Below are 56672 nucleotides of genomic sequence, written 5' to 3' on the forward strand. Positions count from 1 at the left end.
CAACCCGTACGTTCAGAAGTCAGATTGGGGCTGGCAGATTGACCCTGTCGGCCTGCGCTACTCGCTGAACTGGTTCTACGACCATTATCAGCTGCCGCTGTTTATCGTTGAGAACGGATTTGGCGCCATCGACGTGCTGGAGAAGGACGGCACGGTAAATGACCAGTATCGTATCGACTATCTAGCGGCGCATATCGCTGAAATGAAGAAAGCGGTTGTTGAGGATGGCGTGGATCTGATGGGCTACACTCCGTGGGGCTGTATTGACTTGGTTTCTGCTGGCACCGGTGAGATGAAAAAGCGTTACGGCTTTATCTATGTGGATAAAGATAACGAAGGGAACGGCACGCTGGCCCGCAGTCGTAAAAAATCTTTTGCCTGGTATCAACAGGTTATTGCGACCAACGGCAGCGAGCTTTAACTCGCTGAATATGCAAAATAAAACCCCGCTTGTCGGGGTTTATTTTTATCCTGACTTATACTGTCAGCAGTTCCATTCACCGCTTTGCTTGATCCTGGTCAATCAACATGGGTATGGCGCAATCAAAAAAAAGCGGTATAATCCGGCGATTTTTTTTGTGGCTGACCCATTCAAAGGAGAAAGAGAATGAAGATTGTGGAAGTTAAACACCCACTCGTCAAACACAAGCTGGGCCTGATGCGCGAGAACGACATCAGCACCAAACGCTTCCGTGAACTCGCCTCCGAAGTCGGTAGCCTGCTGACTTATGAAGCCACCGCCGGTCTGGAAACCGAAAAAGTGACTATCGAAGGCTGGAATGGCCCGGTAGAAATCGACCAGATCAAGGGCAAGAAAATTACCGTTGTGCCAATCCTGCGCGCAGGCCTGGGCATGATGGACGGCGTGCTGGAAAACGTGCCAAGCGCGCGCATCAGCGTTGTCGGCATGTATCGTGACGAAGAGACGCTGGAGCCGGTACCTTACTTCCAGAAATTGGTTTCCAACATTGATGAGCGCATGGCGCTGATCGTTGACCCAATGCTGGCCACCGGCGGTTCCGTTATCGCCACCATCGACCTGCTGAAAAAAGCGGGCTGCTCCAGCATCAAGGTTCTGGTACTGGTCGCCGCACCGGAAGGTATCGCAGCGCTGGAAAAAGCGCATCCGGATATCGAGCTGTACACTGCGTCAATTGACCAGGGCCTCAACGAGCACGGATACATTATTCCGGGACTCGGCGATGCCGGCGATAAGATCTTTGGTACCAAGTAAACGAAAAATTAAAAAGAGCCGACTTTGAGAGTCGGCTTTTTTTTGAATAAAAACAACTGGGCTAATAACACAACAGAGGAAAAACACCATGACGCGCCGTGCCATTGGGGTAAGTGAAAGACCGCCGCTTTTACAAACTATCCCGCTTAGCTTGCAGCATTTATTTGCCATGTTTGGCGCAACCGTGCTGGTGCCGGTTCTGTTCCACATTAACCCAGCTACCGTACTGCTGTTTAACGGTCTCGGTACGCTGCTGTATCTCTTTATCTGTAAGGGAAAAATCCCGGCTTACCTGGGGTCGAGCTTTGCCTTTATTTCTCCGGTTCTGCTGCTGCTGCCGTTAGGCTACGAAGTCGCGCTGGGCGGCTTTATTATGTGCGGCGTGCTGTTCTGTCTCGTCTCTTTTATCGTGAAGAAAGCCGGTACCGGCTGGCTGGACGTGATGTTCCCTCCGGCGGCTATGGGCGCAATCGTTGCCGTTATCGGTCTGGAGCTGGCGGGCGTCGCGGCAAATATGGCCGGTCTGCTGCCACCGGATGGGCAATCCGCAGATTCCAAAACCATCATCATTTCGCTGGTCACGCTGGGCGTCACCGTCTTTGGTTCCGTTTTGTTCCGCGGCTTCCTGGCGATTATCCCGATTCTTATCGGGGTTCTGGTTGGCTACGCGCTCTCCTTCGTGATGGGTGTTGTTGATACTACGCCGATTGCCGAAGCACACTGGTTCGCGCTGCCAACGTTCTACACCCCGCGCTTTGAATGGTTTGCTATCTTCACCATTCTGCCTGCTGCACTGGTGGTGATTGCGGAACACGTCGGGCACCTGGTGGTCACGGCGAATATCGTGAAGAAAGATCTGATTCGTGACCCTGGCCTGCATCGCTCGATGTTTGCGAACGGCCTGTCTACCGTCATCTCCGGCTTCTTTGGCTCCACGCCGAACACCACCTACGGTGAAAACATCGGCGTCATGGCGATCACCCGTGTTTACAGTACCTGGGTTATCGGCGGCGCGGCGATCATCGCGATTCTGCTTTCCTGCGTCGGTAAACTGGCGGCAGCGATTCAGATTATCCCACTGCCGGTGATGGGCGGCGTTTCTCTGCTGCTGTACGGCGTCATTGGTGCGTCCGGTATCCGCGTGCTGATTGAATCGAAAGTCGACTACAGCAAAGCGCAGAATCTGATCCTGACCTCCGTCATTCTGATTATTGGCGTGAGCGGCGCGAAGGTGCATATCGGTGCTGCGGAGCTGAAAGGGATGGCGCTGGCGACTATCGTTGGGATCTGCCTGAGCCTGGTCTTCAAACTGATTAGCGTACTGCGTCCGGAAGAAGTGGTCCTGGACGCTGAAGATAGCGATCAAACTACCCATTGATCCTAAAGCCGGGCGGGATCGCCGCCCGGTTCTCTCCACGCTAATTTCTGTGTTAAACTCACCGGGTTTTTTCGTAAGCCCATGTTGAGGTCTCTCTGAACGCACCGGCACAGCTCTCTTTGCCACTTTATCTTCCCGATGATGAAACTTTCGCGAGTTTCTGGCCGGGCGATAACCCCTCTTTACTTGCTGCCGTACAAAACGTACTGCGGCAAGAGCACAGCGGATACATCTATATCTGGTCGCGCGAAGGTGCTGGCCGTAGTCATCTGCTGCATGCTGCCTGTGCCGAACTGTCGCAGCGTGGCGATGCGGTAGGCTATGTGCCGCTGGATAAGCGCACCTGGTTTGTACCGGAAGTGCTTGATGGGATGGAGCAGCTTTCGCTGGTATGCATCGACAATATTGAATGTGTCGCCGGGGATGAGCTGTGGGAGATGGCGATCTTCAACCTGTATAACCGCATTCTCGAATCGGGCAATACGCGCCTGCTGATAACCGGCGATCGGCCGCCGCGTCAGCTTAATCTGGGCCTGCCGGATCTGGCTTCACGTCTCGACTGGGGACAAATCTACAAGCTTCAGCCGCTCTCGGACGAAGATAAGCTTCAGGCCTTGCAGCTGCGCGCGCGCCTGCGGGGTTTTGAGATGCCGGAAGATGTCTGCCGTTTTCTGCTTAAACGTCTCGATCGTGAAATGCGCACGCTGTTCTTAACGCTCGATCAGCTCGATCACGCGTCGATAACCGCGCAGCGCAAACTCACAATCCCGTTTGTGAAAGAGATCCTTAAGCTCTAGCCAACAAAAAGGCCTGATAGACGTAGTGCCATCAGGCCTTTTGTCATAGTACCAAACGTTATTCTTCAACCGCCAGGTCGTTCAACAGATGCTGCATGAGCAGCGGAATCGGCCTGCCTGACGCCACGCTTTTCCCACCTTCTCGCCACAGCGCTGTACCGCTGACGTCAAGATGTGCCCACGGAATATAGGCTGGGCAGAAGTGGTGCAATAGCCATGCGGCAGAGGCGCTGATCGCCGCATTGTTGGTTGGCGTATTGCATAAATCAGCAATGGCGCTTTCGGTTTGCTTTTTCAGCCGCGCATCCAGCGGCAGTGACCACACTTCATCACCGCTCTGCTCACCGGCGACAGTCAGGGCGCTACGCAGAGTGTTATCCTGAGTCATCAAGCCGCTTAACTCGTAGCCCAATGCCTTGACGACGGCTCCGGTCAGCGTGGCCAAATCGATAATATAACGCGTTTGCTCATGGCGTTTACTGGCCCAGGCGATAGCATCGGACAGTACCAGCCGGCCCTCGGCGTCGGTGTTGTTAATTTCCACCGTCATACCGTTACAGGCGCGAGCCACGCTCCCCGGCTGCATAGCGTTGGGTCCAATGGCGTTTTCTGCCAGTGCCAGCACGCCCATGACGCGCACCGGTAGCTTCAGCTCGGCAATGCTCAGCATCAGCCCCAGCACGTTAGCCGCGCCGCACATGTCGTACTTCATGGTGTACATGCCGGCTCCTTCTTTCAGCCACAACCCGCCGGTATCGAAGGTGATACCTTTACCGACATAGCTGCGTACCGGGCCGCTGCTTGCGCCATCGTAGTGGATGGCCAGCAGGCGAGGAGGGCGACTGGATCCTTTACCCACCGCGTGCAGTAGGCCAAGACCTTGTTCAACAATGGCGCTTTCGTCGAGCACTTCGCAGCGCAGGTTTGGCACGGTGGCACACAGTCGCTGAGCCTCTTCCACAACAAACTGCGGTGTGCACTGTTCCGATGGGATATCCGCCAGCCGACGCGCAGCGACCATGCCGTTGGCGATGGCCTGTTGCTGAGCGAATACTCTCTCCAGCCGCGATGCGTCGGTGCCCGCACAAAAAGCGTTGACGCGGCGTAGCGTTACGCCGCGTTCACCGACAGTTTTCAGCCCCAAATCGGTTAATTTATGCGCCTGATTGAAGAGAAAGCGCAGCGTTTTCGCCAGGACCGTGTCATCAATGTCGCTACAGTCCAGAAGGACATCCTCACAAACCGGCGCGGCGAACAGCGGGCGAATGTGCGTCAGGAGTGAGTCGGTCAGGCTATCTTGCCAAACGCTGAGCGGAAGAAGGGTTATGCGAGAGAAGGGACCACAGCCGAAACGGGTATCCGCCAGCTTGCCCTGCTCGGCCTGCGCCACCAGTTCCGCAATCAGCGGATTATCACGCAGCTGATTTTCCAAAAGCAAAGCGCTGCCAGGGAAGGTAATAAGATGGCCCTGCGCCAGTTCGCTGGTCAGCGCCGTAAATAGACGGTAGTTAATCATCATTTACTCCTCGATGGGCGCGCGGATGCGATCGGCATAGGCCTGCATCCAGGCATCGTCCACCGGATAGTAGTGGGTTTTCTCTTTGATGCGCTCCGCGCGGAAGACCGTTAGCGGCTGTGTTGCGGTCGCCACGACAAAAGAGAAGGTCTTGATATTGGTGGCCGCGCCAAACTCGCCTTTACGGTTCATACAGACGACGGACAGGTCGCCCGCGCGGCCAAAGCGTGACATCAGTTTATCTTCGAGCTCGTATACCACGGAGTCGGCCGCCTGCTGTGGGGTCATTCCCTGTTCCATACGGCGGACGATCTCATAGCTGGTGCAACCCTTCATCAGGTCTTCACCAACGCCGGTCGCCGTGGCGGCACCGATTTCACTGTCGCAGTAGAAACCTGAGCCGATAATCGGCGAGTCGCCAATGCGCCCGCGTTTTTTCATAAACAGGCCGCTGGTGGAGGTCGCCACGCTCATCGAGCCTTGCTTATCCAACGCGATAACGCCGACGGTGTCATGGCCATCGTACGGGCTGAGCCCTTTATCCAGCGTTTCGCGGCAGCGTTTGCGGTAGTGCTGCATTGCCCGTTCGGTGAGCATTTTTTTATCGCTAAACCCCTGGCTGAGCGCCCATTCGCGTGCGCCCTGGCCAACCAGCAGAGAGTTGTAACGCTGGCGGCCCAGCGCATGCGCCACCTTGACGGGATTGGCAATATCAATCAGGTTGCCCACCGCGCCAAAGGCCAGCGTATCACCGTCCATCCAGGCGGCATCCAGTTCGACTTCGCCGTTCTCGGTGGGCAGGCCGCCATAGCCCACCGATTTGTAGAATGGAAAATCCTCGACGGCGACCACGGCGTCCACCACCGATGTCGTCGCTTTATTCCCGCCAGCCAGCGCGGTGGCGGATTCGCTAACGCCTTCCAGCGCCATACGCCAGGTTGCAATTATTCCCCACATCTCTTACTCCTGTTTTGCTAGCGTATTGGATCCCTGAGCTTCACTTATTTCTGCACTGCGGTACTGCTTGTCGAGAATGCGCATAAACGGCAGATAGAGCATTGCGCCAATCAGCAGGTTCAGTATCTGCATCACGCTCCCGGAAATATGCCCGGTGACGATAAATCCGCTGATAACCGGCGGTAGCGTCCACGGAATAAACACCCCAGTGGTGACCGCCACCATGCCAATTTTCATTGCCACATACTGAATCGTCACCAGCACCAGCGGCACCAGGTTGAACGGGATCAGCATGATAGGGTTCATGATCACCGGCAGGCCGAACAGTACCGGTTCGTTGATGTTAAAGACCGATGCCCCAGCCCCAAGCCGCGCCACTTCACGCATGCTTTTACTCCGAGCGAAGATAAGCATTGCTATCACCAGCGACAGCGTCGCGCCGGCGCCGCCCATCCAGATCATGTCAAAGAATTGCTCGGTGATGATATGCGGCGGGGTGACGCCGGCCTGGATGGCGGCGATATTGTCAGTTTGGTTTTCCATCCACAGTGGACGAATGATGCCGTTGACCATTGAGCCGGAGTTAATCCCGACTGACCACAATATGGTGATGCTAAAGACGGTCATCAGTGCGCCAAAATAGGAGGTACCGAAATGGCGTACCGGCGTTGCCACCACCTCATAGATAAACTGATGGATGGTTTGATAGTGGGTGTTTTCAAAACCGATACGAATCGCTAGCACCAGAATCATTACGACCAGCGCAGGAATGAGTGCAGCGAATGATTCCTGCACGGCAGGCGGTACGCCTTCCGGCATCTTGATGACCAGCTTTTTGCGCTTGAGCCAGCAGAACAACTCGGTCCACAGCAGCGAGCCAATCATGGCGACAAACAGCCCTTTGGTGCCAATCCATTCAACCGGCATTACCGTAATGCCGCCGTTATCGGCCACTTTGATAAACGGTGTCAAAATCAGGAAGCTGACGAGCGCCAGAATGCCGCATGAGATACGGTCGCTACCATAATGCTCGGCCAGCCGATAGGCCACGAGAAAGCTGATGAACAGCGACATGGTGGAGAACACCGCGTTAAACGGGATCTCAATGATGGCGCTCCAGTTATTACCAAAGCTGTGAGACATAAATTGCTGGTAGCTCTGATTCGGGAACGACGAAATGACCAGCAGAATAGATCCAACGATGATGAAAGGCATAAAGGAGACATATGCACCACGGATGGCGCCGAGATGACGTTGCTGGGCGGTTTTCGCAGCAATCGGCATCAATTTCTCTTCTAAAAATCCCAGAACATTGTTCATTGTGAACTCCGTATAAGATTAACGGACATTGTGTGTGTTATGTAATAGAAAACGACGAAAGGATTATCGAAGAAAGCTGATGGCGGAAAGGTGAAACGGGTCACATCGTATCGACTTAATTAATATAAATCTCATATGATTAGTTATCATTATTGATGGGTTTTTTATGGAAATAAAGCTGCACGCGAACGCAACAACGACGCCAAGGGTCCGGAAATATCTTCAGGAATCGAATAAAAGTGACCGTGAATTGGCGCTGGAGCTGGGGATTTCAGTGACGACGGTACGCCGCTGGCGAAATCGGCAGCAGACGGCAGATCGTAGTACCACGCCAACAGTTGTACACAAAGCGATGAGACAAGAGCAGATCGTATTGATTAATGCCCTGCGGGACATTCTCAAGGCGCCACTGGACGATCTGCTGTTTATGGTGGTGCAAGGGCTGGAGATCCCACTCTCCCGCGCGACGCTAAACCGCTATCTGAAGCCGTCATATCATCGCGGAGTCCGTGAGACGCTAAGCGGTAAAAAAGCGCTAAAGGCCGGTATTAAAGCGCAGTCGTTAACGCTGCATTACCGCTTTTTATCGTTGCATATGGATGATGATGGCGACCATCATTTACTGTGGGCGCAGGAGCCGGTGAGCGGCTGGTGCTATGCGCGCATATACTCCGGGATGTCGGCGTCACTGGTGGTCAATTGGCTGGATGACGTGCTGAAACAGTTTCCCGGTGATATCCAATCTGTTGAGATACAGGGCGATGAGTGGCTGAACGAAGGTTGGGTGAATGCACTCGAAAGGCGGTTAGCGGAGCAGGGGATTTCAGCGCGCACGACGCCGGCGGTGAATAAGCGATTAGCCGTGGCGGTGACGCTGCCGCTGGCAGAGATTATTCCTGCTGCACGCGTCTGTACGCCAGACGAGCTGGTCGCCAGGCTGTGTTCGATTTTTAATGGCGGGAAAGAGCAGAAAAAGCTCGGAAATATGACGCCGCAGGCTTTCTTAGAAGCGCTGCGGCGGTAGCCGTATTTAGCCGATGATTTCCAGCACCTGCTCCGGCGGGCGGCCGATGCGGGCCTGGCCGTTGTTCACGACAATCGGGCGCTCAATTAGCTTCGGATTTTCTACCATCGCCTGAATTAATGCTTCTTCGCTAAGCTGACTGTCGCCAAGGTTCAGCGATTTATAGAGATCTTCTTTCTGGCGCATCAGTTCGCGGGCGCTGGTCATACCCAGCATCTTCAGCAGCTTATGCAGCGTTGCGGTATCCGGCGGTGTCTCAAGATAGAGCACAACGTTCGGTTCGACGCCGTTATCCTTTAGCAGGCTTAAGGTCTCGCGGCTTTTTGAGCAGCGCGGGTTATGGTAGATAGTGACCGACTCCGTCATAGTCTCTCCTGTTACATTTTCTGATAGGGGCGGAAGCGTTCTTGCAGTTGGCGTAGCTGGTCGATGCGGGCGTCGTAGCGAGCCTGCTGTAGGCTGCGTAATTTCACCTGCGCGCTGGCGGCGCTCAGCAGTGAGATCGCCTGATCCAGCCGGCCTACCAGCGCCATGTTTTCAGCGCGGGCTGCTAACTCCTGATCGCGGTTACCCAGCTTATTTTCCGCCTGAGCCAACAGATCCCAGCCGTTGGTATCTTCTTTATTGCTGAAGGTGTAGCGGTTCAGAATGGTCGCGGCTTCACCAGCCTGGCCTGCTTCAAGCAAGGCGTTGGCAAGGTTTAGCTGCAGCACCGGGTTGGTACGCAGTTCGCGGGCATTCTTCAGACGATTGACGGCTTCCGCCGTTTTGTTCTGTCCAAGATCGATATCGGTGGCCAGATCGAGATACCAGGCATTTTGCGGCTCGGCGCTCAGCAGCGGCTGCAGCTGTTTACTGGCTTCAGCGTAGTTTTTTGCTTCCATAGCCAGCAGCGCCCGGCCGTACTGAGCAGCGTGCTGCTCGCGGACATTCCCTTTTGACCAACTGTCGAGAAGGTCGGTACCCAGTTGATTTTTTCCAGAATTGTACATGCCGAGCGTACGTGCTTTGGCGAAATAGAAATCGGCTGAGGACTGTGCCACTACCGGACGCATCTGGTTAGCACGGTTGCGCGCATCTGACAGACGGCTTTCCGGCAGGGGGTGAGTGAGCAGCATTTCCGGCGGGCGCGATGAGTAGCGAGACTGATCGAGCAGTTTTTCCATAAAGGCCGGCATGGCCTGCGGATCAAAGCCCGACCGCTGCAATACCTGAATACCAATGCGGTCGGCTTCTTCTTCGTTCTGACGGGTAAAGCTGATGATGCCCTGCTGGGTACCCGCAAGAGTACCGCTCAGCGCCGCCATACCGGCCTGCGGGCTGGCCATCGCCAGCAGAATAGAGCCTAATGCGCCGACCCACGTTAGTGGGGCATTACGCTTCTGATCTTCCATCGCACGCGCCAGGTGGCGCTGAGTCACGTGGGAGATTTCGTGCGCCATGACCGACGCCAACTGGCTCTCAGTATCCGAGTAGCGGAACAGCGCAGAGTGAAGCACCACGTTCCCACCGAAGAAGGCGAAGGCGTTAATATCGTCGTTATTGATCAGATAGAAATGAAATGGCGTACGGACGGAATAGGCGTGCGAGACCAGTCGCATACCCAATGAATTAATGTATTGAACCAGCAGCGGGTCGTTAATCAGCGGTGCGCTTCCGCGCAGTTGTCGAACATAGTAATCCCCCATCTGCATCTCCTGACCGATGGAGAGCGTGCTTCCTGCGGACGTGCCTATATCCGGCAAATCGTCCGCAGAATCCGCAAACGCGGGGGTGATTTGGCCGAGCGCAAGTGTCGCAATAAGGGATGCCAACAGCGTTTTTTTCAACTGCCTGAACATAACCTCTATCCTGTAATGTGGGATGTGCCTGTTTTGACCTATAGCGTACCGTTACGTTCCGTAAAAAGCCGCTCTGCGAGTGTATCTATCTGCTTCCTCGTTGAAAATGATAATTGCATGATTGTGGGATAATTATAAAAAGCGGAGTCTTTTTTGTGACACTTAGATACAATTCATCTTCTGTATGAAAACACAGGCCTCAGGGAATAGATTTATGCTCGAGATGTTGATGCAGTGGTACCGTCGCCGATTTAGCGACCCCGAAGCGATAGCGTTGCTAGTTATTCTGGTGGCCGGTTTTTGCATTCTTTTTTTCTTCAGCGGTCTGCTGGCCCCCTTACTGGTAGCACTCGTTTTGGCGTATCTGCTGGAGTGGCCTACCGTTCGACTGGAGCGTTTGGGCTGGTCACGCAGTTGGGCGACCAGCGTGGTGCTGGTGCTGTTCGTCGGTATTCTGCTGCTCATGTCATTTGTGGTGATGCCGATTGCCTGGCAGCAGGGGATTAACCTCATTCACGATATGCCCGGCATGCTCAATAAGCTGTCGGATTTCGCCGCGACGCTGCCGCGCCGGTACCCCGCGCTGATGGATGCAGGCATTATTGATGCGATGGCGGAAAACATGCGCAGCCGCATGCTGACCATGGGCGATTCGGTGGTGAAATATTCAGTCGCTTCGCTGGTGGGGCTGCTGACGCTGGCGGTCTATCTGGTGCTGGTACCGCTAATGGTCTTTTTCCTGGTCAAAGACAAAGAGCAGATGCTCAATGCCGTGCGTCGCGTGCTGCCGCGTAACCGCGGGCTGGCAGGCCAGGTGTGGAAAGAGATGAACCAGCAGATCACCAACTATATTCGCGGCAAAGTGCTGGAAATGGTGGTGGTGGGGATTGCCACCTGGCTCGGTTTCCTGATGTTTGGCCTGAACTATTCGCTGCTTCTGGCGGTGCTGGTCGGGCTCTCCGTACTGATCCCGTACATCGGTGCCTTCGTGGTGACGATACCGGTGGTCTGCGTGGCGCTGTTTCAGTTCGGCCTTGGCACCGAGTTCTGGAGCCTGTTTGCGGTGTACCTGATTATTCAGGGGCTGGACGGCAACCTGCTGGTACCGGTGTTGTTCTCTGAAGCGGTAAACCTGCATCCGCTGGTGATTATTCTGTCGGTGGTGATTTTCGGCGGGCTGTGGGGCTTCTGGGGCGTCTTCTTTGCGATTCCGCTCGCTACGCTGATTAAGGCGGTAGTGCATGCCTGGCCGGATGGTCTGGTGGTGGACGACGAGTCCTGATAATAAAAAAGCCGACATAACGTCGGCTTTTTTGATTCATTCGTTTCTCACGCGTTCGCTTGCAGCCAGCCCAGCACGATGTCGTGGTGGTTGCTGGTTTTGAAGTCATCAAATACGTGTTCAACTTTGCCGTCAGCGTCCACCAGGAAGCTGATACGGTGAATACCGTCATAGGTTTTACCCATGAAGGTTTTTTCGCCCCAAATACCAAACTGCTCGCAGACCTGGTGATCTTCATCGGAGAGCAGCGTGAAGTTCAGCAGCTCTTTTTCAGCGAAACGGGAGAGCTTTTCTGGTTTATCGGTGCTGATACCCAGAACCTCTACGCCCGCTTTTTTCAGTTCGTCCATATTATCGCGAAGGCCGCAAGCCTGCACGGTGCAGCCAGGAGTCATCGCTTTCGGGTAGAAATAGACCAGAACTCGTTGTCCCTGGAAGTCGGTCAAATTTACTTGCTCGCCGTCTTGATCGGGCAAACTAAATTTCGGTGCGATATCACCGGCTTTCAGTGGGTTCATTACTCATCTCCATCCTGTTCATCATGCTGTGAATAATTAATCACGTTTATACTGCCTTGCGCTTTCAATTCTGTACATAGGGCTTTGAACGCTTGCTCAATATTTGATGCATTTTGCGTAGCGGGACTATGGGCAGTTATCTGGATAAATAGCTGCGCTGTGCCTTCATCGCTCCCCGGTTGGGTACGTGAAACCAGCTCGGCGATATTCATCTCCCAGCTATCAAACAGGGCGGTAAAACGCTCGATGATGTGCGGGGAGTCCGGAACCTCCACCTGAACCCACACGGTGGCGGGCATCGCCGGACGTGGGCGAGCGGTAGTGCGCTTCATCACAATCAGCAGGTCCAGTTCCGCCCCTTTTAGCGGCAGAGTCGATTCAATGAGGGTAATCGCATTCCAGGTGCCGGAAAGCAGCATAATAAAAGTGAACTCATCTCCCAGCATGGCCAAACGACTGTCTTCGATATTGCAGCCGCAGCTGCTGACGTGACGAGTGATCGTATTGACGATGCCAGGGCGATCCGCGCCCAGGGCTGTAATAACCAGATAGTGTTGTAATGAGGCTGTCAAACCTGTTCTTCCTTTAAAAAGGTGCGGTATACCCTAGGAAAGCATAAAAAAAACCGGCATACAACATTCTGAAGGGCTTCAGTCTCTTGCTTTTATTACAAGACCAAACGTACCATTGAGACTCATGTCCGCACGTCAGCACAGAGGATGGCCCATGTTCACGGGAAGTATTGTAGCGCTTGTCACGCCGATGGATGAAAAAGGTAATGTCGACCGTTCAAGCCTGAAAAAACTGATTGATTACCATGTCGCCAACGGAACCTCGGCGATTGTGTCGGTAGGGACTACCGGCGAGTCCGCAACGCTCAGCCACGAAGAGCATGGCGACGTGGTGATGACCACGCTGGAGCTGGCCGATGGCCGTATTCCAGTTATTGCCGGAACGGGGGCAAATGCAACCGCAGAGGCGATTAGCCTGACCCAGCGTTTTAACAATACCGGCGTTGTCGGTTGCCTGACGGTAACCCCGTACTACAACCGTCCGACCCAGGAAGGACTGTTCCAGCACTTCAAAGCGATTGCTGAACATACTGACCTGCCGCAAATCCTGTATAATGTGCCGTCGCGTACCGGTTGCGATATGCTGCCGGAAACCGTAGGTCGCCTTGCGAAAGTAAAAAATATTATCGCGATTAAGGAAGCCACGGGGAACTTAAGTCGTGTTCACCAGATCAAAGAGCTGGTTTCAGACGATTTCATCCTGCTTAGCGGTGATGATGCTTCCGGGCTGGACTTCATGCAGCTGGGCGGTCATGGCGTCATTTCGGTAACGGCGAACGTTGCTGCGCGTGATATGGCGGAAATGTGCAAACTGGCTGCAGCCGGTCAGTTTGAGCAGGCGCGTATCATCAACCAGCGTTTGATGCCGCTACACAATAAATTATTTGTCGAACCCAATCCTATCCCAGTGAAATGGGCATGTAAGGAGTTGGGACTTGTGGCGACCGATACCATGCGCTTGCCGATGACACCGATCACCGACCACGGTCGTGATGTGGTGGCATCCGCATTGAAGCATGCCGGTTTGCTGTAAAGTTTAGGGAGATTTGATGGCTTACTCAGTACAGAAGTCGCGCCTGGCGAAGGTCGCGGGTGTTTCGTTGGTTCTACTGCTTGCAGCCTGTAGTTCCGACTCGCGCTATAAGCGCCAGGTGAGCGGTGATGAATCCTACCTGGACGCCGCACCGTTAGGTGAACTTCACGCCCCTGCGGGGATGATCCTGCCGATTGAAAATGGCGACTACAACATCCCGGTCGCTAACGGCAGCGGTGCCGTAGGCAAGGCGCTGGATATCCGTCCGCCGGCTCAGGCGCTGGCGCTGGTCTCCGGTGCGCGCACCCAGTTTACCGGCGACACGGCCACGCTGCTGGTTGAAAACAGCCGCAGCGGCTCCCTGTGGCCACAGGTTGTCAGCATCGTTCAGGGGAAAAACTACACCATTACCAAACGTGATGATGCTAGCCAAACGCTGAACACAGACTGGGTCGACTGGAACCGCCTTGATGAAGACCAGCAGTATCGCGGTCGTTATCAAATCTCCGTGCAGCCTCAGGGCTACCAGCAGGCGGTAATGGTTAAACTGGTTAACCTCGAACAAGCAGGTAAAGCCGTTGCCGATCGCGCTTCGCTGCAGCGCTATAGCGCTGAAATGCTGAACGTTATCTCGGCGGGTCTGGACAAGAACGCTACCGATGCGGCCAATGCTTCCCGTGGTACCGCAGGTGCAACCTTTGACGTCCAGAGCGCTTCAGATGATACCGGTCTGCCAATGCTAGTGGTGCGTGCACCGTTTAACCAGGTATGGCAGCGTCTGCCAGCTACCCTGGAAAAAGTGGGCATGAAAGTAACCGACAGCACCCGCTCTCAGGGCAGCATTGCGGTAACCTATAAGCCGCTGTCTGACAGCCGCTGGCGCGATCTCGGCGCAAGCGACCCGGGTCTGGTGTCCGGCGACTACAAACTTCAGGTCGGTGACCTTGATAACCGTAGTAGCCTGCAGTTCATCGATCCGAAAGGTCACACGCTGACGCAGTCGCAAAATGACGCCCTGGTAGCCGCATTCCAGGCCGCATTTACGAAGTAATTTAAAAGGGCTGGAGCAATCCAGCCCTTTTTTCTGTATAGTGACGCAAACGTGTGCGTCAGCAGAAAAGCACAAATTTTTAGGCTCTATATCATTCAAGTTGCAGGAACGAATCCAACGCGGCCTTTAACCTGAATGACGACGAGTATCGTTAATCATCACTGGAGTGACAAAGATGCAAAAGCTAGCTGAGTTGTATCGTGGTAAAGCGAAAACCGTATACAGCACCGAAAACCCGGATCTGTTGGTACTCGAATTCCGTAACGATACGTCAGCAGGAGATGGTGCCCGCATTGAACAGTTCGATCGTAAAGGCATGGTGAACAACAAGTTCAACCATTTCATTATGAGCAAGCTGGCGGAAGCAGGTATCCCGACTCAAATGGAAGCGCTGTTGTCCGATACCGAGTGTCTGGTTAAAAAACTGGATATGGTGCCGGTAGAGTGCGTGGTGCGTAACCGCGCGGCCGGTTCACTGGTGAAACGTTTAGGGATTGAAGAAGGTATCGAGCTGAACCCACCGCTGTTCGATCTGTTCCTGAAAAACGACGCCATGCACGACCCGATGGTTAACGAATCCTACTGCGAAACCTTTGGCTGGGTGAGCAAAGAGAATCTGGCGCGTATGCAGGAGCTGACCTTCAAGGCTAACGACGTGCTGAAAAAACTGTTCGACGACGCCGGGCTTATCCTGGTCGACTTCAAGCTGGAGTTCGGTCTGTTCAAAGGTGAAGTTGTGCTGGGCGATGAATTCTCGCCAGACGGAAGCCGTCTGTGGGATAAAAAGACCATGGATAAAATGGACAAAGATCGCTTCCGCCAGAGCCTGGGCGGCCTGATTGAAGCTTACGAAGAAGTGGCGCACCGTTTAGGCGTCAAGCTGGACTAAGTTTTACTCCCTCTCTCCGGCATCGTGGGGCCTGCGGAGGCGACGCGATGCCGGCATGACGCATCCTACATTTCCAGTGGTAATCCCGTCCGTAACCGCCTACGATCTACCAGTATATTGATAAGATAAGATCGAGGTAGTTATGCGTTGGCAAGGTCGTCGCGAAAGCGACAATGTGGAAGACCGGCGGAACAGTTCCGACTCTCAGGGAATGGGGCGCGGCCCCGGTTTTCGTATTCCTAGCGGCAAGGGCGGCATTATTTTGCTGATTGTCGTGGTGGTTGCGGGTTATTACGGCGTGGATTTAACCGGCCTGATGACCGGCGAGCCGATTGGTCAGCAGCAGTCCTCCCAGCGCGTGAGTCAGCCAAAAGATGACGAAGCCGCGAAATTTACCTCGGTGATCCTTGCTACTACCGAAGACACCTGGGCGCAGCAATTCAAAGAGATGGGGAAAACCTATCAGCCTCCGCGTCTGGTGATGTACCGTGGCGCCACCCGTACCGGATGCGGCACCGGGCAATCCGTGATGGGGCCGTTCTACTGCCCAGCCGATACCACGGTCTATATCGACCTCTCCTTCTACGACGACATGAAAAGCAAACTTGGCGCAGGCGGTGATTTCGCGCAGGGTTACGTGATTGCCCATGAAGTTGGCCACCACGTGCAAAAGCTGCTCGGCATCGAGCCTAAAGTACGCCAGATGCAGCAAAATGCCTCTGAAGCTGAAGTGAACCGTCTCTCTGTACGCATGGAACTCCAGGCCGACTGCTTTGCTGGCGTCTGGGGTCACAATATGCAAAAGCAGGGCATCCTGGAAGCCGGTGACCTCGAAGAGGCCCTGAACGCCGCTGAAGCGATTGGCGATGATCGTTTGCAGCAGCAGAGTCAGGGCCGCGTGGTTCCCGATAGCTTTACCCACGGCACTTCCCAGCAGCGCTACACCTGGCTGAAACGCGGCTTTGATAGTGGCGATCCGGCTCAGTGCAACACCTTCAGTAAATCGCTCTAACGTTATGCCCCTCATCATGGACGAACTGCTCGCGCAGGCCGCGCGAATGGCGCAGGTGGGCATCCGCCGCCTGCTGGTCATCAGCGGCGAGGCGGCCTGGTGCGAAGCGCAGGCGATGGCGTTCCGCCATGCTGCAGATACTGAAATACTGTGGGTTGGTCCACGCACCGTGGCTCCCCCTTTTTGTTTCCCCGCCAAACTCACCACGCTGCTGGGACGCGAGTTCCAGCATGCCATTTTCGATGCTCGTGACGGTTTTGATGCTTCCGCTTTCGCGGCGCTGGCCGGTACGCTGTGCGCCGGTAGTTGGCTGCTTCTCCTGGTACCGGAGTGGCGGCACTGGCGCCAGCAAACCGATGCTGACTCCGTGCGCTGGAGCGACACCGCGGAAGCAATTAGGACGCCTCACTTTGTTGATCACTTGTGCCGGACGCTAAGCGCCAGCCCACAGACGCTTGTCTGGCGTCAGGGGCAACCTTTAGCACAGCAACCGACGATTCCGCGCCAGGAATGGCGGCGCGCCAACGGTCAGCCGGAGCGCGAGCAGCAGGCTATCCTACAGGCTCTAGCGAATACTACGGCGAAGGTGTGCGTGGTGACAGCCGAGCGGGGGCGAGGGAAATCAGCGCTGGCAGGTATGCATATTCAGCGCCTGGCGGGTGATGCTATCGTCACCGCGCCTTCGCGTGCGTCGGCTGAGGTGATGGCGACTTTTGCTGGTGAGCGTTTTCGCTTTATGGCGCCCGATGCGCTGCTGGCGTCCGACGTTGCAGCGGAGTGGCTGGTCGTCGATGAAGCGGCGGCAATCCCATCCCCGCTGCTGAAAAAACTGATGGCTCGCTTTCCCCATACGCTACTGACCACCACGGTGCAGGGCTACGAAGGCACTGGCAGAGGTTTTTTACTGAAATTTTGTGCCGACTTTCCGCAGCGTCAGGCGTTCACGCTGGCACAACCGATTCGCTGGGCCGCTGGATGCCCGCTCGAGTCGGTGGTTAACGATGCGCTGATTTTTCACGATGAAGCGTTTACCCAGCGGCCAGAAGGCGAATTGACGCTGCTGCCGGTAGAACAGGCTGCCTGGCAGAGTCAGCCGGCGCTGCCGTCTGCGCTCTATCAGCTTCTTTCCGGAGCACACTACCGAACTTCACCACTCGATCTTCGCCGTATGATGGATGCGCCAGGGCAACATTTTCTCGCGGCGCTAAGTGCCAGCGGTCCGGCAGGAGCCCTGTGGATGGTGGATGAGGGGGGCTTAACCCCTGCGCTGAGCCAGGCCGTTTGGGCCGGATTTCGGCGTCCGCGAGGCAATCTGGTGGCGCAGTCGCTGGCGGCGCATGGCGGTAGCCCGCTGGCTGCCACGCTTGTCGGGCGGCGCATTAGCCGAATTGCGGTGCATCCGCTTCGCCAGCGTGAAGGGATCGGCCAGCGCCTTGTGGCACAAGCGTGGGACAGCGCCACGGGCTGCGACTATCTTTCGGTCAGCTTTGGCTACACTGAGGAACTCTGGCGCTTCTGGCAGCGCTGTGGCTTCACGCTGGTGCGTATTGGAACGCAACGTGAGGCCAGCAGCGGTTGCTATGCGGCGATGGCGCTTCGGCCGCTGACGGAGGCTGGCGCGGCGCTGATGCAGCGTGAATATGCCCGTCTGTGCCGGGAATGGCGCTGGCTTCAGCATTGGATCGATGAAAAAGTCCCGATCCCGGCGATGGCGGACGCTATTCTTACTGATGATGACTGGTGGGATCTGGCCGGTTTTGCCTTTGCGCATCGTCCGCTGCTGGCGGTCCTGGGGAACCTGAATAGGCTTGTCGGACAGGTGACGCAGCCGCTGCCGGCGCTACGGGGCCGTTTGAACGGAGAGGAAGAGGCCGAACTTTGTGCTCGGCTGGCTATTCATGGACGTAAAGCGCTGTTGCTACGGCTTCGTGATGAAGCGGGACAGGCGATGCGGGCAGTGGATAGCGAACGGACAAATCAGCTCATGGAACAGATTCGACAACTGCAATTTTTTTAACTGACTCATTCAGTTAAATGGCATGGTCATTATTCTGGTGCGGCGTAAACTGACCGACAAAACCAAGGAGACAGCCATGACACACGATCATTTTGTTGTTCAAAGCCCCGCGAAGCCCGCTCAACAGCTGCTGCTGTTGTTTCATGGCGTGGGCGATAATCCGGTGGCAATGGGACAAATCGGCAGCTGGTTTGCTCCGCTGTTCCCGGACGCGCTCATCGTTAGCGTGGGCGGCGTAGAACCTTGCGGGCCGGCTCCGGGCCGCCAGTGGTTCTCCGTACAGGGCGTGACGGAAGAAAACCGTCAGGCGCGCGTTGATGCCATCATGCCGACCTTCGTGGAAACGGTGCGCTATTGGCAGAAACAAAGCGGCGTTGGTCCGCAGGCTACCGCGCTTATCGGCTTCTCGCAGGGGGCGATTATGTCGCTTGAAGGGGTTAAGGCTGAGCCTCACCTGGCGTCGCGGGTGATTGCCTTTAACGGCCGCTACGCCACGCTGCCGGAAAACGCCAGCGCGTCAACGACCGTGCACTTGATTCACGGCGGTGACGATCGGGTTATCGATCTGGCCTGGGCGGTGAAAGGTCAGGAAGCGATTCTGGCGGCAGGCGGCGATGTGACGCTGGATATAGTGGATGATTTAGGTCACGCGATTGACGATCGCAGCATGCAGTTCGCGCTGGATCATCTGCGTTATACCGTGCCGAAGCACTATTTTGATGAAGCGTTGAGCGGCAGTACGCCGAAAGATGACGATCTGATTGAAATGATGTAAGGGCTCCGTATGCCTATAAAAAAACGGGCTACCGTATGGTAGCCCGTTTTTTCGCGGGGCGTCAGAATCGGCCGCGAACTATTTCTTCGGCTGATCCTTTTTCGGCCAGTCGTCGTCATCGTCCCACTTGTCGTTGCAGTCGCGATGTGGCGGCAGCTCCGGCTTGTTGGCGAGAAACTTCTTATGATCGACGCGGTTAAGGTCTTTAATCACGTTGATGATGACCCCCACCAGAAACACCAGTACCAGAATCCACCAGTATTTTGTCAGCCAGTCCATGCGTATACCCCTTACTTATCGTTACGCCCTTAGGCGACGAGTTGTTCCATTATCCGTTGATACATCCGTGCCAGCATCTGCAGATCGGCGGCGTTAACGCACTCATTAATTTTATGAATGGTGGCGTTCACCGGACCCAGTTCCACCACTTGTGCACCCATCTGGGCAATAAAACGCCCATCGGAGGTGCCGCCGGTGGTCAGCAGCTGCGGTTCTATTTCATTATAGTGTGCGATGGCGTTTACCACTGCATCCACCAGCTTACCGCGCGACGTCAGGAACGGCTGCCCGGAGATCCACCAGTCGAGGGTGTAGCGCAGTTGGTATTTCTCCAGCAGCGCAACGACGCGCGCTTTGATCATCTCATCCGTCAGCTCGGTGCTAAAACGGAAGTTGAACTGGACAAAGAGATCGCCTGGGATCACGTTGTTGCTGCCGGTGCCGGCTTTGATGTTGGCGATCTGCATGCTGGTTGGCGGGAAGAATTCATTACCCTGATCCCACTCGATCGAGACCAGCTCGTTCATCCATGGCGCAGCGCGGTGCACCGGGTTATCGGCCAGATGTGGATAAGCGACATGCCCCTGAACGCCATGAATGGTCAGGTTACAGGTCATGGAGCCACGACGACCATTTTTCACCACGTCACCGACCACTTCGGTACTGGACGGTTCGCCCACCAGACAGTAGTCCAGACGTTCGTTGCGCGCCATCAGCGCTTCCACCACTTTCACCGTACCGTTGGTGGCGCTGGCCTCTTCATCGGAGGTGATCAGGAACGCCAGGCGGCCTTTATGGTTTGGATGCTGGGCGACAAAGCGTTCGGCAGCGATGACCATGGCGGCAAGCGAGCCTTTCATGTCGGCGGCGCCGCGGCCAAACAGCATACCGTCACGAATAGTGGGTTCAAACGGCGGATTGATCCAGCGGTCAGCGTCACCTGCGGGCACGACATCGGTGTGACCTGCAAACGCCAGGGTTTCCCCTTTGCCACGCCAGGCCCAAAAGTTTTGGGTATCCCCAAAATCCATCGGTTCTACGGTGAACCCCGCCGCGCGCAGGCGCTCGATCATTAATGCCTGACAGCCCGCGTCATCCGGGCTAAGAGAAGGGCGGCGAATAAGCTGCTGAGCCAGCTCAATGACTGGGCAAGACATAAACTAGACCTCGTTATTTTCGTTATCTGCAAAAAAGAAAAACAGGGCAACGGCGTTAGCGCGTCTGCGCGAGCCATTGGCCGTAACAGGCGTCGCTAAAACCAAGCAGCATAGGCTGTGCGGGCGCGCAGAGCAATGGGCGTTTGATGATAGCCGGCATTTCGAGCATCAGCGCTGCGGCGGCCTCGGCGTTGTTAACGCAGGCGCGAACGCTTTCATCCAGCTTACGCCAGGTGGTGCCACGCGTATTGAGCAGCGCTTCCCAGCCCAGCTCAGCAATAAAGGTCGCCAGCAGTTCGGGCGATAACCCGTCAACGCGATAGTCATGAAAGCGATATTCAACCTGATGGTCATCGAGCCAGCGGCGGGCCTTTTTAATTGTGTCGCAGTTCTTTATTCCATAGAGGATGGTCATGTTCCACCTTTATATCAGCAGGTTTTAGGGGATTCGAATATACACGTTATTCCGAGCGTCGCTCGGTTTAATTTCCGCCGCAGCAAGCGGTTGAAAAGCGAACAGTTTATCATGCTGCCTACAACTTTAGTTGTAGTGGTTTCGTATTGACTTACTTAAAATCGGCATCATGTAATTTACATTCTGATAACTATTTCAGAATGTTGCTGTCCGTCACATTAAATGTCCAGATTCCGGCCCATAGTGATTTCATGCAGTAAACATATGTTGGCAGAGGCAATCAAAGTAATCGGATAAACCGTATTCACAGGTCATACATTAGTACGTAAAATACGCATAATAATAAGAGAGGTAGTTATGATCGAACGTGAACTAGGGAACTGGAAAGACTTTATTGAAGTAATGCTTCGTAAATAATTTCAGCAATGTGAATTACGCGCTGTGTTCTTTCAATCACCATGATGGTGTGTTGTCGTACAGAGTAGTTGGGTCACATTTCAACATAAAAAGGCGACATCGTGATGTCGCCTTTTTTGTTTCTTATTCCGGTTTCTCTTTCAGCGGGAAGCGTCTGCGCACCAGCACGAAGAATAACGGAACGAAGAAAATCGCCAGTATAGTCGCTGAGACCATCCCGCCAACCACGCCGGTACCTACCGCATGTTGGCCTCCGGATCCTGCACCGGTGGTGAGCGCCATCGGTAGAACGCCGAAAATAAAGGCCAGTGAAGTCATCAGAATCGGTCGCAGACGCTGGCGACAGGCTTCCAGAGTTGCCGACATTAAATCCTCGCCCTGTTGATTCCTTTCGTTAGCAAACTCAACGATCAGAATGGCGTTCTTCGCCGATAGCCCGATGACTGTAAGCAGCCCAACCTGGAAATAGACGTCATTCTCCAGCCCGCGCATCCAGGTCGCTAGCAGCGCGCCAATGACCCCGAGAGGAACCACCAGCATCACGGAGAATGGCACGGACCAGCTTTCATACAGCGCAGCCAGACACAGGAACACGACCAGCAGTGAAATGGCGTACAGCGCCGGAGCCTGCGCGCCGGAGAGTCGTTCCTGATAGGACATCGCTGTCCACTCGAGGCCGAATCCGCTTGGCAACTGTTTCACCAGATTCTGCATCACGTCCATTGCCGTACCGGTACTTACGCCTGGCGCAGCTTCACCAATGATCTCGACGGCGGAATAACCGTTATAGCGCTCCAGGCGCGGTGAGCCGGTTTCCCAGCGCGAGGTCGCAAAGGCCGAGAAAGGCACCATCTGACCGGCGTTATTACGGACGTACCACAGGTTGATATCATCCGGCAGCATGCGATATTTCGCGGCCGCCTGAACGTACACTTTCTTCACGCGGCCGCGATCCATAAAGTCGTTAACGTAGCTTGAGCCCCAGGCCGTTTGCAGCGTGTCGTTAATATCATCAATAGAAACGCCCAGCGCCTGCGCTTTGCGCTGATCGATGTCCACCTGCAGCTGCGGGCTATCGTCCAGCCCGTTGTGGCGCACGCGGGTCAACTGTGGGTCTTTGCCCGCCAGCTCTAACAGCCGATCGCGGGCTGCCATTAGCGCATCGTGCCCGGCGCCGGCGTGATCCTGTAATTCCATATCAAAACCGGCTGAGCTGCCGAGGCCGCTAATAGCCGGTGGGCTACTCGCGAAAACGCGGGCTTCTTTAATCTTATTCAGCGCTTTGGTGGCTCGCTCAATGATGGCGAACGAGGTCCCGGTCGTGCTGTTTCGTTCATCCCAGTCCTTTAGGCGCACGAACATGCGGGCAACGTTCTGACCGTTACCGCCGGGGCCAGAGCCGATGGTGGCGAAAATAGAGGTAATATTGTCTTTTTCATTGTTGAAGAAATAGTCTTCAACCTGCGCGACTACCTTAAGCGTCTGCTGCTGAGTCGAGCCGCTTGGTAACTGCACGGAGGTGGTGAACATACCGCGGTCTTCCAGCGGCAGGAAAGAAGAGGGCAGGCGCAGGAACAGGAACACCATGCCGCCTAAAAGCAGCACATAAATCAGCATCCAGCGCACGCTACGCTGAAGGATTTTCGCCACGCGGGACTCATAACGGCGCGAGCTGGCATCAAATTTTCTGTTAAACCAACCGAAGAAGCCTTTGGTACCGTGCGCTTCGCCTTTATGGATAGGTTTGAGGATTGTGGCGCACAGCGCGGGGGTCAGAATCATTGCCACCAGCACCGAGAGCACCATGGCCGATACGATAGTAATCGAGAACTGACGGTAGATTGCCCCGGTGGTACCGCCAAAGAAGGCCATTGGGATGAATACCGCCGACAGCACCATGGCGATCCCCACCAGTGCGCCTTGAATCTGCCCCATCGATTTCCGCGTAGCCTGCCTTGGCGTAAGCCCTTCAGTACTCATGATACGTTCGACGTTTTCGACTACCACGATGGCATCATCCACCAACAGCCCGATAGCAAGGACCATCGCGAACATCGTCAGGGTGTTAATACTGTAGCCAAAGGCGTAGAGGACGGAGAATGTCCCCATCAGCACCACCGGAACGGCGATCGTCGGAATCAGCGTGGCGCGGAAGTTTTGCAGGAACAGGTACATCACCAGGAATACCAGCAGTACGGCTTCCAGCAGGGTCTTTACAACATCTTTAATCGAGGCCTTGACGAACGAGGTGGTCTCGTAGGCGACTTTGTATTCCAGCCCGTGAGGGAAATACTGTTTGAGTTCATCCAGTCGCTGGATAACGCGCTCGGCGGTGGCCATTTCGTTGGCGCCGGAAGCTAGCTTGATACCCAGACCGGAGGCCGGGTTACGGTTATAGCGGCTGAGATAATCGTATTTTTCCGCCCCCATCTCCACGGTGGCGACATCGCCGAGCGTGACCTGCGAACCGTCCTGGTTGACGCGCAGGGTGATATTGCGAAACTCTTCTGGCGTTTGCAGCAAAGACTGGGCGTTGATGGTGGCGTTGAGCGCCTGATTATCAATCGACGGTGTACCGCCGAGCTGGCCGACCGCAATCTGCGCGTTCTGCGATTTTATGGCGCTGGTGATATCGTCGGCGGTGAGCTGGAAACTATTGAGTTTGGCCGGATCGAGCCAGATTCGCATCGAGTACTGAGAGCCGTAGGCATCGATATCACCCACGCCGTCCACGCGGCTTATCGGATCCTGAATGTTACTGGCGACATAATCGGAGATATCTTGCTTATCCATGCTGCCATCGGTGGAGACAAAAGCGATGGTCAGAATGTTGGTATCACCGGTTTTACGCACCGTGACGCCCTGGGTTTGTACCGCCTGTGGCAATTTATTCATGGCGGTTTGCAGCTGGTTTTGCACCTGCTGTACGGCTTCGTCCGGATCGGTGCCTGCGACAAAGCTCAGCGTAATGCTGGCCTGGCCGGTGGCACTGCTCTGCGACGACATGTACATCAGGTTATCGATACCGGTCATGTTCTGCTCGATAACCTGCGTGACGGTATTTTCCAGCGTCTGCGCGGAGGCCCCTGGATAGTTGGCGGTCACGCGCACGTTGGGTGGTGCGAGGTCGGGATATTGCTCAACGGGTAATGAAAAAATAGCCAGCGCACCGGTCAGGCACAATAAGATTGCCAGCACCCAGGCAAAAATGGGGCGATCGATAAAGAAATTCGCCATCAGGATCCGGACCTCATGTTATTCGTTTTTATACGTACTGATTTGCGTCAAACACTGTAGCCGTATGGCTGTCAGCAAACGTGGAGAAAAAAAGGAGATAATGTAAATTATCGTGCCGCTTTACCGTAACGATTTGCGCATCCTTACGCAGCCCGACGGCGGCTGCATGAAACGTAATTTCATTTAAGCTGAAATTTATTGATCTGCCACATCATACCGGTAAATAGTCCCCTTTTCTGGGCAATTGGACATTGCCTGTACGGGGATTCCTCGGCTAATAAATAGAACCTATAAATATAAGGTTTTATAACCATAGGCTGAGAATGTATGAACCGTTTTATTCGGGTGGATAGCCAAAAATGTATTGGATGTAAGGCATGCGAAGTTGCCTGCGTAATGTCGCATAACGAAGAACAGCACGTCCTTAACGTATCACAGTTTGTTCCGCGGATTACGGTTGTCAAAATGAACAACCAGCGCGGTGCCGCAACGTGTCACCATTGCGAAGACGCGCCCTGCGCCCGGAGCTGCCCAAATGGTGCAATACGCCAGGCGGATGACGCGATTCTGGTCGATCAGGCGAAGTGTATTGGCTGTAAATCCTGCGCGGTTGCTTGCCCATTTGGCACGATGCAAATTGTCCTGACCCCGGCGAAAGATGGGCGGGTAAAAGCCAGCGCCCATAAATGCGATCTTTGCCACGATCGCCCGGCGGGCCCGGCGTGTGTGGAAAACTGTCCGGCTGACGCGCTGCAGCTAATGACGAGCCAACAGCTGGCCAATATCGCCAGCGCGCGTCGCCTGCAAACCGCTTGCCGTGAGGCGCAGCCGTGGCACAGCGATACTCGGGGCACGGCCTCGCAGCCGGTACGCAGCAAAATAGAGCAGATGGCGGCAACTCTTCCGCGCGGTGAAGCCGACAAGCTGAATTTGGCCGCGCGCAAAACCGGTTTTGCTGAAATTTATCTGCCGCTGCGTGAAGAACAGGCGCTGCAGGCGTCATCACGTTGTCTGACCTGCGGCGAACATAGCATTTGCGAATGGACCTGCCCGCTGCATAACCATATACCGCAGTGGATTGAACACGTTAAGGCCGGGAATATTGAGGCGGCGGTTGAGCTATCGCATCAGACCAACCCGCTTCCGGAAATCACCGGGCGTGTCTGCCCGCAGGACCGGCTTTGTGAAGGAGCCTGTACTATTCGTGATGAGCACGGCGCGGTGACCATTGGCAATATTGAACGCTATATCTCCGATCGCGCGCTGGCCAAAGGTTGGCGTCCGACGATGGGGCATATCGCGAGCAGCGGTAAGCGGGTGGCAATTATTGGCGCCGGCCCGGCGGGCTTGGCCTGTGCGGATATTCTGGTGCGACAGGGTGTTGAAGCGGTGGTGTTTGACCGTCATCCGGAAATTGGCGGCCTGCTGACTTTCGGAATTCCGTCCTTCAAGCTGGATAAATCGCTGATGGCCCGTCGTCGTGAAATTTTCAGCGAGATGGGGATTCGATTTGAGCTGAACTGTGAGGTTGGTAAAGACGTTATGCTGAGCACGCTGCTTGATGAGTTCGATGCCGTCTTTGTTGGCGTGGGAACCTACCGTTCGATGAAAGCGGATCTGCCCAACGAAGACGCCCCCGGCGTCTACGATGCCCTGCCGTTCCTGATTGCCAATACCAAAAATGTGATGGGCCTGCCCGAGTTGGACGACGAGCCGTATATCAATACCCAAGGGTTAAACGTGGTGGTGCTTGGCGGCGGCGATACGGCGATGGACTGCGTGCGTACCGCGCTGCGCCACGGTGCGCAGAAGGTCACCTGCGCCTATCGCCGCGATGAAGCCAATATGCCGGGCTCGAAAAAAGAGGTCAAAAACGCGAAGGAAGAGGGCGCGGAGTTTGAATTTAACGTCCAGCCGGTCACGCTGGAGCTGGATGACAAAGGACGCGTGAGCGGTATCCGATTCCTGCGCACTCAGCTAGGTGAGCCGGACAGCAACGGGCGCCGTCGTCCTATGCCCATCGCGGGCAGCGAGTTTGTGATGCCTGCTGATGCGGTGATCATGGCCTTTGGTTTTCATCCGCACGGAATGCCGTGGTTGAATGCACAAGGCGTTGAGGTGGACGACTGGGGGCGCATCCGGGCGAATGTCAATTCTCGCTTCCGTTATCAGACCAGCAACCCGAAAATTTTCGCCGGTGGCGATGCGGTACGCGGCGCGGATTTAGTGGTTACCGCGATGGCAGAAGGTCGCCACGCGGCGCAGGGGATCCTCGAGTGGCTGGAGGTGAAAATCACCCGCGCACATTGACGCTACCCCAGCCTCGCGGCGTAATATGGTGCATTCGTATTATCGCCGTGGGGCCTGAATGTCGATTCACATCAACGTTATCAAAGATAAAATCCTCTCTGAGAACTACTTCGTTCTGCGCAATATTACCTACGATTTAACCCAGCGGGATGGGCAGGTTGTTCAGCACAAACGTGAGGTTTACGACCGCGGCAATGGCGCCACCGTCCTGCTGTACAACAGTCAAAAACAGAGCGTAGTACTGGTTCGCCAGTTTCGGGTTGCGACCTGGGTTAACGGCAACGCCGATGGGATGCTGATTGAAACCTGCGCTGGACTGTTGGACGACGACGAGCCAGAGGATTGCATCCGCAAAGAGGCGATAGAAGAGACCGGCTACCAGGTGAAAAACGTGCGTAAAGTTTTTCAGCTGTATATGTCGCCGGGCGGCGTAACGGAAATTGTGCACTTCTTTATCGCCGAATATGACGATAGCCTGCGTGAAAATGAGGGCGGCGGGGTTGAAGATGAAGCAATCGACGTGCTGGAACTGCCGTTTAGCCAGGCGCTAACGATGATTCGCCAGGGCCAAATTTGCGACGGTAAGACGGTGATTTTGCTTCAATATCTGCAAAATTCGGGCCTTATGGCGTAATTTTTGGCGCTGCTCAATCCGACAAATCCGATTGAGCATTGCCGCTCCGCTGGCGAATATACCCCCAGTAAGTTGATGCTTTTTTCTTCTGGGGTCGTACCGTCCATGCGTTATCGCATTTTCCTTTTTTTCTTCTGCATCGGGTTGCTCCCGACGTCGTTGACGTGGGCGGCCCCGGCGCAGCAGCTTTTTTCTGACTGGTTAGTTACCTGCAATAACCAGAATTTCTGCGTGACCCGAAACGTCGGACTTCATCACGGTTTGGTGATGACGCTCAGTCGTAGCGCCGGCGCGCATACTGATGCGCAGCTGCGCATTGAGCTGGGTGGGCTGGTGAATCCGGTGGCGGCGGTGCCAGCCATTGAGCCACGTCTGCTACTCGATGGTAATCCCTTGAAGCTGGACGGCGAACACTGGAAGATTCAGCCGAAGCTGGTGACCACCGGCGATAGCGCGACCATTGATGCTTTTTTACAGCAAATTCAGGACGCGAGTGCGATCACGCTGGTGAAAGGGGTCCAGGTGATGTCGCTTCAGGGGCTGAAAGCCGCACTGTTGTTTATTGATGCCCAGCAAAAGCGCGTAGGCAATGAAACCGCGTGGATCCGCAAAGGCGACGAGCCGCCGTTAAGCGTGCCGCCCGCACCGCCGTTAAAGTCGGTGGCGAAGGTGAATCCGGTTCCGACGCCTTTAGGCCACGATGAGTACAACGATCTGCTCGATTTCGGGACCTGGCGGATGAACAACAACCAATGCTCGCTGGAGCCTTTACGCCGGGAAGTGTGGATAACCGCTCTGACCGACGATAAAGCCTTAATGATGACCAGCTGCGAGTCCGGTGCCTATAACACCATTTACCGCGCGTGGCTGGTGTCGCGGAAAAAGCCGTTTATCACCACCCCCATTCGACTACGCCTGCCTTTCCTGCCCAGCGGCCGCGAAGGGCGCGATATTGAACTGGTGAATCTGACTTTCAACGAAAAAAGCCGTGAACTGATCACGCTGGAGAAAGGGCGTGGGCTAGGGGATTGCGGCGTCCAGACGCGCTGGCGGTTTGACGGCCAGCGTTTCCGGCTGGTGCGCTATGCCGCGCAGCCGCAGTGCGACAACTGGCAGGGCGCAGACGCCTGGGCCACTCAGTGGGTCTCCGGTTAGCGTTTTCTAATTTCCGTAATGTAGGTCACGGCAACATGGGCGGCAAAATTGGGCACATCGTCGAAGGCCTGCTGGCCAACCGGTGAGCTAAAGGCTGCCATCGCCTCTTCCATTGAATCGAACCAGAGCTCCGAGAACCCGTCGATAGGAGAGTCTGGATAGACCCGGCGATCGATGGGATTCAGCACATAGCTACGCAGCCCCGGTAGCTTCAGGGCGATTTTGCTGTGCACCTCCTGCCAATGCGCAATAAATTCCTCAAAGCTTTGCCCCTCTTTTTTCGTCAGCAGGCCGACATGTTTAAAACCATTTACCGTCGTCATCATTCACTCCACTGTTGATAATGATGTATTAACATCATGATTAATTTAACGATTTAAGATGATGGCTTAACGGGCCCGCTTTGCCACATGATGGGCGTTAGCCATCACGAGGTGTACTATGATTGATTTAGTTAGAACGATAAATAGGGGTTTTGTCGCCTTTTTGTAGACATAAATTCTCCAATGCGTTACAGCATAGGCATTCTTCATTCATCAGGCCTTGAGCGATGCGTACAACCGATAATCTTGGCGGGATCACCGCCTTTGTGACGACGGCACAACTGGGGAGCTTCACCGCGGCGGCGGAGCGGCTGGGGTTGACCAAATCCGCGGTGGGAAAAAGCGTCGGCCGGCTTGAGGCGCGCCTGGGACTCAAGCTGCTTCACCGCTCCACGCGGCGGCTAAGTCTGACGCCGGATGGCGAAACGTTTTTGGCACGTTGCCAGCAGGCTATCGATATTCTTGCGCAGGCCGAAGCGGAGCTGACGTCACACGTCGTGGAGCCCTCAGGGCGTCTGCGGGTTGATCTCCCCTCGGCCTTCGGACGACAGCGTATCCTGCCGGTGCTGTTATCCATTGTTAGCCAGTATCCGGCGCTCACGCTCACCGTCACCTTCAGCGAACGTTTTGTGGATCTGATTGAAGAGGGCATCGATCTGGTGGTGCGCATTGGCGAACTGGCGGATAGCAGTGGCCTGGTGGCCCGGCGTTTAACGACGCAAAAATTGGTTGTCTGCGCGGCGCCGGACTATCTCCAGCGGCACGGTGAGCCGAACATTCCCGATGATATCTCTGAACACCATTGCGTAATTGGCTTTCGCCGCCATCAGCCAATTTATTGGTTGTTTAAAGAGAGCAGTGGGCAGACCGTCCGTTTGGCACCGCCTGCTACGTTTGAATTCGCTGACGGTGACGCCATGCTCGCGGCGACGTTGGCGGGATGCGGTCTGTCGCAGTTACCGCGTTGGCTGGTGAGAGAATACCTTCAGCGTGGCGAATTAGTCGAAGTGTTAACGGAAAATGCCGGAGGGGAAATGCCGATCAGCGTTATCTGGCCGCAGAATCGTCAGCCGCTACCGAAAGTCCGTTACGTCATTGATGAGCTGATCCGCGTCGCGGGGGAAGGCCGTCTGGACTAACGTCATGTCAGTTTGGTTATGGACGGCATAACGAAAAAGCATAGCCGGAAATCATGATCTTGCTACCGATAGTTGATAACATACGAATAATAAATAAATAACAAAACATGGTGTGTTCGCAAGAGTATGGCAGCCTTCAAAGTTTACCGGGCGGTCAAAGGCGATACTAGGCGCTTCTTTCGGGAGTGCATCAGGAACGTCATTGCGCTTCACCCTTTTAGTTCGATACGTGAAAGGAACCCTAAATGGACGACCAATTAAAACAAAGTGCCCTCGATTTTCATGAATTCCCCATTCCAGGAAAAATTCAGGTAGTCCCAACCAAACCGTTAGCAACCCAGCGCGATCTGGCTCTGGCCTATTCGCCGGGCGTTGCGGCACCGTGTCTGGAAATCGAAAAAGATCCGCTGGCGGCGTACAAGTATACGGCGCGGGGTAACCTGGTCGCAGTGGTATCAAACGGCACTGCCGTACTGGGTTTAGGGAATATCGGCGCGCTGGCCGGTAAACCTGTCATGGAAGGTAAGGGCGTTTTGTTCAAGAAATTTGCCGGTATCGACGTTTTCGATATCGAAGTGGACGAGCTCAATCCCGATAAATTCATTGATGTTGTGGCGGCGCTGGAACCGACCTTTGGCGGTATCAACCTCGAAGATATTAAAGCGCCGGAATGCTTCTACATTGAGCAGAAGCTGCGCGAACGCATGAATATTCCGGTATTCCACGACGATCAGCACGGTACCGCGATCATCAGCACCGCCGCAATTCTTAACGGTCTGCGCGTGGTCGAGAAAAACATCTCTGACGTTCGGATGGTGGTGTCCGGCGCGGGTGCGGCAGCAATTGCCTGTATGAACCTGCTGGTGGCGCTGGGAATGCAGAAACACAATATTGTGGTCTGCGACTCTAAAGGCGTTATTTACGAAGGCCGCGAGCCGAATATGGCGGAAACCAAAGCCGCCTACGCCGTGCGGGATGACGGTAAACGTACGCTGGACGATGTGATTGCGGATGCGGATATCTTCCTTGGCTGCTCTGGCCCGAAAGTACTGACCCAGGAGATGGTCAAGAAGATGGCACGTGCGCCGATGATCCTGGCGCTGGCCAATCCAGAGCCGGAAATTCTGCCGCCGCTGGCGAAAGAAGTACGCCCGGACGCCATCATTTGTACCGGTCGCTCTGACTATCCAAACCAGGTGAACAACGTGCTGTGCTTCCCGTTCATCTTCCGCGGCGCGCTGGACGTTGGCGCAACCGCGATCAACGAAGAGATGAAGCTGGCGGCTGTCCACGCTATTGCTGAACTGGCGCACGCGGAGCAGAGCGAAGTGGTTGCCTCAGCATACGGTGACCAGGATCTGAGCTTTGGCCCGGAATACATTATTCCAAAACCGTTCGATCCGCGCCTGATCGTGAAGATCGCCCCGGCGGTCGCAAAAGCGGCGATGGACTCCGGCGTAGCCAATCGTCCAATTGCCGATTTTGATGCCTACATCGAGAAGCTGAGCGAGTTCGTCTACAAAACGAACCTGTTCATGAAACCGATTTTCTCCCAGGCACGTAAAGAGCCAAAACGTATCGTGCTGGCGGAAGGCGAAGATAACCGCGTGCTGCATGCGACGCAGGAGCTGGTGACGCTGGGCCTGGCGAAACCGATTCTGATTGGTCGTCCGAGCGTCATCGAAATGCGTATTCAGAAGCTGGGCCTGCAGATTAAGCCGGGCGTCGACTTTGAAATCGTTAACAACGAGTCTGACCCGCGCTTTAAAGAGTACTGGCAGGAATACTACAGTCTGATGAAGCGTCGCGGCATTACGCAAGAGCAGGCGCAGCGTGAGATGATCAGCAATACCACCGCCATCGGTGCCATTATGGTTCAGCGCGGCGAAGCGGACGGGATGATCTGCGGCACCATCGGTGACTACCATGAGCACTTCAAGGTGATTAAACCGCTGTTTGGCTATCGTGACGGCGTTCATACCGCCGGGGCCATGAACGCGCTGCTGCTGCCAAGCGGCAACACCTTCATTGCCGATACCTACGTCAACAACGATCCAACGCCGGATGAGATTGCTGAAATTACCCTGATGGCGGCAGAAACCGTACGCCGCTTCGGTATCGAGCCGCGCGTCGCGCTGCTGTCACACTCCAACTTCGGCTCTTCCGACTGCCCGTCGGCCAGCAAAATGCGCGATGCATTAGAGCTGGTGAAAGCGCGTGCGCCTGAGCTGATGATTGATGGCGAAATGCACGGTGATGCTGCGCTGGTTGAGAGCATTCGCAACGATCGTATGCCGGATAGCCCGCTGAAAGGCTCCGCCAATATCCTGGTGATGCCGAATATGGAAGCGGCGCGTATCAGCTACAACCTGCTGCGCGTTTCGAGCGCCGAAGGCGTGACCGTTGGGCCGGTGCTGATGGGCGTGGCAAAACCGGTGCACGTGCTGACGCCAATTGCCTCCGTTCGCCGTATCGTCAATATGGTGGCGCTGGCGGTGGTTGAAGCGCAGACTCAGCCGCTGTAAAACAAAAAGCCCCGGGTCTCCGGGGCTTTTTTTCTTTAGATCGCCGTGAGCGGCTTCGGTTAAACCCACTCTTTGACTTTTATAAACTCGCTCAGCGCCGCTTCCGGGCTACCGTCTTCCGGTTGGTAGTTATATTCCCAGCGCACCAGCGGCGGCATCGACATCAATATCGACTCCGTGCGTCCCCCGGTCTGAAGACCGAACAGCGTTCCGCGATCCCACACCAGATTGAACTCGACGTAGCGCCCGCGGCGATAGAGCTGGAATTCACGCTCGCGCTCGCCGTATGCCATGGTCTTGCGACGATTAACGATAGGCAGATAGGCGTCGATAAATCCTTTCCCCACGGCCTGCATAAAGTCAAAACAGTGGGCGAAGTCCGGCGTATTGAGATCGTCAAAGAACAGACCGCCAATACCGCGCTGTTCATTGCGATGCTTGAGATGGAAATAGTCGTCGCACCACTTTTTATAACGTGGATAAACCTCAGCGCCGAAAGGCTGGCACAGGTCGCGGGCGGTCGTATGCCAATGAATCGCGTCTTCGTTAAAACCGTAGTAAGGGGTCAGGTCAAAGCCGCCGCCAAACCACCACACGGGCTCAGCTCCTGGCTTTTCAGCAATGAAAAAGCGCACGTTGGCGTGGCTGGTGGGCACGTAGGGATTACGCGGATGAACGACCAGCGAGACGCCCATCGCCTCAAAGCTGCGCCCCGCTAGCTCCGGGCGGTGTGCCGTAGCTGATGCGGGCATCGCGTCGCCATGGACGTGGGAGAAGTTGACCCCTGCCTGTTCAAAAAGCTTACCGTCGCGGAGTACGCGGCTGCGTCCGCCGCCGCCCGCTTCACGCTGCCAGTTATCCTCAATAAAGGCGCCGCCATCGACTTCGGCAAGCTGCTGACAAATATCGTCCTGTAGCTTCAGCAGGAACGCTTTTATTTGCTGAACATCAATGGCCATTAACGTTTCCTGGCGTGGGCTTTCTGGTTATCAAACCAGTGGAAGTAGCTGATGATGCCAGAGGCGATTGCGTTGGCAATTTTCTGGCGAAACGCAGCGGTACCTAACAGGCGCTCTTCGGCAGGGTTGGTAATAAACGAGGTTTCTACCAGAACCGATGGGATGGATGGCGACTTCAGCACCACAAACGCCGCCTGTTCCGTGCCTTTACTGTGTAACTTATGCACCGGTTTAATATTTTTCAGGACGTGTGAACCCAGCGTCAGGCTGTTTTTAATCGTATCGGTTTGCACCAGGTCGAACAAAACCTGCTGTAACAGGTGATCTTTGTCTTTTGCCTTTTTACCCGCCAGTTCATCAACGGCGTTCTCTTTATCCGACAGGTACTTTGCCATGGCGCTACTGGCACCACGGTTGGAGAGAGCAAAAACGGAAGCGCCCGCCGCGGAAGGGTTGGTAAAGCCATCGGCGTGAATCGACATAAACAGATCGGCACCGTGCTTATGGGCGATTTCTACCCGGTCGTACAGCGGAATAAAGGTGTCACCGGTGCGCGTCAGCTTGGCGTCTATGCCGTTTTTTTGCAAAATCGCGCGGACGTTTTTGGCAATCGCCAGCACCACGTGCTTTTCTTTGGAGCCACTGTGCCCAATCGCACCGGTATCAATGCCGCCATGGCCTGGATCGAGCATCACCAGGCGTCGGCTCGACGACTTTTTCGCCGGTTTACTGTGGCTGTTGCTGGTTTTTAATGGAGCGTCCTTTGCGGCTGCCTGAGCGGCAATCCCGGACAATGTTAACGCAGCCAATCCAGCTTTTAGCACCTGACGGCGCGAAGTCAGTGTTTTTAAAGGTTTAAAAGTGCTCATTCCGGCCTGAGTTGTAAAAACAAGAATCTATATGTTATATCGTATCGCGTATTCCCTTACGACTGCTCGTGATGAGAATTGTTTTACTTTTCATTTCAATACGTGTCTGTACCTTATTATGCCATTTTTTTCACTGCGCCGCGTCAGATATTGGCTAATTCGACCGTTCGCGCCATAATCACTGTTTTTAAACCTGAAAAGGTGGTTAATACCATGGAGATACGCGTTTTTCGCCAGGCAGATTTTGAAGAGGTCATCACTCTGTGGGAGCGATGCGATCTGCTGCGCCCATGGAATGATCCGGAAATGGATATCGAACGTAAGGTCAATCACGACGTTAGCCTATTCCTGGTGGCTGAGGTCAACGGTGAAGTGGTTGGCACGATTATGGGTGGCTACGATGGTCACCGCGGATCGGCTTATTACCTTGGCGTACATCCGGAGTACCGGGGACGCGGTATTGCAAACGCGTTGCTCAATCGCCTGGAGAAAAAACTCATCGCCCGCGGCTGCCCTAAAATCCAGATTATGGTGCGGGAAGAAAACGACGTGGTACTGGGTATGTATGAGCGCCTGGGTTACGAACACGCCGATGTGCAAAGTTTGGGTAAGCGTCTGATCGAAGATGAAGAGTACTGATTTCTCGCCCGTTGATTTTGATGCACATGGCCGTCTGCGTTTGCCTTTCTTGTTCTGGTGTCTGCTGCTGTTACAGGCGCGAACATGGGTGCTGTTTTTGCTGGCCGGAGCCTCACGGGATCAAGGGGATGTGCTGCTGAACCTGTTTTACCCCGACCATAGCCTGTTCTGGATAGGATTACTGCCCGGCGTTCCGGCGGTTTTCGCTTTCTTATTGAGCGGGAGACGCCATGTCTATCCCCGCGTCTGGCGTGTGCTACGGCCGGTACTGATTGTCGCGCAAGTGATTTTGCTGTGCTGGCAGCCCTGGCTTTGGTTTAGCGAAGAGCCGCTTTCTGGTATTGGTTTGAGTCTCTTTTTACTGGATATTTTTGCGCTGTGGTGGCTGCTGACCAACCCGCGGCTGCGCGCTTGTTTCAATGAAGTCGCAGAATAAACGGCACTTATTGGATTTATTGCACTCCAATAGGCCTGACTGACATAAAAGGAAGTATCAATGAAATCGCTGCGTTTACTCGTGTGTGCTCTCCCGCTGGCTCTGACCGGCTGTTCAACGCTCTCTGCGGTCAACTGGTCCGCGGCCTATCCGTGGAACTGGTTTGGTTCTTCTGCGGCCGTAAGCGAGCAGGGCGTAGGCGAGCTAACCGGATCAACCCCTTTGAATGAGCAAGCCATCAGTGATGCGTTGGGCGGTGATTATCGACTGCGCAGCGGCATGAAGGCCCAGAGTGGCGGCGTGGTTCACTATTTTGAAGCACTGCGCGGTGACAAGCTGGCGATGGTCATCAACGGAGATGGCGGCACGGTGAACCGTATTGATGTGCTCGAGGATGATGTGGCGGCGGCCGGTGGCGTAAAAGTGGGCACGAAATTTAGCGATGTCTACGACAAAGCCTTCGGCAATTGCCAGGCTGCTGTCGCCGATGAAAGCAACGTCGTGGAGTGCAAGGCCAAAGAAAGCACCCACATTAGCTACCAGTTCTCCGGAAACTGGCAGGGGCCGCAGGGCCTGATGCCGCCGGATGACACGCTGAAAAACTGGACGCTGTCGAAAATCATCTGGCAACGCTAAATTTGACCGCGGTTACCCTGGCTTGCTGAAAAGCGGGTACAATATGTGAGGTTTTTATATGCCACGATGTCGTGGCATTTTATTTCAGGAGGAGCGATGTCTCAGGTTCAGAGCGGCATTTTGCCGGAACATTGCCGCGCGGCGATTTGGATTGAAGCCAATGTCAAAGGGGACGTGAACGCCCTGCGTGCTGGCAGCAAAGTTTTTGCCGAAAAGCTGGCGGCGTTTCAGGATCAATTTCCGGATGCGCATTTAGGCGCGGTTGTTGCGTTTGGCCACAATACCTGGCGTGAGCTGAGCGGCGGCGTTGGCGCGCAAGAGCTGAAAGATTTTCCTCCGTATGGCAAAGGACTGGCGCCATCCACGCAGTTTGATGTGCTGATCCACATTCTCTCTTTGCGTCATGACGTTAACTTCTCCGTGGCTCAGGCCGCGCTGGCCGCCTTTGGCGATGCGCTGGACGTGAAGGAAGAAGTACACGGTTTCCGTTGGGTAGAAGAACGCGATCTGAGCGGCTTCGTGGACGGCACCGAAAACCCGGCGGGTGAAGAAACGCGTCGTGAAGTCGCGGTGATCAAAGACGGCGTGGACGCGGGCGGCAGCTATGTTTTCGTGCAGCGCTGGGAGCATAACCTTAAGCAGTTGAACCGCATGAGCGTACCGGATCAGGAAATGATGATTGGCCGTACCAAAGAAGCCAACGAAGAGATTGACGGCGACGATCGTCCGGAAACCTCGCACCTGACCCGCGTGGATCTGAAAGAAGACGGCAAAGGGCTGAAGATTGTTCGCCAGAGCCTGCCATACGGTACCGCAAGTGGCACGCACGGCCTGTACTTCTGCGCCTACTGCGCGCGTCTGCACAATATTGAACAGCAGTTGCTGAGCATGTTTGGTGATACTGACGGTAAACGTGATGCGATGCTGCGCTTTACCAAACCGGTGACCGGTGGCTATTACTTCGCGCCTTCGCTGGATAAGCTTGTCGCGCTGTAAGGCTGAGCTTTCCCCCTCACCCTAACCCTCTCCCCTCAGGGGAGAGGGGACCGTTTTACCTTGTCTGTCATAACGAGACTAGATGAAATGAGCTACTCCCCCTCTCCCTTCCAGGGAGAGGGCCGGGGTGAGGGTACAGACAACACCAATGCCTCCAGAATCGTCCCCAACACCGCGTCCTCATTCTCCATAAGCTCATTATTCCAGAATCGCAGACCCCGCCATCCTTGCAATGCCAGCCACGCCGTTCTTCGGGCATCATATCCAGCCCTTGCATCATGCTGCCCGCCGTCGAGCTCAATTGCGAGACGAACGCGACAGCAGACAAAATCCAGAATATAAGGCCCTACCGGGAGCTGGCGGCGAAACTTAAAGCGTGCAAATCGCCGGTCACGAAGTAAGTACCATAACCGGCGCTCCTGCGGTGTGAGCTGGCGTCTTAGCTGCCGGGCGAAGTTAAATTTGCTTTCCATTTCGGCACGTTGCCATCGATAGTACCGGTTGTCTTAAGCGCGTTAACGTCATGGAATCAGGCTTCAGAAAACCGCATTAACCCTAAAACTGTTCACTTAAGCAAAGCGATTAGGGGAAACGCCGGGATTTGGTTCCAGGGACGCCAAACCCGGTGGGCGCCCCGGGTATCTCAATCTTGAACTCACGGTGTTAGCATTAATTCCCTTATTCTCTTTTCAACTTCCAAATCACCAAACGGTATATAAAACCGTTACTCCTTTAGTACCCGTTATAAATACACTGAGGCTTAGAAAGTCCTCATACTATAGGGTGCGCAATGGCGATGAACTTACTGAAAAAAGGATACCTGACGCTCGCAGCTTCCGTGCTGTTGGTAGCACAGGCGCAGGCGACTGAGCTGCTGAACAGCTCTTATGACGTTTCCCGCGAGCTATTTGCCGCCCTGAATCCGGCGTTTGAACAACAATGGGCGAAAGACAACGGTGGCGACAAGCTGACCATCAAACAGTCTCACGCTGGTTCATCGAAGCAAGCGCTGGCGATTTTGCAGGGCTTAAAAGCAGACGTTGTAACTTATAACCAGGTGACCGATGTGCAGATCCTGCACGATAAAGGCAACCTGATTCCTGCCGATTGGCAGTCACGTTTGCCCAATAACAGTTCGCCGTTTTACTCCACCATGGGGTTCCTGGTGCGTAAAGGTAACCCGAAAAATATCCACGACTGGAGCGACCTCGTACGTCCGGACGTGAAGCTGATTTTCCCAAACCCGAAAACCTCGGGCAACGCGCGTTATACCTATCTGGCGGCGTGGGGCGCGGCGGATAAAGCCGATGGCGGCGATAAGGCGAAAACTCAGCAGTTTATGACCCAGTTCCTGAAAAACGTTGAAGTCTTTGACACCGGCGGCCGTGGAGCGACCACCACCTTTGCCGAGCGTGGTTTGGGTGATGTGCTGATTAGCTTTGAATCGGAAGTGAATAACATCCGCAAGCAATATGAAGCTCAGGGCTTTGAAGTTGTGATCCCAAAAACCAACATTCTGGCGGAGTTCCCGGTGGCATGGGTGGATAAAAATGTTAAGGCCAACGGCACGGAGAAGGCGGCGAAAGCCTATCTGAACTATCTCTACAGCCCGCAGGCGCAGACCATCATTACCGACTACTACTACCGTGTGAACAACCCACAGGTGATGGATAAGCTGAAGGATAAATTCCCGCAAACCGATCTGTTCCGCGTGGAAGACAAGTTTGGTTCATGGCCTGAGGTCATGAAAACCCATTTCGCCAGCGGTGGTGAATTAGACAAGCTGTTAGCGGCGGGGCGTAAGTAATGTTTGCAGTTTCTTCCAGACGCGTGCTGCCGGGCTTTACCCTGAGCCTCGGCACCAGTCTGCTGTTTGTCTGTTTGATTCTACTGCTGCCGCTAAGCGCGCTGGTTATGCAGTTGTCTGAAATGAGCTGGGCGCAGTACTGGGAAGTCATTACCAACCCGCAGGTGGTTGCCGCCTATAAGGTGACGCTGCTGTCGGCGTTTGTGGCTTCTATCTTTAATGGCGTATTTGGCCTACTGATGGCGTGGATCCTGACCCGTTATCGCTTCCCGGGTCGTACGCTGCTGGATGCGCTGATGGACTTGCCGTTTGCCCTGCCGACGGCGGTGGCAGGCCTGACGCTGGCGTCGCTGTTCTCGGTGAACGGTTTTTACGGCGAGTGGCTGGCGAAGTTTGATATTAAGGTGACCTACACCTGGCTGGGTATTGCGGTGGCGATGGCCTTCACCAGCATTCCGTTTGTGGTTCGTACCGTACAACCGGTTCTGGAAGAGCTGGGCCCGGAGTACGAAGAAGCGGCGGAAACGCTGGGGGCGACGCGTTTGCAGAGCTTCCGCAAAGTGGTGCTGCCGGAGCTGTCCCCGGCGCTGCTGGCGGGCGTGGCGCTGTCGTTTACCCGCAGCCTTGGTGAATTTGGTGCGGTGATCTTCATCGCCGGTAACATCGCGTGGAAAACGGAAGTCACCTCACTGATGATTTTTGTCCGCTTGCAGGAGTTTGATTATCCCGCGGCGAGCGCGATTGCTTCGGTGATCCTCGCGGCATCTCTGCTGCTGCTGTTTTCTATCAATACCTTGCAAAGTCGCTTTGGTCGGCGCGTGGTAGGTCATTAATGGCGGAAGTGACTCAATTGAAGCGTTATGACGCACCCCGTTTTAACTGGGGTAAATGGTTTCTGATTGGCACCGGGATGCTGGTTTCAGCCTTTATCCTGCTGGTGCCGATGATTTACATCTTCGTTCAGGCGTTTAGCAAGGGGCTGATGCCCGTACTGCAAAACCTGGCCGATCCGGACATGCTGCACGCCATTTGGCTGACGGTGATGATTGCCTTGATCACCGTACCGGTGAACCTGGTGTTTGGCGTGCTGCTGGCCTGGCTGGTGACGCGCTTTAACTTCCCGGGGCGCCAGTTGCTGCTGACGCTGTTGGATATCCCGTTTGCGGTTTCACCGGTTGTGGCCGGTCTGGTGTATCTGCTGTTTTATGGCTCCAACGGTCCGCTGGGCGGCTGGCTGGAAGCCAATAACCTGCAAATTATGTTTGCCTGGCCGGGCATGATTCTGGTCACCATCTTCGTGACCTGTCCATTTGTAGTACGTGAGCTGGTGCCGGTGATGCTAAGCCAGGGTAGCCAGGAAGACGAAGCGGCGATTTTGCTCGGCGCATCCGGCTGGCAGATGTTTAAACGCGTGACCCTGCCGAATATTCGCTGGGCGCTGCTGTACGGCGTGGTACTGACCAACGCCCGTGCGATTGGCGAGTTTGGCGCGGTATCGGTGGTATCCGGTTCGATTCGCGGTGAAACCTTATCGTTACCTTTACAGATTGAACTGCTGGAACAGGATTACAACACCGTCGGCTCCTTCACCGCGGCGGCGTTGCTGACGTTGATGGCAATTCTGACCTTATTTTTAAAGAGTGCGTTGCAGTGGCGTTTGCATAATCAGGAAAAACGCGCGCAACAGGAGGGAAATCATGAGCATTGAGATTGCCAATATTAAGAAGTCTTTTGGTCGCACCCAGGTGCTGAATGATATCTCTCTGGATATCCCTTCTGGCCAGATGGTGGCGCTGCTTGGGCCATCCGGTTCCGGTAAAACCACGTTGCTGCGGATTATCGCCGGGCTGGAACATCAGACCAGCGGGCATATTCGCTTCCAGGGCACCGACGTCAGTCGTCTGCACGCGCGCGATCGTAAAGTCGGCTTTGTGTTCCAGCACTATGCGCTGTTCCGTCATATGACAGTCTTCGACAACATCGCGTTTGGTCTGACCGTGCTGCCGCGTCGTGAGCGCCCGAATGCGGCGACCATTAAGGCCAAAGTCACCAAGCTGCTGGAGATGGTGCAATTGGCCCATTTAGCCGATCGCTACCCGGCCCAGCTTTCCGGTGGGCAGAAACAGCGCGTTGCGCTGGCTCGTGCGCTGGCGGTAGAGCCGCAGATTCTGCTGCTTGATGAGCCGTTTGGCGCACTGGATGCCCAGGTACGTAAAGAACTTCGCCGCTGGCTGCGTCAGCTGCATGAAGAGCTGAAATTTACCAGCGTCTTCGTTACCCACGATCAGGAAGAGGCAATGGAAGTGGCCAACCGCGTGGTGGTGATGAGTCAGGGCAATATCGAACAGGCCGATGAACCTGAACAGGTATGGCGTGAACCTGCAACCCGTTTTGTGCTGGAGTTTATGGGCGAAGTCAACCGTCTACAGGGCACCATTCGCGGCGGACAGTTCCACGTGGGCGCACACCGCTGGCCGTTAGGCTATACGCCGTCTTATCAGGGCCCGGTAGATCTGTTCTTACGCCCATGGGAAGTTGACGTTAGCCGCCGTACTAGCCTCGATTCTCCGCTGCCTGTACAGGTTTTAGAAGCGAGCCCTAAAGGTCACTACACCCAATTAGTTGTACAGCCACTGGGGTGGTACAACGATCCATTAACGGTAGTCATGCGCGGCGACGATACGCCTCTGCGCGGCGATCGCCTGTTTGTTGGTTTGCAGAACGCACGGCTGTATCACGGTGACGTACGTATTGAATCCCATGAGACGCTTGCTCTGGCTGAAACAGCCTGATAGCTTAATTCTTATGTTTATCGCCGGGTAAGCATTACGCGACCCGGCTTTTTTTCGAGCAAAAAACGTGAACACATTAGAACAAACCATTGGCAATACGCCGCTGGTTAAATTACAACGTCTGGGGCCGGATAACGGCAGCGAAATCTGGGTGAAGCTCGAAGGCAACAACCCGGCGGGGTCGGTGAAAGATCGCGCCGCGCTGTCGATGATTGTTGAGGCGGAAAAACGCGGTGAAATTAAGCCGGGCGACGTGCTTATCGAGGCGACCAGCGGCAATACCGGAATTGCGCTGGCGATGATTGCTGCACTTAAAGGCTATCGGATGAAGCTACTGATGCCGGACAACATGAGCCAGGAACGTCGCGCCGCGATGCGTGCCTATGGCGCGGATTTGATTCTGGTAACCAAAGAGCAGGGAATGGAAGGGGCGCGTGATTTAGCGCTGGAGATGGCGCAGCGCGGCGAAGGTACGTTGCTGGATCAGTTCAATAACCCGGACAACCCCTACGCTCACTACACCACTACTGGCCCTGAAATCTGGCAACAGACGGGCGGTCGGATTACCCATTTTGTCTCCAGTATGGGGACGACCGGCACCATTACCGGCGTTTCACGTTTTCTGCGCGAGCAGGACAAAACGGTCACGATCGTCGGTTTACAGCCGGAAGAGGGCAGCAGCATTCCAGGGATCCGTCGCTGGCCTGCAGAATATATGCCGGGAATTTTTAACGCTCAACTGGTTGATAGCGTGTTGGATATTCACCAGAACGATGCGGAGAATACCATGCGCGCGTTGGCGGTTCGGGAGGGGATTTTCTGCGGCGTCAGTTCTGGCGGTGCGGTTGCCGGCGCTCGACGGATTGCGGAACAAAACCCTGGCGCCGTGGTGGTAGCGATCATCTGCGATCGCGGCGATCGCTACCTCTCCACCGGTGTGTTTGGTGAAGAACACTTTAGCCAGGGCGCAGGGATTTAAACGTCCGGGCTATCCAGCAGGTCGGTGCCGTAGGAGTTATCGACGGTACATAACCAACGGCCCGCTTGCTGGCGAAAGACGTAGGTTGCGCGACGCGTAACCTGCGTGGTTTCCCCTTCGGCCAGCGGAATATCGAGGCGGGTTTCCATAATCACCAGCGCGTTATCGCCCCCTTCGATAATCTCCATTCGCCCCTGCGTGACGACGAGCCGATGCTGGAAGTAATCCGCAATGGCGATAAAGGCTTTGCGAATGTTCTCTTTCCCGCGAACCACCATCCCCGGTTTGACCACCAGGGCGGCGTCCTCGGCGTAGTATTCCATCAGCGCCTCGTAGTCCTCTTGCGATATAGCGCGATCGCAGGCTTCAATAACGGCTTTTAACGATGATTCTGGCATAGGCACCCCTCATTGTGCGGGCTAGCGGGACTCGGTCAGCTTATCGAGGAACGACCACAGTTTGTGGTTCATTTCACGGTAATCGTGGTTGCGCATCTCTTCAACGGAACGAATAAACGGTTTGCCTTTCGCCTCTGCCAGTTCTTGCTCTGAATGCTGGATAAGCCCTTCGATTGCCTCAGCGGTAAATTCCATATGGCACTGAAAACCATAGACTCTATCGCTAAACTGCACAATTTGGCGTGGGCAGCCGGCGCTTTCCGCGAGGATGACCGTCTCAGCGGTCAGCCCCGGCATATCGTTATGCCAGTGGCCGACGGTTAACGATGAACCAAAATCGCTGAGCAGTGGATGCTGTGTGCCGGCTTCTGTCAGCGTTATCGGGTAGTGGCCAATCTCCTTGTTCGGGCTTTGACATACTTCAGCGCCCAGCGCTTCACCAATCAACTGTGAACCAAGGCAAATGCCGACCACAACACGCCCTGCGTCAATGGCCTGCTTTATCAGGCGCTGTTCTGCCTGAGAGTCAAAGTAGGGACATTCGGCAAGCGTGGTGCGCGGAGACTGGGGGCCGCCAAACACGACCAGCATATCAAAACCGTCGGCGTTAGCTGGAACGGGCTCGCGATTGTAGACGTGAGTCCAGCTAATATCGTGACCGCGCGTTTGCGCCCAGGGTTGGTAAGCGCCGGCTGATTCGAATGATTCATGAATAACAAAATGGACTCGCACGCAGGTTCTCCTGTTATGGGTTAAGCGCCCGCTGAATGTCAGCGGCCAGCCGGGTAATGTTGCTATCGTCTAGCGTCGAAAGGGTGATGCGTAATCCGTGTGCGGCGGCGTTGACGCCGAATGCTTCACCTTCGCGTACCAGCCAACCGGACTTAGCGAGTGCGAAGGCGGTTGGCTGGCTGGCCGCTGCCAGTGGTAGCCATAGGTTCAGGCCGTCGCCGGGAATGACGTCCTCGATGCCTTGAGCACGCAACGCCTGAGCCAGACTCTGCTGCCGGCTGGCGTAGAATTGCCGGGTTTGCTTGAGCTCTTGCTGGTAGCGTTCGTCGGTTAAGCAGGCAAAGGCCACATCCTGGAGCAGATGGCTAACCCACTGACTTCCAGAGTTAAGGCGCAGACGCAGCTTCGCCGATGTCGCTGAGTCACTGGCGACAAACGCCAGCCGTAGGTCGGGCCCCAGCGTTTTAGACATCGAGCGCACCACCGCCCAATGCAGCGTTTGTGCCGCGATCACCGGGTGCCAGTCAGCGGAGGACAGCAGGGCGAAGTGGTCGTCGACAATCACCAATACCTGCGGATAGCGGCTGATTATTGCCTGTAGCGCGGCAGCACGCGTCTTACTCAGGCTGTAGCCGGTTGGGTTATGGGCGCGTGGCGTTAAAATCACCGCGCGGGCACCTTTGCTGAGCGCGTGTTCCAGCATGTCAGGCAGCATCCCTTCACTATCGATGCTCACAGGGCTGGCGGTGAATCCGCTGTAGCGCAGCATGCTGATGCTGCTCAGGAAGCATGGGTCTTCCACCGCCACGCTGTCACCGGGCAGCAAATGGGCGCACAACAAGCGTTCAATGGCGTCTATTGCCCCGCTGGTCAGATCGATTTCACCCGGAGCGGGCAGGGCCTCTTGCATCCAGTCGCTCGCCCAGCGCTGAAGCTGCGGTGTGACCGGCGCATCTCCGTACAGACGCGGCGTGCGGCTGATATGCGATAAACAGCGATTGAGGTCAGGAAGTCGGTCGGGAGCAGGATTGCCGCTGGAGAGATCGGTCAACGGTGTGTGCGGATCGCCGCCTTCCAGTGCGACCGGCTGCAGCGTCTCTTTCACCACCGTCCCGTTACGCCCAAGGCTCAGCGCTAGCCCGGACGTGACCAGCCGCTTATAGGCTGATGCGACGGTATTACGGTTAACGTCAAGCTGAGCTGCCAGCTCGCGAACCGGCGGCAGCGTTTCACCCTTGGCCAGTTTGCCGCTGGTGATATGCTGACGAATACTGTCAAAGATTTCGTTGGCGCTTTTTCCGTCGATCATTATTGACCTATGACAAAATGAATTTTAGCATGTGACGATAATAGTGAGGCGTGAGCCCGCTGTCCAGAGTCAGAGGAGAAGGTGATGGGGCAGGAGAGTGAAATACAGTCGGTGCTCTTTAACGATAAGCACCGGGCGCAGCAAACGGATATCGTTGCCGTTCAGTCGCTGGTGGTTTACGGCAGCGTCGGCAACAGTATTGCCGTCCCGGCGATTAAGGCGCACGGCCTGCGGGTGACTGCGGTGCCAACGGTGTTGTTTAGCAATACGCCGCACTATGAGACCTATTATGGCGGCATTATTCCCGGCGAGTGGTTTGGCGGTTATCTTCGGGCGCTCAATGAACGCGACGCGCTGCGCGAGCTGAAAGCGGTCACCACGGGCTATATGGGTAGCGCGGAGCAGATTGCGCTACTCGCCGAATGGCTTAAAACGGTCCAGCAGTCGCACCCGCAGATCCCGATTCTGGTCGATCCGGTGATTGGTGATGTGGACAGCGGAATCTACGTGCAGGCCGAAATTCCGCAGGCCTATCGTACCCATCTGCTGCCGCTGGCGCAGGGGTTGACGCCGAACGTGTTTGAACTCGAGATGTTGAGCGGTAAACCCTGCAGGACGCTGAATGAAGCGGTAACGGCGGCGCAATCGCTGCTCACTGAGACCTTGAAGTGGGTCATTATCACCAGCGCCCCGGCGCGTAATGCAGATAATATTACGGTTGCTGTTGTGACTGCTGATGCCGTGGATGTGATTGAACATTCGCGTCTGGAAACGGACCTCAAAGGTACGGGCGATCTGTTCTGCGCTGAGCTGATCAGTGGCATTGTGCAGCAAAAAACGCTGTCAGATGCCGCGCGGGATGCCGCCGAGCGCGTACTTGAGGTGATGAGCTGGACGCAGAAATGCGGTTGTGATGAGTTGATACTGCCGCCGGCAGGGGAGGTGCGATGAAGAGCTATCGCCTGGTTGTGCGCCATAATGGGCGTTTGGTTGGTCATTTTGATACCAGCGGTCAGGATGCGCTGGAGGATGCCTGCGTGGCGCGCGCCATTTTTGGCGTTACCGGCGGTTATCAGTGCGAGCTACAGGTTTCTGACAGCGAGCGAAGGATGCTGGAAAGCGGCCCTGATGGAATGAAAGTCCTGATGCGTGAACCGTATTTTCGTCCGGTGACGTCGGCAATTTAAGGCCATAGGGTAAAAAAAATGGCGCCAAGTGGCGCCATTTCTCTATGCAGCAAGAATTACTTCTTGATGCGGATAACCGGGGTTTCACCCACAGTTACGCTACCGGAAAGCTTGGTCAGCTCTTTGATCTCATCCATGTTGGAGATAACAACCGGAGTCAGGGTAGACTTGGCTTTCTCTTCCAGCAGGGCCAGATCGAACTCAATCACGGTATCGCCAACTTTAACGCGCTGGCCTTCTTCCGCGATACGTTTAAAACCTTCGCCTTTCAGTTCAACGGTATCGATACCGAAGTGAACGAACAGCTCGATGCCGCTATCGGATTCGATAGAGAAAGCATGGTTGGTTTCAAAGATTTTACCGATGGTGCCGTCAACCGGCGCAACCATTTTGTTGCCAGTCGGTTTGATAGCAATGCCATCACCAACGATTTTCTCAGCAAACACTACATCCGGCACGTCTTCGATGTTGACGATCTCGCCAGAGAGCGGTGCAATAATCTCAATTGTTCCTGTGTCTTTCTTGTCATCAGAAACCAGAGATTTCAGTTTATCGAACAAACCCATGATCTTCTCCTAAGCAGTAATTTGGGCCGCATCTCGTGGATTAGCAGATTGTTTTTTCTTCAATGAACTTGTTAACCAGCGCCATTAACTCGTCCGTTGTTGGTTGAGCAAGAGCTTGCTCTGCTAATACCTTCGCATCTTCGAAGTTCGTGTTACGGATAATCTTCTTAATGCGCGGGATAGAAATGGCGCTCATAGAGAACTCGTCCAGACCCATCCCCAGCAACAGAAGTGTAGCACGTTCGTCGCCTGCAAGCTCACCACACATGCCAGTCCATTTGCCTTCAGCATGAGAAGCATCAATAACTTGCTTAATCAGCGTCAGAACAGAAGGTGACATTGGTTGGTAAAGATGCGAGATCATATCATTACCACGGTCAACTGCCAGAGTATACTGCGTTAAATCATTGGTACCGATACTAAAGAAATCAACTTCTTTGGCCAGATGACGCGCAATGGTTGCCGCCGCTGGTGTTTCCACCATCACGCCAATCTCAATGGCTTCGTCAAAGGCTTTACCTTCGTCACGCAGTTCCTGTTTGTAGATCTCAATCTCTTTGCGCAGCGCGCGAACTTCTTCAACAGAGATGATCATCGGGAACATGATGCGCAGTTTACCGAAAGCGGACGCACGCAGAATGGCGCGAACCTGGTCACGCAGGATCTCTTTGCGATCCATGGCGATACGCACGGCGCGCCAGCCCAGGAACGGGTTCTCTTCTTTCGGGAAGTTCATGTACGGCAGCTCTTTGTCGCCACCGATGTCCATGGTACGGACGATAACCGCTTGCGAGCCACAGGCTTCAGCAACGGCTTTATACGCAGCAAACTGTTCTTCTTCAGTTGGCAGCGCATCGCGGTCCATGAACAGGAATTCTGTACGGTACAGACCAACGCCTTCCGCACCGTTACGCTCAGCACCGTCGATATCACGCACGGTACCGATGTTGGCACAAACTTCAACCTGGTGGCCATCAAGGGTGATTGCCGGCAGATCTTTCAGTTTTGCCAGTTCAGCTTTCTCAGAGGCAACCTGCTCTTGTACGGCACGCAGCTCTTCGATTTGTTCGTTGTTTGGGTTGACGTAAACCAGATTGTTTACGGCATCCAGAATTAGATAGTCGCCATTTTTCACCTGAGAGGTGACGCTACCGGTGCCCACGATCGCTGGCAGTTCCAGGGAACGCGCCATGATGGAGGTGTGGGAGGTACGGCCACCAACGTCAGTGATAAAGCCCAGTACCTTCTTCAGGTTCAACTGTGCCGTTTCGGATGGCGTCAGGTCAGCGGCAACCAGGATAACTTCATCCTGAATGGCGCTAAGATCGATGATTGCCAGACCCAGGATGTTGCGCAGCAGACGCTTACCGATATCACGTACGTCAGCCGCACGTTCTTTCAGGTATTCATCATCCAGTTCTTCCAGGGCAGTCGCCTGACCTTCGATAATTTCATGCGCAGCTGCGTCAGCCGTCATGTGTTTATCTTTAATCAGGGCTATGATTTCCTGCTCCAGCTCCTCATCTTCGAGCAGCATGATATGCCCTTCGAAGATGGCTTCTTTTTCTTCACCGAAAGTTTCGCCAGCTTTAGTCTTGATAGCTTCCAACTGTGCGGACGCTTTAGAACGACCGCTCAGAAAACGCTCAACTTCCTGCTCAACGTTATCGGCAGAAATTTTCTTCCGGTCGATGACAATCTCATCTTCTTTCAGCAGCAGTGCTTTGCCGAAAGCGATACCCGGGGATGCTAAAATGCCTGAAATCATAACCCTACCTTACTTGTGACTGATATTGAAAAGAACTCTTTGAACTTACTCGAGTTCAGCCATCAGTTTAACCAGATGTTCAACTGCTTTCTGCTCGTCTTCACCTTCAGCGGACAGGGTGACAACGGTACCCTGAGTCAGGCCCAGAGTTTGCAGTTTGAACAGGCTTTTCGCGCTAGCGCTTTTGCCGTTGGAAGTCACAGTGATCTCTGAAGTGAAGCCTTTAGCTTCTTTAACAAACTGAGCAGCAGGGCGGGTATGCAGACCGTTCGGAGCGGTAATAGTAACTTCTTGCTGGAACATTATATTTCCCCAACTTATAGGTTTAGTGTTGTGGAACTAAAGTCTAGCCTGGTGGCCACACTTTAGCCTGTATTACTCATTAAGCGACGCCCACTAATCAGCACTATCATCGGAGACAAACATCCGACGCAGACGCTTCTGGCCTTTGACGTTTCGCTTATCATTAAACATTATGCCGCGAAAGCAGGATTTGAACCAAATCATAAAATCGATTCAGCACTGGAAAACCTGTCACGAATAATTTCGCGGCTCAAAATAAATATGATGGTTAAATACCAGACCTACGGAGGTGAAGCAATGCCAGGGGGGGTAAAAGTTTGATGTACGCCACAAAAAAGCACCCGGGAGGGTGCTTTTTTACACGATTTTAACGTGATGGCATTACTGTTGCAGTTCTTTCTCAGTGAAGAGATCTGCGAATAATGCCGTGCTCAAATAGCGTTCACCCGAAGACGGTAGGATAACCACAATATTCTTATTGGTAAAGGTTTCATCTTCCTGAAGTTTCAGCGCCGCGGCAACGGCTGCACCGGAAGAGATACCGGCCAGAATCCCTTCTTCTTCCATCAGACGACGTGCGGTGGAAATCGCTTCTTCATTGGTAATGGCGACAACTTTATCAATCAGTTTCAGATCGAGGTTGCCTGGGATGAAACCTGCGCCGATCCCTTGGATCTTGTGCGGACCTGGTTTGATTTCTTCACCCGCCAGCGCCTGCGCGATAACCGGGGAGTCGGTTGGTTCAACGGCAACGGCGATCAGGTCGGTTTTGCCTTTAGTGCCTTTAATATAGCGGGTAACGCCGGTCAGCGTACCGCCGGTGCCTACGCCAGCAATGAACACGTCAACCTGGCCGTCGGTATCTTCCCAGATTTCCGGGCCGGTGGTTTTTTCGTGAATTTCCGGGTTGGCCGGGTTGCTGAACTGCTGCAGCAACAGGAATTTTTCTGGATTGCTAGCGACAATCTCTTCCGCTTTCTGAATGGCACCTTTCATGCCTTTCGCGCCTTCGGTCAGCACCAGATTCGCGCCCAGCGCTTTCAGCAGCTTGCGGCGTTCAATACTCATGGTTTCTGGCATGGTCAGCGTCAGTTTGTAGCCACGAGCGGCGGCAACGTAGGCCAGAGCGATACCGGTGTTGCCGCTGGTCGGTTCAACCAGTTCAACGCCAGGTTTCAGTACGCCACGTTTTTCGGCATCCCAAATCATATTGGCACCGATACGGCATTTGACGCTGAAGCTTGGGTTACGTGATTCAACCTTCGCCAGGATGCGCCCGTTACCGATGCGGTTCAGTCGTACCAGCGGCGTATGACCGATAGTCAGGGAGTTATCTTCAAAAATCTTACTCATGGCCTGTCCTTAACTGTATGAAATTTGGGGTACTGGACCAGCATACCTGCTTAAAGATTCTGCGGAAGTAAGGATTTCGCATATCTATATACTGAAGGGAAATAATGGTAAGCCGGATGGAATAAGGCAAGGTATAAGCCCCATTTGTTCTGAATGGGGCTTATTGGCTGGCGGAGCGTATGTCGCAACGCTGCCAGGTTACTTCCACATTGCGTGTTTATCGCGATAGCAGTCAACCCACATCGCCGTCGCGCCGCAGATAGCGACCGGGATAATGACCAGATTGAGCACGGGGATCAGCGTAAACAGGCTGGCCAGCGCACCAAACTGCATATTGCTGACCTTACGAGTGCGCAGGGCCTCACGCATGGTTTTGAAGGGCACTTTATGGTTATCGAATGGGTAGTCGCAGTACTGAATGGCCAGCATCCAGGCGCTGAACAAGAACCACAGCACCGGAGCCACCGTCTGACCAATGCCGGGGATAAAGTACAGCAGCAGCAGGACGATGGCGCGCGGAAGGTACCAGGCCAGTTTTTGCCATTCGCGCTTCATGATACGCGGCAGATCTTTCATTATGCCGACAATACCGGTATCGGGTGGCGTCGCGCCGGTTAATCGTGCCTCAAGCTGTTCGGCCAGCAGACCGTTAAACGGTGCGGCTATCCAGTTGGCAATAGTGGAAAAGAAGTAGCCGAAGACCAGTAAAATAGAGAGCACGATGACCGGCCACAGCAGGTAGCTCAGCCACTGTAACCAGTCCGGGATACGGCTCATTAATGAAGGGATCCAGCTTCCTAGCTTGCTGAACAGCCACCAAAAGGCGCCGCCCATCAAAATAATGTTGACTAACAGCGGTAAAATGACGAAACGGCGGATGCCCGGCAAGCCGATCAATTTCCAGCCCTGAGAGAAATAGTAAACGCCGCTACGTGCGGCAGGGGCGGACGATGAAACCATGGTCAGGTGGAGCTCCTTTGTCTGACTGCATTAAAAGACGGCTATATTTTATCGACTTGTTGGACAATGACCAGTTAGGAAATGTTCGAAAAACCAGCAAAAAGCACGATTTAGTCCATCTTTATGCAGTGAATGTCTCAAGTACACTTGCACTTGACGTGATGGGCAAATACTCTTAGTGAGTAAATGTTTGCCGTGGTGGCAAGGTGTTAGAACAACAGAGAATATAATGATGCAGGATTTGCGTCTGATATTAATCATTGTTGGCGCGATCGCCATACTCGCTTTACTGGTTCATGGTTTCTGGACGAGCCGTAAAGAACGTTCATCGATGTTTCGCGATCGTCCAATAAAACGAATGAAGTCTCGTGACGCCGACGACGAGTCGGAAGATGACTTTGATGACAATGTTGAAGGCGTGGGTGAAGTTCGTGTCCACAAGGTCAATCACGCCCCTGGGGTTGCTGGGGAGCAAGATGCGCCTCGTCCGCCTCAACACCAGTACCAGCCGCCTTACGAGCGTCAGGCGCCTCAGCCTGCGCGTCCGCAAGAGCCGGTACAGCCGCCGCCTGTGCAACAGCCGTATCAGCCTGTGCAGCCTGCGCCGGTTCAACCGCCGCAGCCGGTACAGCAACCTGTACGCCAGCCGGTCGTTGAACCACAGCCGGTGCAGCACGCGCCAGTGGCTCCGCAGCCCGTAGCGGCACCGCCTGCTCAGCCGGTCGAAGCACCAGTGGTGCAGCCAGCGCCTCAGCCAGCGCCGGTTGAACAACCTGCGCCAGAGCCAGTACCGCCGGCGAAGGAGCGTAAAGAGACCGTCATCGTGATGAACGTTTCCGCGCATCAGGGTTCGTCTATTAACGGCGAAGTGCTACTGAACAGCATTCAGCAGGCTGGGTTTAAATTTGGCGACATGAATATTTTCCATCGCCATCTCAGCCCGGACGGCAGTGGCCCGGCGCTATTTAGTCTTGCTAACATGCTGAAACCGGGTACGTTTGATCCGGAAAACATGGGTGAGATGCAGACGCCTGGCGTGACCATCTTCATGCAGGTGCCGGCGTACGGTGATGAGCTGCAAAACTTCAAATTGATGCTTCAGTCGGCCCAGTTTATTGCTGATGAAGTGGGTGGTGTGGTGCTAGACGATCAGCGCCGCATGATGACCCCGCAAAAAATGCGTGAATATCAGGATCGTATCCGCGAAGTTATCGACGCTAACGCCTGATAGGTCTGCACTTTTCCACTCTTTCCTGAACCCCCGCCTGTCGGGGGTTTTTTATCATTGATGGTGTGATATGCAACCAATAGAACAACAACTGACCGAACTGCGAGCGACGCTTCGCCATCATGAATATCTTTATCATGTTTTAGATACACCGGAGCTGCCGGACGCGGAGTATGACCGTCTGATGCGCGAGCTGCGCGAGCTGGAAGCCCAGCACCCGGAACTCATCACTTCTGATTCACCGACCCAACGCGTGGGTGCCCAGCCGCTGGCTGCATTTAGCCAGATCCGCCATGAAGTACCGATGCTGTCCCTGGACAACGTGTTTGATGAAGACAGTTTTCTCGCTTTTAACAAACGCGTTCAGGACCGTCTGAAAAGCACCGATAAACTGACCTGGTGCTGTGAACTCAAGCTTGATGGGCTGGCCGTCAGTATCCTGTACGAAAACGGCGTGCTGGTGAGTGCGGCAACGCGCGGTGACGGCACGACCGGTGAGGACATTACCTCCAATGTGCGTACCATCCGTGCGATCCCGCTGAAACTGCGGGGTGACAACATCCCGGCTCGTCTGGAAGTGCGCGGTGAAGTGTTTATGCCGCAGCCCGGTTTTGAAAAAATTAACGAAGAAGCGCGCCGGACGGGAAACAAAGTATTTGCTAACCCGCGTAATGCCGCCGCCGGTTCGTTGCGCCAGCTTGACCCGCGTATTACCGCGAAGCGACCGCTTACTTTCTTCTGTTATGGCTGGGGTGTGCTGGAAGGCGGTGAATTGCCCGGGACCCATCTGGGTCGCCTGCAGCAGTTTAAGGAATGGGGCCTGCCGGTCAGCGACCGCGTGAAGCTGTGTGATTCACCGGACGAAGTGCTTGCTTACTACCACAAGGTTGAAGAAGACCGACCAACGCTGGGCTTTGACATCGACGGCGTAGTGATTAAGGTCAATTCGCTGGCGCTGCAAGAGCAGCTTGGTTTTGTAGCGCGCGCGCCGCGCTGGGCCGTAGCGTTCAAATTCCCGGCGCAGGAGCAAATGACCTTTGTCCGCGACGTGGAGTTTCAGGTTGGTCGTACCGGTGCCATTACGCCGGTGGCACGCCTTGAACCGGTTCAGGTCGCCGGTGTACTGGTCAGTAACGCCACGCTGCATAACGCGGATGAAATTGAACGCCTGGGGCTGCGTATTGGCGATAAGGTAGTGATCCGCCGTGCCGGCGACGTGATTCCTCAGGTGGTGAACGTGGTGCTTTCAGAGCGCCCGAATGACACTCAGGAAGTCGTCTTCCCGACGCACTGTCCGGTGTGTAACTCTGATGTTGAACGCGTTGAAGGTGAGGCCGTCGCGCGCTGTACCGGCGGCTTGATCTGCGGCGCACAGCGTAAAGAAGCGCTCAAACACTTTGTTTCCCGCCGTGCGCTTGATGTTGACGGCATGGGCGACAAAATTATCGATCAGTTGGTGGAAAAAGAGTACGTCCATACCCCTGCCGACCTGTTCACTCTGACCGCGGGCAAACTCACCGGGCTTGACCGTATGGGGCCTAAATCGGCGCAGAATGTGGTGAGTGCGCTGGAAAAAGCCAAACAGACCACCTTTGCCCGTTTCCTCTACGCTTTAGGCATCCGTGAAGTCGGGGAGGCGACGGCCGCTGGGCTGGCTGCTTTCTTCGGTACGCTGGAAGCGCTGGAAGCGGCGTCGGTAGATGAGCTGCAAAAAGTGCCTGACGTCGGCGTTGTCGTGGCAAACCATGTGTTTAACTTCTTTGCTGAAGAGAGCAATCGCGAGGTTATCCAGCAGTTGCTTAAAGAAGGTGTTAACTGGCCGGCGCCGGTCGTCATCAATGCCGATGAGATTGACAGCCCGTTCGCGGGAAAAACCGTGGTGCTGACCGGAAGCCTGAGCCAGATGTCCCGTGATGATGCGAAGACGCGTTTGGTTGAGCTGGGAGCGAAAGTTGCTGGCAGCGTGTCGAAGAAGACTGACCTGGTGATTGCCGGTGAAGCTGCGGGTTCGAAGCTCGCGAAAGCACAGGAATTGGGCATTGAGGTGATTGACGAGGCTGAAATGCTGCGTCTGTTAGGAGTCTAACGTGGATAAAGAACAGCTCATTGAGATCGCCAACACTGAAATGCCATTTGGCAAGTATAAGGGGCGGCGTTTGATTGATGTGCCTGAAGAGTATCTGCTGTGGTTTGCCCGGAAGGATGAATTTCCTGCCGGGCATCTTGGCGAGCTGATGCAGCTAACGTTACTGATTAAAACTGAAGGGCTGAGCCAGCTGGTACAGCCCCTGAAGCGTTAGCTTCCAACGCGGGCCTGTTCTTTGGCCTGCAGTTTCTCCGTCTGAGCTTTGTAACGCCGCGCCAGCACTGCACAGGTCATGAGCTGGATCTGGTGGAAGATCATCAGCGGCAGCACTATCATGCCCAGTACCGATGTCGGGAAGAGGATATTGGCCATTGGAATACCGTTGGCCAGACTCTTTTTCGACCCGCAGAAGACAATCGTGATTTCATCCGCTTTATTGAAGCCCAGTCGCCGAGCGACGACGGTATTGATCAGAATCACAAGCGCTAACAGCACGATGCTGACTACTACGATAAACAGCAGCGAGCCGACGCCAACTTTGTGCCAGATACCGTTCACTACCGCCTCGCTAAAGGCCGAGTAAACGACCAATAGAATTGACGTCTGGTCAGTTTTAGCAATCCACTTCTTATGTTTAGTCACGAATGCTGCCGTCCATGGACGGGAAAGATGACCAAGTACAAACGGCAGCAACAGCTGAAGCATAATTTTGCCCACCTGCTCAAGGCTGCCACCTGCGCCGTGGACGTTCATCACAAGGCCAACCAGCAGCGGCGAGAGGAAAATACCTAGCAGGCTGGAGGCGGAGGCTGAGCAGACGGCGGCGGCAACGTTGCCTCCGGCCAGTGAAGTGAAGGCAATGGCCGACTGTACCGTTGCGGGTAAAATACACAGATACAGGAAGCCTGCGTATAGCTGCGGATCGACGTTAATCGGTGCCCACCAGGCGAACAACACCCCCAGTACCGGGAAGACCACAAAGGTGCTGCACATCACCCACAGATGCAGTCGCCAGTGGCTACCGCCGGCGATGATTGATTCACGCGACAGCTTGGCACCGTGCATAAAGAACAACAGCGCGATGGCGGCGGTAGTCAGGTTTTCAAAAAAAGGAACGAAGTCGCCGCGCGCTGGGAAGAAGGTGGCGAGCAGGACGACGGCGATAAGGGTCAGCGTAAAAGGATCCAGAATGCGGAAAAGTTTCATAAAAACTCCTGAAGATCGATGCAGACATTTTGCTTTTTTATTTTTGAGAAATAAAATTGATTTATTGCATCCATTCATGAATAAAACAGATGAATTATTCGCTACGGCAGTTGAAGGTGTTTGTGACGGTGGCTCAAGCAAAAAGCTTTAGCCGGGCAGGGGAGATCATCGGCTTAAGTCAGTCGGCGGTGAGCCACAGCGTGAAGGAGCTGGAAAACCAAACCGGAGTGCGGTTATTGGATCGTACGACCCGTGAAGTGGTATTGACAGAAGCTGGACAGCAGTTGGCGCAGCGGCTTGAGCGTCAGCTCGATGAACTCCACAGTACGTTGCGCGAGGCAGGGCGTATCGGGCAGCAGCTCAGCGGTACGGTGCGCGTGGCAGCAAGTCAGACGATTTCAGCGCACCTTATTCCGCAGTGCATTGCCCAGAGCAACCAACGTTATCCGGATATTCGTTTTGTGTTACACGACAGGCCTCAGCAGTGGGTGCTGGAGAGTATCCGCCAGGGCGATGTCGATTTTGGCATTGTTATCGATCCTGGTGCAGTGAGCGATTTGCAGTGCGAAACCGTGCTGTCGGAACCATTCTTTTTGCTTTGCCGCAATGATCACCCCTTTGCGAATTTACCCAGCGTGAGCTGGCAGGCGCTGCAA

General features: G+C 54.7%; 57 protein-coding genes (2 of these 57 cut by a window edge). 33 read left to right on the forward strand and 24 right to left on the reverse strand.

Features of this window, described 5'->3' with window-relative positions:
- The 4 genes from KCR01S_RS11825 to KCR01S_RS11840 form a co-directional block, all read left to right on the forward strand.
- Positions 1-421: the end of a 6-phospho-beta-glucosidase gene (locus KCR01S_RS11825; protein WP_061282937.1), read on the forward strand. It extends 1010 nt beyond the left edge of the window; only the last 421 of its 1431 coding nucleotides appear in the window; its start codon lies off the left edge, out of view; its stop codon occupies positions 419-421.
- 186 nt (positions 422-607) lie between these two features.
- Positions 608-1234: a uracil phosphoribosyltransferase gene (upp, locus tag KCR01S_RS11830; protein ID WP_035891452.1), complete on the forward strand. Its 627-nt coding sequence runs from the start codon at positions 608-610 to the stop codon at positions 1232-1234.
- Between the two features lie 88 nt (positions 1235-1322).
- Complete coding sequence (gene uraA / locus KCR01S_RS11835; RefSeq protein ID WP_052282318.1) at positions 1323-2612, forward strand: uracil permease; 1290 nt, start codon at positions 1323-1325, stop codon at positions 2610-2612.
- A gap of 95 nt (positions 2613-2707) precedes the next feature.
- Positions 2708-3409, forward strand: coding sequence for a DnaA inactivator Hda (locus KCR01S_RS11840; protein ID WP_072129040.1), 702 nt, complete (start codon positions 2708-2710; stop codon positions 3407-3409).
- A gap of 58 nt (positions 3410-3467) precedes the next feature.
- On the opposite strand, the gene KCR01S_RS11845 is transcribed toward KCR01S_RS11840, so the two are convergent.
- The 3 genes from KCR01S_RS11845 to celB are packed head-to-tail and all read right to left on the reverse strand — an operon-like array spanning position 3468 to position 7202.
- Positions 3468-4925 carry a leucyl aminopeptidase family protein gene (locus KCR01S_RS11845; RefSeq protein WP_061282983.1) on the reverse strand — a complete coding sequence of 486 codons (1458 nt, stop codon included), beginning with the start codon at positions 4923-4925 and terminating at the stop codon, positions 3468-3470.
- A 3-nt stretch (positions 4926-4928) separates the two neighbouring features.
- Positions 4929-5882, reverse strand: a complete 954-nt coding sequence (locus KCR01S_RS11850; RefSeq protein ID WP_061282938.1) for a glycosylasparaginase — start codon at positions 5880-5882, stop codon at positions 4929-4931.
- A gap of 3 nt (positions 5883-5885) precedes the next feature.
- Positions 5886-7202 carry a PTS cellobiose transporter subunit IIC gene (gene celB, locus KCR01S_RS11855; protein WP_061282939.1) on the reverse strand — a complete coding sequence of 439 codons (1317 nt, stop codon included), beginning with the start codon at positions 7200-7202 and terminating at the stop codon, positions 5886-5888.
- A 166-nt stretch (positions 7203-7368) separates the two neighbouring features.
- Between celB and KCR01S_RS11860 the strand changes: the two genes are divergently transcribed.
- The gene (locus KCR01S_RS11860) at positions 7369-8226 is read left to right on the forward strand and encodes a hypothetical protein (protein ID WP_061282940.1); all 858 of its coding nucleotides are present in this window, start codon (positions 7369-7371) and stop codon (positions 8224-8226) included.
- Positions 8227-8232: 6 nt separating this feature from the next.
- Here KCR01S_RS11860 and arsC read toward each other — a convergent pair whose 3' ends face one another.
- Both arsC and bepA read right to left on the reverse strand, forming a co-directional pair.
- Positions 8233-8592, reverse strand: coding sequence for an arsenate reductase (glutaredoxin) (gene arsC / locus KCR01S_RS11865; RefSeq protein WP_061282941.1), 360 nt, complete (start codon positions 8590-8592; stop codon positions 8233-8235).
- A gap of 11 nt (positions 8593-8603) precedes the next feature.
- The gene (gene bepA, locus KCR01S_RS11870) at positions 8604-10067 is read right to left on the reverse strand and encodes a beta-barrel assembly-enhancing protease (RefSeq protein ID WP_061282942.1); all 1464 of its coding nucleotides are present in this window, start codon (positions 10065-10067) and stop codon (positions 8604-8606) included.
- 214 nt (positions 10068-10281) lie between these two features.
- On the opposite strand from bepA, the gene KCR01S_RS11875 reads away from it, so the two are divergent.
- Complete coding sequence (locus KCR01S_RS11875; RefSeq protein WP_061282943.1) at positions 10282-11349, forward strand: AI-2E family transporter; 1068 nt, start codon at positions 10282-10284, stop codon at positions 11347-11349.
- 47 nt (positions 11350-11396) lie between these two features.
- On the opposite strand, the gene bcp is transcribed toward KCR01S_RS11875, so the two are convergent.
- Together bcp and KCR01S_RS11885 are read right to left on the reverse strand one after the other, a co-directional pair.
- On the reverse strand, positions 11397-11867 hold the full coding sequence (bcp, locus tag KCR01S_RS11880; protein WP_052282327.1) for a thioredoxin-dependent thiol peroxidase: 471 nt from the start codon (positions 11865-11867) through the stop codon (positions 11397-11399).
- Positions 11867-12439: a glycine cleavage system transcriptional repressor gene (locus KCR01S_RS11885; protein WP_061282944.1), complete on the reverse strand. Its 573-nt coding sequence runs from the start codon at positions 12437-12439 to the stop codon at positions 11867-11869. The genes bcp and KCR01S_RS11885 overlap by 1 nt, the downstream gene beginning before the upstream one ends.
- A gap of 154 nt (positions 12440-12593) precedes the next feature.
- Here KCR01S_RS11885 and dapA point away from each other — a divergent pair, with 154 nt between their 5' ends.
- The 6 genes from dapA to ypfH all read left to right on the forward strand — a co-directional run bounded on the left by dapA (position 12594) and on the right by ypfH (position 19216).
- Entirely contained in the window at positions 12594-13472 is an 879-nt protein-coding gene (gene dapA, locus KCR01S_RS11890; RefSeq protein WP_061282945.1) for a 4-hydroxy-tetrahydrodipicolinate synthase, read from the forward strand.
- A 16-nt stretch (positions 13473-13488) separates the two neighbouring features.
- Positions 13489-14523 (forward strand): outer membrane protein assembly factor BamC, encoded by a 1035-nt coding sequence (bamC, locus tag KCR01S_RS11895; RefSeq protein WP_061282946.1) that lies wholly within the window; start codon positions 13489-13491, stop codon positions 14521-14523.
- A gap of 175 nt (positions 14524-14698) precedes the next feature.
- Entirely contained in the window at positions 14699-15412 is a 714-nt protein-coding gene (purC, locus tag KCR01S_RS11900) for a phosphoribosylaminoimidazolesuccinocarboxamide synthase (protein ID WP_035891480.1), read from the forward strand.
- A 142-nt stretch (positions 15413-15554) separates the two neighbouring features.
- Positions 15555-16424, forward strand: a complete 870-nt coding sequence (ypfJ, locus tag KCR01S_RS11905) for a KPN_02809 family neutral zinc metallopeptidase (RefSeq protein WP_061282947.1) — start codon at positions 15555-15557, stop codon at positions 16422-16424.
- A gap of 16 nt (positions 16425-16440) precedes the next feature.
- On the forward strand, positions 16441-18441 hold the full coding sequence (locus tag KCR01S_RS11910; protein ID WP_061282984.1) for a tRNA(Met) cytidine acetyltransferase TmcA: 2001 nt from the start codon (positions 16441-16443) through the stop codon (positions 18439-18441).
- Between the two features lie 76 nt (positions 18442-18517).
- Entirely contained in the window at positions 18518-19216 is a 699-nt protein-coding gene (gene ypfH, locus KCR01S_RS11915; protein ID WP_061282948.1) for an esterase, read from the forward strand.
- A 78-nt stretch (positions 19217-19294) separates the two neighbouring features.
- On the opposite strand, the gene KCR01S_RS11920 is transcribed toward ypfH, so the two are convergent.
- From KCR01S_RS11920 to KCR01S_RS11930, 3 genes are read right to left on the reverse strand one after another with little or no spacing between them, the layout of a single operon-like run.
- Positions 19295-19495 carry a YpfN family protein gene (locus KCR01S_RS11920; RefSeq protein WP_052282334.1) on the reverse strand — a complete coding sequence of 67 codons (201 nt, stop codon included), beginning with the start codon at positions 19493-19495 and terminating at the stop codon, positions 19295-19297.
- 29 nt (positions 19496-19524) lie between these two features.
- Complete coding sequence (gene dapE / locus KCR01S_RS11925; RefSeq protein ID WP_061282949.1) at positions 19525-20652, reverse strand: succinyl-diaminopimelate desuccinylase; 1128 nt, start codon at positions 20650-20652, stop codon at positions 19525-19527.
- Positions 20653-20707: 55 nt separating this feature from the next.
- Complete coding sequence (locus tag KCR01S_RS11930; protein WP_061282950.1) at positions 20708-21067, reverse strand: ArsC family reductase; 360 nt, start codon at positions 21065-21067, stop codon at positions 20708-20710.
- A 357-nt stretch (positions 21068-21424) separates the two neighbouring features.
- Here KCR01S_RS11930 and ypfM point away from each other — a divergent pair, with 357 nt between their 5' ends.
- The gene (gene ypfM, locus KCR01S_RS25140) at positions 21425-21484 is read left to right on the forward strand and encodes a protein YpfM (protein WP_001386977.1); all 60 of its coding nucleotides are present in this window, start codon (positions 21425-21427) and stop codon (positions 21482-21484) included.
- Positions 21485-21607: 123 nt separating this feature from the next.
- Here ypfM and acrD read toward each other — a convergent pair whose 3' ends face one another.
- The gene (gene acrD / locus KCR01S_RS11935; RefSeq protein WP_061282951.1) at positions 21608-24721 is read right to left on the reverse strand and encodes a multidrug efflux RND transporter permease AcrD; all 3114 of its coding nucleotides are present in this window, start codon (positions 24719-24721) and stop codon (positions 21608-21610) included.
- Positions 24722-25048: 327 nt separating this feature from the next.
- Here acrD and aegA point away from each other — a divergent pair, with 327 nt between their 5' ends.
- The 3 genes from aegA (at position 25049) to KCR01S_RS11950 (ending at position 28820) form a co-directional block, all read left to right on the forward strand.
- Entirely contained in the window at positions 25049-27031 is a 1983-nt protein-coding gene (gene aegA, locus KCR01S_RS11940) for a formate-dependent uric acid utilization protein AegA (RefSeq protein WP_061282952.1), read from the forward strand.
- A gap of 58 nt (positions 27032-27089) precedes the next feature.
- Positions 27090-27665: a GDP-mannose pyrophosphatase NudK gene (gene nudK / locus KCR01S_RS11945; RefSeq protein WP_061282953.1), complete on the forward strand. Its 576-nt coding sequence runs from the start codon at positions 27090-27092 to the stop codon at positions 27663-27665.
- A gap of 105 nt (positions 27666-27770) precedes the next feature.
- The gene (locus tag KCR01S_RS11950) at positions 27771-28820 is read left to right on the forward strand and encodes a DUF1176 domain-containing protein (RefSeq protein ID WP_061282954.1); all 1050 of its coding nucleotides are present in this window, start codon (positions 27771-27773) and stop codon (positions 28818-28820) included.
- Here KCR01S_RS11950 and KCR01S_RS11955 read toward each other — a convergent pair.
- The gene (locus tag KCR01S_RS11955) at positions 28817-29143 is read right to left on the reverse strand and encodes an EthD family reductase (RefSeq protein ID WP_061282955.1); all 327 of its coding nucleotides are present in this window, start codon (positions 29141-29143) and stop codon (positions 28817-28819) included. The two genes, KCR01S_RS11950 and KCR01S_RS11955, sit on opposite strands and share 4 nt — an antisense overlap.
- Positions 29144-29370: 227 nt before the next feature.
- Between KCR01S_RS11955 and KCR01S_RS11960 the strand changes: the two genes are divergently transcribed.
- Together KCR01S_RS11960 and maeB are read left to right on the forward strand one after the other, a co-directional pair.
- Positions 29371-30282, forward strand: a complete 912-nt coding sequence (locus KCR01S_RS11960; RefSeq protein WP_061282956.1) for a LysR family transcriptional regulator — start codon at positions 29371-29373, stop codon at positions 30280-30282.
- 245 nt (positions 30283-30527) lie between these two features.
- Entirely contained in the window at positions 30528-32807 is a 2280-nt protein-coding gene (gene maeB, locus KCR01S_RS11965; protein ID WP_061282957.1) for an NADP-dependent oxaloacetate-decarboxylating malate dehydrogenase, read from the forward strand.
- A 59-nt stretch (positions 32808-32866) separates the two neighbouring features.
- Here the strand turns inward: maeB and hemF are convergent, their stop codons facing one another.
- Together hemF and amiA are read right to left on the reverse strand one after the other, a co-directional pair.
- On the reverse strand, positions 32867-33766 hold the full coding sequence (hemF, locus tag KCR01S_RS11970) for an oxygen-dependent coproporphyrinogen oxidase (protein WP_061282958.1): 900 nt from the start codon (positions 33764-33766) through the stop codon (positions 32867-32869).
- Positions 33766-34635 (reverse strand): N-acetylmuramoyl-L-alanine amidase AmiA, encoded by an 870-nt coding sequence (gene amiA / locus KCR01S_RS11975; protein ID WP_061282959.1) that lies wholly within the window; start codon positions 34633-34635, stop codon positions 33766-33768. The genes hemF and amiA overlap by 1 nt, the downstream gene beginning before the upstream one ends.
- Before the next feature lie 213 nt (positions 34636-34848).
- On the opposite strand from amiA, the gene KCR01S_RS11980 reads away from it, so the two are divergent.
- The 4 genes from KCR01S_RS11980 (at position 34849) to KCR01S_RS11995 (ending at position 37342) form a co-directional block, all read left to right on the forward strand.
- Positions 34849-35274, forward strand: a complete 426-nt coding sequence (locus tag KCR01S_RS11980; protein ID WP_052282346.1) for a GNAT family acetyltransferase — start codon at positions 34849-34851, stop codon at positions 35272-35274.
- Complete coding sequence (locus tag KCR01S_RS11985) at positions 35261-35710, forward strand: DUF2919 domain-containing protein (RefSeq protein ID WP_061282960.1); 450 nt, start codon at positions 35261-35263, stop codon at positions 35708-35710. Before KCR01S_RS11980 ends, KCR01S_RS11985 begins: the two co-directional genes overlap by 14 nt.
- A gap of 60 nt (positions 35711-35770) precedes the next feature.
- On the forward strand, positions 35771-36346 hold the full coding sequence (locus KCR01S_RS11990) for an RpoE-regulated lipoprotein (RefSeq protein WP_061282961.1): 576 nt from the start codon (positions 35771-35773) through the stop codon (positions 36344-36346).
- Between the two features lie 96 nt (positions 36347-36442).
- Positions 36443-37342, forward strand: coding sequence for a Dyp-type peroxidase (locus KCR01S_RS11995; protein WP_061282962.1), 900 nt, complete (start codon positions 36443-36445; stop codon positions 37340-37342).
- 92 nt (positions 37343-37434) lie between these two features.
- Here KCR01S_RS11995 and KCR01S_RS12000 read toward each other — a convergent pair whose 3' ends face one another.
- Entirely contained in the window at positions 37435-37815 is a 381-nt protein-coding gene (locus KCR01S_RS12000) for an endonuclease domain-containing protein (RefSeq protein WP_061282963.1), read from the reverse strand.
- Positions 37816-38132: 317 nt separating this feature from the next.
- On the opposite strand from KCR01S_RS12000, the gene KCR01S_RS12005 reads away from it, so the two are divergent.
- From KCR01S_RS12005 to cysM, 5 genes are all read left to right on the forward strand, one after another.
- A complete protein-coding gene (locus KCR01S_RS12005) occupies positions 38133-39149 on the forward strand; it encodes a sulfate ABC transporter substrate-binding protein (protein ID WP_061282964.1) in 1017 nt (338 codons plus the stop codon).
- On the forward strand, positions 39149-39982 hold the full coding sequence (gene cysT / locus KCR01S_RS12010; protein ID WP_052282352.1) for a sulfate/thiosulfate ABC transporter permease CysT: 834 nt from the start codon (positions 39149-39151) through the stop codon (positions 39980-39982). The genes KCR01S_RS12005 and cysT overlap by 1 nt, the downstream gene beginning before the upstream one ends.
- The gene (gene cysW, locus KCR01S_RS12015; protein WP_052282353.1) at positions 39982-40857 is read left to right on the forward strand and encodes a sulfate/thiosulfate ABC transporter permease CysW; all 876 of its coding nucleotides are present in this window, start codon (positions 39982-39984) and stop codon (positions 40855-40857) included. The genes cysT and cysW overlap by 1 nt, the downstream gene beginning before the upstream one ends.
- Positions 40847-41941: a sulfate/thiosulfate ABC transporter ATP-binding protein CysA gene (cysA, locus tag KCR01S_RS12020; RefSeq protein ID WP_061282965.1), complete on the forward strand. Its 1095-nt coding sequence runs from the start codon at positions 40847-40849 to the stop codon at positions 41939-41941. Before cysW ends, cysA begins: the two co-directional genes overlap by 11 nt.
- A gap of 67 nt (positions 41942-42008) precedes the next feature.
- On the forward strand, positions 42009-42920 hold the full coding sequence (gene cysM, locus KCR01S_RS12025; protein ID WP_061282966.1) for a cysteine synthase CysM: 912 nt from the start codon (positions 42009-42011) through the stop codon (positions 42918-42920).
- On the opposite strand, the gene KCR01S_RS12030 is transcribed toward cysM, so the two are convergent.
- The 3 genes from KCR01S_RS12030 to ptsJ are packed head-to-tail and all read right to left on the reverse strand — an operon-like array spanning position 42917 to position 45359.
- Positions 42917-43318, reverse strand: coding sequence for a YybH family protein (locus tag KCR01S_RS12030; protein ID WP_061282967.1), 402 nt, complete (start codon positions 43316-43318; stop codon positions 42917-42919). The two genes, cysM and KCR01S_RS12030, sit on opposite strands and share 4 nt — an antisense overlap.
- Positions 43319-43339: 21 nt before the next feature.
- The gene (locus tag KCR01S_RS12035) at positions 43340-44050 is read right to left on the reverse strand and encodes a type 1 glutamine amidotransferase (protein ID WP_061282968.1); all 711 of its coding nucleotides are present in this window, start codon (positions 44048-44050) and stop codon (positions 43340-43342) included.
- A 13-nt stretch (positions 44051-44063) separates the two neighbouring features.
- Positions 44064-45359: a MocR-like B6 salvage transcription factor PtsJ gene (ptsJ, locus tag KCR01S_RS12040; protein WP_061282969.1), complete on the reverse strand. Its 1296-nt coding sequence runs from the start codon at positions 45357-45359 to the stop codon at positions 44064-44066.
- An 84-nt stretch (positions 45360-45443) separates the two neighbouring features.
- Between ptsJ and pdxK the strand changes: the two genes are divergently transcribed.
- The gene (gene pdxK, locus KCR01S_RS12045; RefSeq protein WP_061282970.1) at positions 45444-46310 is read left to right on the forward strand and encodes a pyridoxine/pyridoxal/pyridoxamine kinase; all 867 of its coding nucleotides are present in this window, start codon (positions 45444-45446) and stop codon (positions 46308-46310) included.
- Positions 46307-46546: a hypothetical protein gene (locus tag KCR01S_RS12050; RefSeq protein ID WP_061282971.1), complete on the forward strand. Its 240-nt coding sequence runs from the start codon at positions 46307-46309 to the stop codon at positions 46544-46546. The genes pdxK and KCR01S_RS12050 overlap by 4 nt, the downstream gene beginning before the upstream one ends.
- A 56-nt stretch (positions 46547-46602) precedes the next feature.
- Here KCR01S_RS12050 and crr read toward each other — a convergent pair whose 3' ends face one another.
- The 5 genes from crr to cysZ form a co-directional block, all read right to left on the reverse strand.
- On the reverse strand, positions 46603-47112 hold the full coding sequence (gene crr, locus KCR01S_RS12055; RefSeq protein WP_052282364.1) for a PTS glucose transporter subunit IIA: 510 nt from the start codon (positions 47110-47112) through the stop codon (positions 46603-46605).
- Positions 47113-47152: 40 nt separating this feature from the next.
- The gene (ptsI, locus tag KCR01S_RS12060) at positions 47153-48880 is read right to left on the reverse strand and encodes a phosphoenolpyruvate-protein phosphotransferase PtsI (protein ID WP_061282972.1); all 1728 of its coding nucleotides are present in this window, start codon (positions 48878-48880) and stop codon (positions 47153-47155) included.
- A gap of 45 nt (positions 48881-48925) precedes the next feature.
- A complete protein-coding gene (gene ptsH / locus KCR01S_RS12065) occupies positions 48926-49183 on the reverse strand; it encodes a phosphocarrier protein Hpr (RefSeq protein WP_002913505.1) in 258 nt (85 codons plus the stop codon).
- A 381-nt stretch (positions 49184-49564) separates the two neighbouring features.
- Positions 49565-50536: a cysteine synthase A gene (cysK, locus tag KCR01S_RS12070; protein WP_052282366.1), complete on the reverse strand. Its 972-nt coding sequence runs from the start codon at positions 50534-50536 to the stop codon at positions 49565-49567.
- 198 nt (positions 50537-50734) lie between these two features.
- On the reverse strand, positions 50735-51496 hold the full coding sequence (cysZ, locus tag KCR01S_RS12075; protein WP_061282973.1) for a sulfate transporter CysZ: 762 nt from the start codon (positions 51494-51496) through the stop codon (positions 50735-50737).
- Between the two features lie 229 nt (positions 51497-51725).
- Between cysZ and zipA the strand changes: the two genes are divergently transcribed.
- The 3 genes from zipA (at position 51726) to KCR01S_RS12090 (ending at position 55024) form a co-directional block, all read left to right on the forward strand.
- Complete coding sequence (gene zipA / locus KCR01S_RS12080; RefSeq protein WP_061282974.1) at positions 51726-52724, forward strand: cell division protein ZipA; 999 nt, start codon at positions 51726-51728, stop codon at positions 52722-52724.
- A gap of 70 nt (positions 52725-52794) precedes the next feature.
- Positions 52795-54810: an NAD-dependent DNA ligase LigA gene (gene ligA / locus KCR01S_RS12085; protein WP_061282975.1), complete on the forward strand. Its 2016-nt coding sequence runs from the start codon at positions 52795-52797 to the stop codon at positions 54808-54810.
- 1 nt (position 54811) lies between these two features.
- Entirely contained in the window at positions 54812-55024 is a 213-nt protein-coding gene (locus KCR01S_RS12090) for a DUF3820 family protein (RefSeq protein ID WP_052282371.1), read from the forward strand.
- Here the strand turns inward: KCR01S_RS12090 and KCR01S_RS12095 are convergent.
- Positions 55021-56016, reverse strand: a complete 996-nt coding sequence (locus KCR01S_RS12095; protein WP_061282976.1) for a bile acid:sodium symporter family protein — start codon at positions 56014-56016, stop codon at positions 55021-55023. The genes KCR01S_RS12090 and KCR01S_RS12095 overlap by 4 nt on opposite strands.
- Before the next feature lie 89 nt (positions 56017-56105).
- On the opposite strand from KCR01S_RS12095, the gene KCR01S_RS12100 reads away from it, so the two are divergent.
- A protein-coding gene (locus KCR01S_RS12100; RefSeq protein ID WP_061282977.1) for a LysR family transcriptional regulator crosses the window boundary here: on the forward strand, positions 56106-56672 show its 5' portion. 360 nt of this gene lie beyond the right edge of the window; the window shows 567 of its 927 coding nt (coding positions 1-567); its start codon is at positions 56106-56108; its stop codon lies off the right edge, out of view.

The sequence above is a fragment of the Kluyvera cryocrescens NBRC 102467 genome, from assembly GCF_001571285.1.
Classification (GTDB): Bacteria; Pseudomonadota; Gammaproteobacteria; order Enterobacterales; family Enterobacteriaceae; genus Kluyvera; species Kluyvera cryocrescens.

Coding starts and splice junctions, on each gene's coding strand:
- upp (WP_035891452.1), top strand. CDS start 608: ATGAAGATTGTGGAAGTTAAACACCCACTCGTCAAACACAAGCTGGGC.
- crr (WP_052282364.1), bottom strand. CDS start 47,112: ATGGGTTTGTTCGATAAACTGAAATCTCTGGTTTCTGATGACAAGAAA.
- KCR01S_RS11955 (WP_061282955.1), bottom strand. CDS start 29,143: ATGACGACGGTAAATGGTTTTAAACATGTCGGCCTGCTGACGAAAAAA.
- KCR01S_RS11980 (WP_052282346.1), top strand. CDS start 34,849: ATGGAGATACGCGTTTTTCGCCAGGCAGATTTTGAAGAGGTCATCACT.
- KCR01S_RS12095 (WP_061282976.1), bottom strand. CDS start 56,016: ATGAAACTTTTCCGCATTCTGGATCCTTTTACGCTGACCCTTATCGCC.
- KCR01S_RS11845 (WP_061282983.1), bottom strand. CDS start 4,925: ATGATTAACTACCGTCTATTTACGGCGCTGACCAGCGAACTGGCGCAG.
- pdxK (WP_061282970.1), top strand. CDS start 45,444: ATGGGGCAGGAGAGTGAAATACAGTCGGTGCTCTTTAACGATAAGCAC.
- bamC (WP_061282946.1), top strand. CDS start 13,489: ATGGCTTACTCAGTACAGAAGTCGCGCCTGGCGAAGGTCGCGGGTGTT.
- arsC (WP_061282941.1), bottom strand. CDS start 8,592: ATGACGGAGTCGGTCACTATCTACCATAACCCGCGCTGCTCAAAAAGC.
- KCR01S_RS11910 (WP_061282984.1), top strand. CDS start 16,441: ATGGACGAACTGCTCGCGCAGGCCGCGCGAATGGCGCAGGTGGGCATC.
- KCR01S_RS11995 (WP_061282962.1), top strand. CDS start 36,443: ATGTCTCAGGTTCAGAGCGGCATTTTGCCGGAACATTGCCGCGCGGCG.
- KCR01S_RS12050 (WP_061282971.1), top strand. CDS start 46,307: ATGAAGAGCTATCGCCTGGTTGTGCGCCATAATGGGCGTTTGGTTGGT.
- cysW (WP_052282353.1), top strand. CDS start 39,982: ATGGCGGAAGTGACTCAATTGAAGCGTTATGACGCACCCCGTTTTAAC.
- KCR01S_RS12005 (WP_061282964.1), top strand. CDS start 38,133: ATGGCGATGAACTTACTGAAAAAAGGATACCTGACGCTCGCAGCTTCC.
- uraA (WP_052282318.1), top strand. CDS start 1,323: ATGACGCGCCGTGCCATTGGGGTAAGTGAAAGACCGCCGCTTTTACAA.
- cysT (WP_052282352.1), top strand. CDS start 39,149: ATGTTTGCAGTTTCTTCCAGACGCGTGCTGCCGGGCTTTACCCTGAGC.
- ptsH (WP_002913505.1), bottom strand. CDS start 49,183: ATGTTCCAGCAAGAAGTTACTATTACCGCTCCGAACGGTCTGCATACC.
- aegA (WP_061282952.1), top strand. CDS start 25,049: ATGAACCGTTTTATTCGGGTGGATAGCCAAAAATGTATTGGATGTAAG.
- purC (WP_035891480.1), top strand. CDS start 14,699: ATGCAAAAGCTAGCTGAGTTGTATCGTGGTAAAGCGAAAACCGTATAC.
- ypfH (WP_061282948.1), top strand. CDS start 18,518: ATGACACACGATCATTTTGTTGTTCAAAGCCCCGCGAAGCCCGCTCAA.
- KCR01S_RS11850 (WP_061282938.1), bottom strand. CDS start 5,882: ATGTGGGGAATAATTGCAACCTGGCGTATGGCGCTGGAAGGCGTTAGC.
- KCR01S_RS11950 (WP_061282954.1), top strand. CDS start 27,771: ATGCGTTATCGCATTTTCCTTTTTTTCTTCTGCATCGGGTTGCTCCCG.
- amiA (WP_061282959.1), bottom strand. CDS start 34,635: ATGAGCACTTTTAAACCTTTAAAAACACTGACTTCGCGCCGTCAGGTG.
- KCR01S_RS11860 (WP_061282940.1), top strand. CDS start 7,369: ATGGAAATAAAGCTGCACGCGAACGCAACAACGACGCCAAGGGTCCGG.
- KCR01S_RS11930 (WP_061282950.1), bottom strand. CDS start 21,067: ATGACCATCCTCTATGGAATAAAGAACTGCGACACAATTAAAAAGGCC.
- KCR01S_RS11985 (WP_061282960.1), top strand. CDS start 35,261: ATGAAGAGTACTGATTTCTCGCCCGTTGATTTTGATGCACATGGCCGT.
- ptsJ (WP_061282969.1), bottom strand. CDS start 45,359: ATGATCGACGGAAAAAGCGCCAACGAAATCTTTGACAGTATTCGTCAG.
- ptsI (WP_061282972.1), bottom strand. CDS start 48,880: ATGATTTCAGGCATTTTAGCATCCCCGGGTATCGCTTTCGGCAAAGCA.
- bepA (WP_061282942.1), bottom strand. CDS start 10,067: ATGTTCAGGCAGTTGAAAAAAACGCTGTTGGCATCCCTTATTGCGACA.
- cysA (WP_061282965.1), top strand. CDS start 40,847: ATGAGCATTGAGATTGCCAATATTAAGAAGTCTTTTGGTCGCACCCAG.
- maeB (WP_061282957.1), top strand. CDS start 30,528: ATGGACGACCAATTAAAACAAAGTGCCCTCGATTTTCATGAATTCCCC.
- ypfJ (WP_061282947.1), top strand. CDS start 15,555: ATGCGTTGGCAAGGTCGTCGCGAAAGCGACAATGTGGAAGACCGGCGG.
- bcp (WP_052282327.1), bottom strand. CDS start 11,867: ATGAACCCACTGAAAGCCGGTGATATCGCACCGAAATTTAGTTTGCCC.
- KCR01S_RS11960 (WP_061282956.1), top strand. CDS start 29,371: ATGCGTACAACCGATAATCTTGGCGGGATCACCGCCTTTGTGACGACG.
- KCR01S_RS12000 (WP_061282963.1), bottom strand. CDS start 37,815: ATGGAAAGCAAATTTAACTTCGCCCGGCAGCTAAGACGCCAGCTCACA.
- dapA (WP_061282945.1), top strand. CDS start 12,594: ATGTTCACGGGAAGTATTGTAGCGCTTGTCACGCCGATGGATGAAAAA.
- hemF (WP_061282958.1), bottom strand. CDS start 33,766: ATGGCCATTGATGTTCAGCAAATAAAAGCGTTCCTGCTGAAGCTACAG.
- KCR01S_RS12030 (WP_061282967.1), bottom strand. CDS start 43,318: ATGCCAGAATCATCGTTAAAAGCCGTTATTGAAGCCTGCGATCGCGCT.
- dapE (WP_061282949.1), bottom strand. CDS start 20,652: ATGTCTTGCCCAGTCATTGAGCTGGCTCAGCAGCTTATTCGCCGCCCT.
- ligA (WP_061282975.1), top strand. CDS start 52,795: ATGCAACCAATAGAACAACAACTGACCGAACTGCGAGCGACGCTTCGC.
- cysK (WP_052282366.1), bottom strand. CDS start 50,536: ATGAGTAAGATTTTTGAAGATAACTCCCTGACTATCGGTCATACGCCG.
- zipA (WP_061282974.1), top strand. CDS start 51,726: ATGATGCAGGATTTGCGTCTGATATTAATCATTGTTGGCGCGATCGCC.
- KCR01S_RS11920 (WP_052282334.1), bottom strand. CDS start 19,495: ATGGACTGGCTGACAAAATACTGGTGGATTCTGGTACTGGTGTTTCTG.
- KCR01S_RS11875 (WP_061282943.1), top strand. CDS start 10,282: ATGCTCGAGATGTTGATGCAGTGGTACCGTCGCCGATTTAGCGACCCC.
- celB (WP_061282939.1), bottom strand. CDS start 7,202: ATGAACAATGTTCTGGGATTTTTAGAAGAGAAATTGATGCCGATTGCT.
- nudK (WP_061282953.1), top strand. CDS start 27,090: ATGTCGATTCACATCAACGTTATCAAAGATAAAATCCTCTCTGAGAAC.
- cysZ (WP_061282973.1), bottom strand. CDS start 51,496: ATGGTTTCATCGTCCGCCCCTGCCGCACGTAGCGGCGTTTACTATTTC.
- KCR01S_RS11990 (WP_061282961.1), top strand. CDS start 35,771: ATGAAATCGCTGCGTTTACTCGTGTGTGCTCTCCCGCTGGCTCTGACC.
- acrD (WP_061282951.1), bottom strand. CDS start 24,721: ATGGCGAATTTCTTTATCGATCGCCCCATTTTTGCCTGGGTGCTGGCA.